45 protein-coding genes (2 of these 45 cut by a window edge) are annotated in these 57,671 nt (G+C 39.1%); 35 read left to right on the forward strand and 10 right to left on the reverse strand.

Translation table 11 applies throughout. The features are described from left to right. The 4 genes in view from ED557_02605 to ED557_02620 are tightly spaced (at most 58 nt apart) and all read left to right on the forward strand, a layout consistent with a single transcriptional unit that may run on beyond the window. A protein-coding gene (locus ED557_02605; GenBank protein RNC85681.1) for a hypothetical protein crosses the window boundary here: on the forward strand, nucleotides 1-823 show its end. The gene continues 2,747 nt to the left of window position 1, outside the view; 823 of the gene's 3,570 nt are visible here — the last part of the coding sequence; its start codon lies off the left edge, out of view; it ends in the stop codon at nucleotides 821-823. After that, a complete protein-coding gene (locus ED557_02610) occupies nucleotides 820-1,869 on the forward strand; it encodes a histidine kinase (protein ID RNC85682.1) in 1,050 nt (349 codons plus the stop codon). The genes ED557_02605 and ED557_02610 overlap by 4 nt, the downstream gene beginning before the upstream one ends. Beyond that, complete coding sequence (locus tag ED557_02615; protein ID RNC85683.1) at nucleotides 1,866-2,552, forward strand: DNA-binding response regulator; 687 nt, start codon at nucleotides 1,866-1,868, stop codon at nucleotides 2,550-2,552. The genes ED557_02610 and ED557_02615 overlap by 4 nt, the downstream gene beginning before the upstream one ends. A 58-nt stretch (nucleotides 2,553-2,610) precedes the next feature. Beyond that, nucleotides 2,611-3,336, forward strand: coding sequence for a hypothetical protein (locus tag ED557_02620; protein RNC85684.1), 726 nt, complete (start codon nucleotides 2,611-2,613; stop codon nucleotides 3,334-3,336). Here ED557_02620 and ED557_02625 read toward each other — a convergent pair. After that, nucleotides 3,333-4,349: an aminotransferase class I/II-fold pyridoxal phosphate-dependent enzyme gene (locus ED557_02625; protein RNC85685.1), complete on the reverse strand. Its 1,017-nt coding sequence runs from the start codon at nucleotides 4,347-4,349 to the stop codon at nucleotides 3,333-3,335. The two genes, ED557_02620 and ED557_02625, sit on opposite strands and share 4 nt — an antisense overlap. Here ED557_02625 and ED557_02630 point away from each other — a divergent pair. The 5 genes from ED557_02630 to ED557_02650 all read left to right on the forward strand — a co-directional run bounded on the left by ED557_02630 (nucleotide 4,341) and on the right by ED557_02650 (nucleotide 8,255). After that, nucleotides 4,341-5,396, forward strand: coding sequence for a carbon-nitrogen hydrolase family protein (locus ED557_02630; GenBank protein RNC85686.1), 1,056 nt, complete (start codon nucleotides 4,341-4,343; stop codon nucleotides 5,394-5,396). The two genes, ED557_02625 and ED557_02630, sit on opposite strands and share 9 nt — an antisense overlap. Further along, a complete protein-coding gene (locus ED557_02635; GenBank protein RNC85687.1) occupies nucleotides 5,380-6,537 on the forward strand; it encodes a hypothetical protein in 1,158 nt (385 codons plus the stop codon). The genes ED557_02630 and ED557_02635 overlap by 17 nt, the downstream gene beginning before the upstream one ends. An 8-nt stretch (nucleotides 6,538-6,545) precedes the next feature. Next, on the forward strand, nucleotides 6,546-7,259 hold the full coding sequence (locus ED557_02640; protein RNC85688.1) for a DUF1835 domain-containing protein: 714 nt from the start codon (nucleotides 6,546-6,548) through the stop codon (nucleotides 7,257-7,259). Nucleotides 7,260-7,317: 58 nt separating this feature from the next. After that, nucleotides 7,318-7,662, forward strand: a complete 345-nt coding sequence (locus ED557_02645) for a TfoX family protein (GenBank protein ID RNC85689.1) — start codon at nucleotides 7,318-7,320, stop codon at nucleotides 7,660-7,662. Between the two features lie 182 nt (nucleotides 7,663-7,844). Next, nucleotides 7,845-8,255: a hypothetical protein gene (locus ED557_02650; GenBank protein RNC86150.1), complete on the forward strand. Its 411-nt coding sequence runs from the start codon at nucleotides 7,845-7,847 to the stop codon at nucleotides 8,253-8,255. Here the strand turns inward: ED557_02650 and ED557_02655 are convergent. Genes ED557_02655 through ED557_02665 form a run of 3 tightly spaced genes read right to left on the reverse strand, consistent with a single transcriptional unit; the run spans nucleotide 8,252 to nucleotide 10,372 of the window. Beyond that, a complete protein-coding gene (locus tag ED557_02655; protein RNC85690.1) occupies nucleotides 8,252-8,947 on the reverse strand; it encodes a 16S rRNA (uracil(1498)-N(3))-methyltransferase in 696 nt (231 codons plus the stop codon). The genes ED557_02650 and ED557_02655 overlap by 4 nt on opposite strands. Nucleotides 8,948-8,951: 4 nt before the next feature. Beyond that, nucleotides 8,952-9,167: a hypothetical protein gene (locus tag ED557_02660; protein RNC85691.1), complete on the reverse strand. Its 216-nt coding sequence runs from the start codon at nucleotides 9,165-9,167 to the stop codon at nucleotides 8,952-8,954. After that, on the reverse strand, nucleotides 9,164-10,372 hold the full coding sequence (locus ED557_02665) for a 2'-deoxycytidine 5'-triphosphate deaminase (protein ID RNC85692.1): 1,209 nt from the start codon (nucleotides 10,370-10,372) through the stop codon (nucleotides 9,164-9,166). Before ED557_02665 ends, ED557_02660 begins: the two co-directional genes overlap by 4 nt. A 388-nt stretch (nucleotides 10,373-10,760) precedes the next feature. Here ED557_02665 and ED557_02670 point away from each other — a divergent pair, with 388 nt between their 5' ends. From ED557_02670 to ED557_02700, 7 genes are all read left to right on the forward strand, one after another. Beyond that, complete coding sequence (locus ED557_02670) at nucleotides 10,761-11,588, forward strand: hypothetical protein (GenBank protein RNC85693.1); 828 nt, start codon at nucleotides 10,761-10,763, stop codon at nucleotides 11,586-11,588. Nucleotides 11,589-11,596: 8 nt separating this feature from the next. Beyond that, nucleotides 11,597-12,445 carry a hypothetical protein gene (locus ED557_02675; GenBank protein ID RNC85694.1) on the forward strand — a complete coding sequence of 283 codons (849 nt, stop codon included), beginning with the start codon at nucleotides 11,597-11,599 and terminating at the stop codon, nucleotides 12,443-12,445. A gap of 17 nt (nucleotides 12,446-12,462) precedes the next feature. Further along, a complete protein-coding gene (locus ED557_02680; protein RNC85695.1) occupies nucleotides 12,463-13,167 on the forward strand; it encodes a hypothetical protein in 705 nt (234 codons plus the stop codon). A 21-nt stretch (nucleotides 13,168-13,188) separates the two neighbouring features. Then, nucleotides 13,189-14,739: a hypothetical protein gene (locus tag ED557_02685; protein ID RNC85696.1), complete on the forward strand. Its 1,551-nt coding sequence runs from the start codon at nucleotides 13,189-13,191 to the stop codon at nucleotides 14,737-14,739. Nucleotides 14,740-14,772: 33 nt separating this feature from the next. Further along, nucleotides 14,773-15,663: a hypothetical protein gene (locus ED557_02690; GenBank protein RNC85697.1), complete on the forward strand. Its 891-nt coding sequence runs from the start codon at nucleotides 14,773-14,775 to the stop codon at nucleotides 15,661-15,663. 96 nt (nucleotides 15,664-15,759) lie between these two features. Next, nucleotides 15,760-16,287: a dihydrofolate reductase gene (locus ED557_02695; GenBank protein RNC85698.1), complete on the forward strand. Its 528-nt coding sequence runs from the start codon at nucleotides 15,760-15,762 to the stop codon at nucleotides 16,285-16,287. A gap of 71 nt (nucleotides 16,288-16,358) precedes the next feature. After that, nucleotides 16,359-17,567 carry a cytochrome-c peroxidase gene (locus tag ED557_02700; protein RNC85699.1) on the forward strand — a complete coding sequence of 403 codons (1,209 nt, stop codon included), beginning with the start codon at nucleotides 16,359-16,361 and terminating at the stop codon, nucleotides 17,565-17,567. A 12-nt stretch (nucleotides 17,568-17,579) separates the two neighbouring features. Here ED557_02700 and ED557_02705 read toward each other — a convergent pair whose 3' ends face one another. After that, complete coding sequence (locus ED557_02705; protein RNC85700.1) at nucleotides 17,580-18,344, reverse strand: LytTR family transcriptional regulator; 765 nt, start codon at nucleotides 18,342-18,344, stop codon at nucleotides 17,580-17,582. Nucleotides 18,345-18,473: 129 nt separating this feature from the next. Between ED557_02705 and ED557_02710 the strand changes: the two genes are divergently transcribed. Continuing rightward, entirely contained in the window at nucleotides 18,474-19,574 is a 1,101-nt protein-coding gene (locus ED557_02710; protein ID RNC85701.1) for a hypothetical protein, read from the forward strand. Nucleotides 19,575-19,583: 9 nt separating this feature from the next. Further along, entirely contained in the window at nucleotides 19,584-21,029 is a 1,446-nt protein-coding gene (locus ED557_02715) for a hypothetical protein (protein RNC85702.1), read from the forward strand. Between the two features lie 62 nt (nucleotides 21,030-21,091). Here the strand turns inward: ED557_02715 and ED557_02720 are convergent, their stop codons facing one another. The 5 genes from ED557_02720 to ED557_02740 are packed head-to-tail and all read right to left on the reverse strand — an operon-like array spanning nucleotide 21,092 to nucleotide 24,678. After that, a complete protein-coding gene (locus tag ED557_02720; protein ID RNC85703.1) occupies nucleotides 21,092-21,547 on the reverse strand; it encodes an EVE domain-containing protein in 456 nt (151 codons plus the stop codon). Between the two features lie 7 nt (nucleotides 21,548-21,554). Next, nucleotides 21,555-22,568 (reverse strand): dTDP-glucose 4,6-dehydratase, encoded by a 1,014-nt coding sequence (gene rfbB, locus ED557_02725; GenBank protein RNC85704.1) that lies wholly within the window; start codon nucleotides 22,566-22,568, stop codon nucleotides 21,555-21,557. Then, nucleotides 22,565-23,113 (reverse strand): dTDP-4-dehydrorhamnose 3,5-epimerase, encoded by a 549-nt coding sequence (rfbC, locus tag ED557_02730; protein RNC85705.1) that lies wholly within the window; start codon nucleotides 23,111-23,113, stop codon nucleotides 22,565-22,567. Before rfbC ends, rfbB begins: the two co-directional genes overlap by 4 nt. Before the next feature lie 3 nt (nucleotides 23,114-23,116). Next, nucleotides 23,117-23,974: a dTDP-4-dehydrorhamnose reductase gene (gene rfbD / locus ED557_02735; protein ID RNC85706.1), complete on the reverse strand. Its 858-nt coding sequence runs from the start codon at nucleotides 23,972-23,974 to the stop codon at nucleotides 23,117-23,119. After that, a complete protein-coding gene (locus tag ED557_02740; GenBank protein ID RNC85707.1) occupies nucleotides 23,971-24,678 on the reverse strand; it encodes a spore coat protein in 708 nt (235 codons plus the stop codon). The genes rfbD and ED557_02740 overlap by 4 nt, the downstream gene beginning before the upstream one ends. A 213-nt stretch (nucleotides 24,679-24,891) precedes the next feature. On the opposite strand from ED557_02740, the gene ED557_02745 reads away from it, so the two are divergent. From ED557_02745 to ED557_02825, 17 genes are all read left to right on the forward strand, one after another. Continuing rightward, on the forward strand, nucleotides 24,892-28,530 hold the full coding sequence (locus ED557_02745; protein RNC85708.1) for a T9SS C-terminal target domain-containing protein: 3,639 nt from the start codon (nucleotides 24,892-24,894) through the stop codon (nucleotides 28,528-28,530). Between the two features lie 117 nt (nucleotides 28,531-28,647). Beyond that, on the forward strand, nucleotides 28,648-36,717 hold the full coding sequence (locus ED557_02750) for a DUF2341 domain-containing protein (GenBank protein RNC85709.1): 8,070 nt from the start codon (nucleotides 28,648-28,650) through the stop codon (nucleotides 36,715-36,717). A 115-nt stretch (nucleotides 36,718-36,832) separates the two neighbouring features. Further along, the gene (locus tag ED557_02755) at nucleotides 36,833-44,377 is read left to right on the forward strand and encodes a DUF2341 domain-containing protein (protein ID RNC85710.1); all 7,545 of its coding nucleotides are present in this window, start codon (nucleotides 36,833-36,835) and stop codon (nucleotides 44,375-44,377) included. Between the two features lie 89 nt (nucleotides 44,378-44,466). After that, complete coding sequence (locus ED557_02760) at nucleotides 44,467-44,886, forward strand: hypothetical protein (GenBank protein RNC85711.1); 420 nt, start codon at nucleotides 44,467-44,469, stop codon at nucleotides 44,884-44,886. Nucleotides 44,887-44,892: 6 nt separating this feature from the next. Then, the gene (locus ED557_02765; GenBank protein RNC85712.1) at nucleotides 44,893-45,480 is read left to right on the forward strand and encodes a hypothetical protein; all 588 of its coding nucleotides are present in this window, start codon (nucleotides 44,893-44,895) and stop codon (nucleotides 45,478-45,480) included. 12 nt (nucleotides 45,481-45,492) lie between these two features. Next, entirely contained in the window at nucleotides 45,493-46,794 is a 1,302-nt protein-coding gene (locus tag ED557_02770) for a DUF4900 domain-containing protein (protein RNC85713.1), read from the forward strand. Nucleotides 46,795-47,003: 209 nt separating this feature from the next. Then, entirely contained in the window at nucleotides 47,004-47,381 is a 378-nt protein-coding gene (locus ED557_02775; GenBank protein RNC85714.1) for a hypothetical protein, read from the forward strand. 8 nt (nucleotides 47,382-47,389) lie between these two features. Continuing rightward, a complete protein-coding gene (locus tag ED557_02780) occupies nucleotides 47,390-47,977 on the forward strand; it encodes a hypothetical protein (protein ID RNC85715.1) in 588 nt (195 codons plus the stop codon). Between the two features lie 12 nt (nucleotides 47,978-47,989). Further along, nucleotides 47,990-49,459 (forward strand): DUF4900 domain-containing protein, encoded by a 1,470-nt coding sequence (locus ED557_02785; protein ID RNC85716.1) that lies wholly within the window; start codon nucleotides 47,990-47,992, stop codon nucleotides 49,457-49,459. Between the two features lie 5 nt (nucleotides 49,460-49,464). Then, nucleotides 49,465-49,857 carry a hypothetical protein gene (locus ED557_02790; GenBank protein RNC85717.1) on the forward strand — a complete coding sequence of 131 codons (393 nt, stop codon included), beginning with the start codon at nucleotides 49,465-49,467 and terminating at the stop codon, nucleotides 49,855-49,857. Between the two features lie 97 nt (nucleotides 49,858-49,954). After that, nucleotides 49,955-50,458, forward strand: a complete 504-nt coding sequence (locus ED557_02795) for a hypothetical protein (protein RNC85718.1) — start codon at nucleotides 49,955-49,957, stop codon at nucleotides 50,456-50,458. A gap of 54 nt (nucleotides 50,459-50,512) precedes the next feature. Next, a complete protein-coding gene (locus tag ED557_02800) occupies nucleotides 50,513-51,061 on the forward strand; it encodes a hypothetical protein (protein RNC85719.1) in 549 nt (182 codons plus the stop codon). Then, nucleotides 51,054-51,599, forward strand: a complete 546-nt coding sequence (locus ED557_02805; GenBank protein RNC85720.1) for a hypothetical protein — start codon at nucleotides 51,054-51,056, stop codon at nucleotides 51,597-51,599. Before ED557_02800 ends, ED557_02805 begins: the two co-directional genes overlap by 8 nt. Before the next feature lie 225 nt (nucleotides 51,600-51,824). Next, a complete protein-coding gene (locus tag ED557_02810) occupies nucleotides 51,825-52,343 on the forward strand; it encodes a hypothetical protein (protein RNC85721.1) in 519 nt (172 codons plus the stop codon). Nucleotides 52,344-52,505: 162 nt separating this feature from the next. Continuing rightward, nucleotides 52,506-53,342: a hypothetical protein gene (locus ED557_02815; GenBank protein RNC85722.1), complete on the forward strand. Its 837-nt coding sequence runs from the start codon at nucleotides 52,506-52,508 to the stop codon at nucleotides 53,340-53,342. Continuing rightward, on the forward strand, nucleotides 53,339-56,362 hold the full coding sequence (locus ED557_02820; protein ID RNC85723.1) for a hypothetical protein: 3,024 nt from the start codon (nucleotides 53,339-53,341) through the stop codon (nucleotides 56,360-56,362). Before ED557_02815 ends, ED557_02820 begins: the two co-directional genes overlap by 4 nt. 4 nt (nucleotides 56,363-56,366) lie before the next feature. Then, on the forward strand, nucleotides 56,367-57,671 hold the 5' portion of the coding sequence (locus ED557_02825) for a hypothetical protein (protein RNC85724.1). 534 nt of this gene lie beyond the right edge of the window; only the first 1,305 of its 1,839 coding nucleotides appear in the window; its start codon is at nucleotides 56,367-56,369; its stop codon lies beyond the right edge, outside the window.

Raw genomic sequence — 57,671 nt, forward strand, 5'->3', positions numbered from 1 at the left:
CAAACAGGATAGCAGCGAAAACCGCTTTGACGACGTATTTCGATTAACTGCTCATGAAGTAGCACATCAATGGTGGGGACATCAAATTATTCCTGCCGAGGCATTAGGAAGTCGATTTCTCACAGAAGCTTTTGCTGAGTTTACAGCTGTTCAAATTCTGGAACAGGAATATGGCACGGAGAAAAAGCAACTCTATCTCGATCTGATTCGAAACCGGTATTTTAACCAACGAGGTAGAGCGTCTAAAGAATCACCACTCACGATGGCAAAGCCAGACGAAGCATTGGTTACTTATTCTAAAGGATTATTAGCCTTACAATCATTAAACGATCATTTAGAACCCGGAGCTTTTTCTGACATACTGAGAAAGTTTTTCTACAAATATGCTCGCAATGAAGACTCTTACCCTACTTCCCATGATTTTATCGCCCATTTGGAACAAGAGGTGCCAGATTCTTTGACTTACCTGATCACAGATTTATTCAAAGAAGTAACCCTTTATGAGAGTTTACCAGGTGACTACCAAGTCCAGAAGCAAGAAGATGACAGTTATAAAATTGAAGTAGATCTCTTATTTGAGAAGTTTAGAAATCACACTCCTGGTATGGAAATAACTGCATTACCTCTAAAAGACTTTGTCGAAATAGAAGTCTATGACAATACTGAATCAGTGATTGCAGCCAAAACTATTCAAGTAAACGCCACTAAAACTACAATTACTCTAACCACAGGAGTTAAGCCTCAAAAAATTATTCTTGACCCACACCGAAAACTTATAGAACAAAATTATTCCAATAATACCATTATCATAGGTGAGCAGTGAGACATCTACTTTCAAATTTATTTAAAAATCATTCCACTGAGACAATTGTTCATATTGTTCTTTTGGTACTCTTCCTTTGGTTCATGGAAGCTGGAATGGGAACTTCAATAGATGAGAAAACGAAGAATACTATTCGAATGAATTTCCTTGCCTTTCCAATCACCTTCTATTTCAATGCATTTGTACTTATTCCTACTTTTTTAAAGGAGAAAAAATGGCTGGGATATGTAGGGGCTATGATTGTCACAATAGCCGTAATTGAAGTACTAAGATCTCTTTTCCACTTATTCGTACTGAATGACTCGCATGACCCGGAAGTATTAACATTCGTACAGATTCTATTCGGTAAATATGCAGTCTCAGGAGGAATATTCCTGGGCTTCCTTTTTTCGTTTGCATACAAGTTTACAAAGGACTGGCTTATCAATCTGACTTTCATTGAAAGGCTCAAATCGGAACGCGCAGAAATGAAGCTGGCATTTCTTAAAACCCAGGTGAATCCCCACTTCTTATTTAATACACTCAATAATATTTATGCTTTAGCGCTTAAAGAAGATAGTCCTCAAACAGCAGAAGCAATCACCAAGCTGGGAACGTTGATGCGATATAACCTGGAAGACGCAGGAGAAGAGAAAGTACTACTTAGCAAAGAAATCGATTTCATAAAAAAATATGTAGAACTCCAAACGATGAGAGCTACTGAAACAGATGAGATAGAATTCTCGGTACATATTCCTGAAGCAGCACTAACCTCATATTTCATAACTCCTCTACTGATGGTTCCAATAATTGAAAATGCATTTAAATATGGAATAAACCCTTCCAGGAAAAGTTTGGTCTCAGTTAACATTGAATTGAATGGAGATAAACTTCTACTAAATTCAAAAAACACGATAGCCAAAGAAACGAATGTTTCTTCAAGTGGAATTGGATTAACAAACCTGGAAGAACGGCTTTCTTTAATCTATCCGAATAAGCATCTATTTGAAGCAAAAAGCATGAATGGAATTTTCTCTACTACTCTCCAATTGGAGCTTGACTCATGATAACTTGTATTGCTATTGATGATGAACCCAATGCGTTAAGCGTGATCGAAAGTCTAGCTGCCAAAGTGGATTTCCTCGACCTGAAAAAAACATTTGTTGATCCTCTAAAGGCAATGAACTATCTGGAGAACAACAGCATACATCTGATCTTTTTAGATATTAATATGCCTGAAATAACCGGTTTTGATTTTTTGAAGTTGCTCCCGAATGAAGTCAATATAATTTTCACAAGCGCCTACAGTGAATATGCCTTACAAGGCTACGAAGTAAATGCTATAGACTATCTTTTGAAGCCTTTCGATTTCCCAAGGTTTTTACAAGCCGTTAATAAAGTTAAAAAAGGGAGCGGCACCCCTTTTGCTCATCCGGAATTTGTATTCCTGAATACCGGAACCTCCAAAAAGAAAGTATTAGTAGGAGATATTCTTTTTTTGGAAAGTGATGGGAATTACGTGAATTACTATACGAACAATGGCAAAATAATGGTAAGGTCGAGCATCAAAGATGCAACAAAAGGACTACCTCCTAAAGCTTTTACTCAAATACAAAGATCCTATGTTGTAGCACTAAAATGGATTGAAAAAATCGAAAATAACCACGTTTTTATTTCCGAATTGGAAATACCAATTGGCAATACATTCAAAGAGGAGTTCCTGGAACTTCTAAAAAACTTTGAAGGCTAGGCACTAAAAATTCGCGGCTCAACTTTTTCAGTTAGGTTAGCAGAACTAATTGTAGAAAATGAATTTCTTACGAAAACTACGGCGAGATAATGCAGATGGCGGTTCAATTACTACCTACCTGTTATATGGTATTGGAGAAATAATACTGGTAGTCATAGGGATTCTGATTGCGGTCTCTATCAACAATTGGAATGAGGAGAAAAAAAGCCAAAAGGAACTACTCAATATCTATACTATTGTTAAAGCCGATCTTGAAAATGATATTGCCGATATAAATCGCATTTTGGGAATTCACCAGGAAACGCGGCACCTATATGGCAAGGTATTAGGTGATTCGTTGGCAAAACAGGATTATGCGTTATATCCCAGAGCTGCTTTTCTAATTATGGGTTACCCAGAGTTTTCGATGGATAAAAGGGGAATCTCGTTACTAGGGGAGTTTAGGAGCAATAGTGAACATATCCAGGATACGCTCATGACGACCATCATCGATTTTTATAGCGAAAGAACTCTAGAGATAGAAGTTGATGACAAGTTCAGGGCCATGGACTTTGAGGATAATTATATGCATTGGAAAAACAACTATGAGTGGTGGCAGGGATATATCCTAAGAACTGATTTTACAGGTTTTCTTGAGTACGCTACAACAGATTCGGACTATAAGAATCGAGTGGCCAATTTTTATTTCTTAACCTATGATATCTTCCTTCCTGAGCTGGTGTTATTCAAGAATGGTGCTCTGGAAATTATATCCACTATCGATAACAGAATGCGCGACTCCTAAAATAGTTTCTTGAAGATAGAATTCACCTTCTCTAAATCGCTATCTCCAACTTGATGATGAAAAGTAGCCCTAATGGTATTGGGCCCAAACGGCACCATTCTTATCCCCTTCTGTTCTAGCTCATTCACTACTTCAATGGCACTCTTCTCCGGCGTATCAAACATCACGATATTCGTCTCCACTGAATCCAGATCAATAGATAACGAAGAACAGGTAGAAACTACCTCAGCAAATTTTCTGGCATGCTCATGGTCTGCTTTAAGTAACGACCAATGATTCTCCAGGGCATAATCAGCAGCAGCGGCAAGTATTCCAATTTGCCTCATTCCCCCACCCCACATTTTTCGAAATCTTCGAGCTTTGGCTATACGTACTTTCGATGATAGCAGCATAGAGCCTACGGGAGCTCCCAAGCCTTTACTAAAACACACTGAAATGGTATCAGCGATCTGTGAGAAAAAAGCGGGTTCTATTCCTGTCGCTTCAATAGCATTCCAAATGCGTGCTCCATCTAAATGCACGAATAATTCGTGCTCATCCGCAAACTCCTTCAATGCCAATAACTCTTCTTTTGAATAGCATACCCCTCCACCTTTATTGGTAGTATTTTCCAGGCAAAGCACTCTGGTTCTGGCTTCCCAATCAAAAGCACCCTTCACTTCATGTTGGATATGCTCAACAAATAACTTCCCTTTTACTCCTTTAAGGGGTTTTATTTGCAATCCTGATAAAAAAGCAGCCGCTCCCGTTTCATAATTATAGATGTGCCCTTTTTCATCGATCAGAATTTCGTCTCCTGGCTCTGTAAGTACCCTGATTCCTAGTTGGTTGCTCATTGTCCCGCTTGGGACAAATAGCCCGGCTTCCATCCCAAATAGAGCCGCTACTTTGTCCTGGAATCTATTTACAGTAGGGTCTTCCCCAAAAACATCGTCACCAACCTCTGCCTTTAACATTGCTTCTAGCATTCCATGTGTCGGGCTAGTTACTGTATCACTTCGTAAATCAATCATTTTGTATTTTGCTTTTTCGATCGGATCAAATATACTCATTACCTCGTGAGTAGAAATCAAAAAAACTTGAACTCAACATATAAAGTAGCTGTAGTTCAGCATCCTCCTGTTTTCCTTAATCTTTCTGAAAGCGTAGCACTAGCTTCTAAATATATTAAAGAGGCTGCTTCCCAGGGATCAAGACTAATCGTTTTTCCTGAAACCTGGCTACCAGGTTATCCGGTTTGGCTGGACTATGCACCAAATGCGGGACTTTGGGATCACCCTCCTGCAAAGGCACTCTTTAAGATCCTATTCAATAACTCAATCGCCATTAATGATGAGCACTTTAAGAAGCTTCAAAATGCAGCGATAGAGAATAATTGCATCATCGTGATGGGGGCCAACGAAAGATTGGGGCGAACCTTATACAACACTATTTTTTACTTCCTGGCTGATGGGAGTTATGAACTACATCGAAAACTAATGCCTACTTACACCGAACGATTAGTTTGGGGAATGGGAGACGGAAGCACCCTGCCTGTTATTAAAGATCAGCAAGTTCAAATAGGCGGATTAGTATGTTGGGAGCACTGGATGCCCATGGCAAGAGCAGCTATGCATCAATTAGGTGAGCATATACACATTGCACAATGGCCGATGGTTAAAGACCTACATCAGATAGCCAGTCGGCAATACGCTTTTGAAGCTCAATGCTTTGTGATAGCAGCAGGATGTACTCTTACAAAAGCAGAAATGCTGGACGGGATTAACTCCTTTGTAAAGAATGATTCTGATAAAATTGCTTTGGAATTAATTGAGAGTATTCCGGTAGAAGAAAGTGAATTTGTTTTGAAAGGAGGCAGTGCAATCGTAAACCCCGACACTTCCTATCTGAAGGAACCATTGCAAAAAGAAAGTAACATACTTATAGCTGATCTTAACATAGATCAGTTAAGTGAAGGAAATCTTTTTCTGGATACTAACGGGCATTATTCTCGTCCTGATGTTTTTCAACTCAAGGTAGATACTCGCAAAAAACTAAACGTGCATTTTGAGCACAAATAACTATGACATAATCATTGCCGGGGGTGGACTTTCCGGCCTTAGCCTTGCCTGGAATCTGGCAAAAAAGGGCTATAAGAAAAAAGTGCTTGTCGTAGATTCTACCTTTGCTCCCGGAAATAAAAAAACCTGGTGCTTTTGGGATTCCTCCAGCCCGCCTTTTGCCAATATCATTTATAAAAGCTGGAGAAAAACCTATTTCTCAGCTCCCGAGTTTGACTCTTTCCTATACATGAATAAGTATCAGTACCACTGTATTCGGGAAAGTGATTTTAAGGAGCATGTGCTTACTGAACTAAAGAAGCATTCTAACTTCACATTATTAGAGGAGAACGTTCTCGATTTTTCTTCTAATAAAAACAAAGCTGCGATGGTAACGAAGTCGAGTGAGACCTTTCTAGCCGACTATATCTTCCAGAGTATTTTTGAACCTAAATCAAAAAAGAAAGTTAAATACCCACTTATACAGCATTTCTATGGCCTAGAAATCAAAACCTCTGTTCCGGTTTTCGACCCAGGTTGTTTTACCATTATGGATTTTGACGAGTCTTTTTCTGATGGCACTGCATTTACTTATGTGCTTCCCTTCCTGAATAACCGTGCCCTTGTTGAATACACGGTATTCTCCAGGAAAGTCTTTGATACAAAAAAGGAGTATAAAGAAAAGGTAAGGAGCTACTTAAAAGAAAGGTACAATCTCGAAAAAGATGATTATGAGATAAAAAGGAAAGAGTATGGAGAAATACCGATGAGCGATAAAGTATATCCCATAACTTATACTGACAGGATATTTAATATTGGTACCAGTGGCGGATTAACTAAGGCAAGTACAGGGTACACTTTCCTTCGCATCCAGAAATTTGTAGATGAGTTATCAAACAACTTACTGGCAGGTAACTCTATTACTTCTCCTGAGCTGTCTAAAGCCAGATTCAAATACTACGACTTGTTATTACTTCATATTCTGGATAAGCAGTCCACTACCTCAGTCAGAGTATTTAGGGATCTGTTCAAAAACAATAGCATCGATAAGGTATTCGACTTTCTATCAGAAGACACAAATTTCCTGGAAGATATCAAGATTATGAGTAGCGTACCCCCCATGCCTTTTATCCGGGCAATCAGCAGAAATCCGAAACTTTAGAGTAACTCATGATTCATATTTTAAATGGCGATGCTTTAGCTGACCGTTTTCCCAAGAAAAGCGGAGACCAGTTAATAATAATGCGAGAGTGTCTTATTGACGGAGATGTTAGTGGTGAGACATTTGATGATTTTGTTGAAACAAGGGACGCCTTTCTAAGCTCTACTTACCCTGAAATTGATGAGGATTACATGGAATATGTACTTCCTGAATTAAATAAAATCAGGTCTCTACCGGATGGAATAGAGATAAATCTCTGGTTTGAAGATGATTTATTCTGTCAAATAAACTTTTGGTTCATCTGCAACCTGATTCCAAAATCTAGTCCTATATACCTGGTTCGGCCAGAAGAATTAAACCAGTGGGGATTTGCTAAATACACACAGGATGAGCTCAATCAACTCCTGGAAAAGAGAACTTTTCTTAGTCCGAAACACCTTTCTAAGTTTGCTGAGCTTTGGAAAGCCTATAAAGCAGGAAAAGTAGATCAGATCCCTGAAATCTCTGAAACCCTTACAGCCGATTTCCCCTGGCTTTCAACACCTGTCAATGCTTTAATGGATTTGGTTAACAGTGAGAAACCTCAACACTTCATAAAAGAACTTATCGATACTGACCCCAGTCCTGGTTTTGGGGAAGTATTTAGAGCACTTACAGAAAACATGCCTGAATATGGCTTTGGTGATCTCCAGGTAAGAAGAATGTTCGATAAGATTAGCTAGTAATTTTTGCTGTCCCCTACTCTTTCTTTTATTTGTTAACTAATAAAAAGGAGTAATTATGGCTTATGATGAAGGCTTAACAGATCGCATACGGTCAGTACTCGATCAAAAAGGAGTACTATTTGATGAGAAAAAGATGTTCGGGGGACTTTGCATATTGGTTGACGACAAAATGTGTATTGGGATAATTAAGGATGAAATGATGGCTCGTATTGGTGAGGAAGCGGAAGCCTCTGTTCAAGGAAGAGCCGGTGTTCGTCCCATGGATTTTACCGGAAAAAAGATGAAAGGCTTTACTTACGTTAATCAAACCGGATTGGATCGTGAGGAAGACCTGGAATTTTGGATTGATTTATGTCTTGAATTCAATCCAAAGGCGAAATCCAGCAAAAAGAAAAAGTAATGGTTTTTTGAGCGCTTTTTACCTTCCTTTATTAGGAAGACTCACTATAACAGAACCATTATGACTTCAAATTGTAACTGTACTAATTGCTCATGCACAAATTGTTCATGCAAAAACTGCAAAGCAAATCATTGTCCTTGTGAAAAATGTGATTGCACTTCTTGTTCTTGCTGCAGTTAGCAATGAAAAACCATTTCAAGCTTGATGATCAATCCTTCGAGCAAAAATTCAGCGATTGTTCATTTGATCCTGGCCTATTTTCACATGAAGCTCATCTCAGACTAGCCTGGATCCATATTAACAACTATGGTCTAGAAAATGCCATCAACAATATGAATGAGCAGATTAAGCGCTATGCACACTCCCTTGGGTTCGATTCTAAGTTCAACCGTACGGTTACAGAAGCAGCAGTAAAAGCCGTCCATCATTTCATGCAAAGATCAATATCGAATAACTTCCGGGATTTCATCCAAGAATTTCCTGGGCTGAAATACAAATTCAAGGAATTACTAGCTGCTCATTATAGCATTGACATATTTACCTCCGAAGAAGCTAAACTGCAATTTATAGAACCGGACCTCTCTCCTTTCTAAAACAAGTATTGAGATAATAAAGCCGTAACAGCAGTCTCTGCCCTTAATCGATTTACTCCGAGGGAAACGATCTCACCCTTTCTCTTTTTGATAAGTTCAACTTCTCTTTCTGAGAAACCGCCTTCAGGCCCTACGAAAAGTACATTATTCTTCTTTGTTAACTTTCCAGCTTTTGAAGTTGAATCTGCCTTTTCATGAGCCATAATCCATCCAGCTCCTTTATAATGCTCAAGAACTTCGTCCATAGAATCCAGTATCACAAGTTCTGGTAGCCAATAACGTCCACTTTGTTTAAAGGCACTGACAATCAGAGTATGCAGCCGATCCCTATTAATTTTTGGACGTTCTGTATGATCTGAGTTAAAAAGGCAAATCTCCCAAACTCCAAGTTCTACAGCCTTCTCAATGGCGAATTCTAATCGATCTCGTTTTTTTATTGCACCAAATGCCAATGTTTTTTTGAAAGAAGGTTCTGGCTTAGTTGTTGACGTACCACATTTTGCAACTACCAAATGACGGTTAATCTCTGTTATTTCGCAGAAATAAATCTCCCCTCTCCCATTGGCAACTCTAATTTCACTCCCAACTTGTTTTCTAAGCACTTTTGAAATATGTTGCGCTTCCTGTCCTTTGAGCTCAACCCAATGATTGTCCTCAAAATCCTCGATGGGAGCGTAAAATAAAGTGTCCATGTAATTACGATTCGCTTACAAATACTCCGAGCTCAAACTCTGTGTTGCCAGTTTCCAGAACCAATTCAACATAAGGTTCACACATTAAGCAATTATTACAGCAGATATCTTTCTCTCTAAGCTCTTCTACCGAAGTAAGGCCTTCATCCACTGCAATCTTTTTTACTTCTGCAAAGCTAATATCATAGCAAATGCAACGGGTTACTTTTGGACGGCTCATAGGTTTTTGAAATGCTTACCCAGCTTTAGTCCCTGTCCCTGATAGTTACTATCAATATCAACCCCGTAAATAAACTCAGGAATTTCAGTATTTGGTTCGAATTGCATACTGAATAGTGTCTGGCCATCCTCAATCATAAATGGCACATCATGTGAACGAACCTCAAGAACAGCCCTGGCTCCCTTGTCATCTATAGTACCCCCAAAACCACTATCAAAGAATCCAGCATAGTGAGTTCTCAGCTCACCTGAACCTGTATCATAGGCCATCATTTCGCATGCTAAATGAGCTGGAACTCTGATTCTTTCTTTAGATGCAAAAATGTAAAATGCCTCCGGCTCCAAAATAACCTTCGCATCTTTAGTTGCATATATAGGCTCCCAAAACTCATCTACTGAGTAATGCCCAACGTTATTCAAGTCGATGAAGTTACTGTGCTTTTTAGCTTTATATCCAATGATTTCTCCGTACTCACCTTTGAGCTGAACACTCATGAACAAGCCTTTGTTCACCTTAATCTGCTCCATCGAAACAGGTTCAATTTTTTCATCAAACAGTAAGGGGTCGGTATCATGAATGCGTAGTAAATCCTGATCCGAAACTACTTCGAAGCCATGTCTGATTCTTAGCTGGTTTAACCGTTGCCCGGTTTGAACCTTAATTGAAAAAGACTTTGGTACTACTTCTAGATATAGCTTTCCCTGATAGCCCGGTGTGATTTCTTCAAATCGATGAGAATAATCAGTTATCACTCGAGTAAATACATCCAATCTACCCGTTGAACTTTTAGGATTCGCCTTGGCGGAAAGGTTTTCAACTGAGAATAATTGAACTTCATCTGATCTTCCTGCTCCCACTACATTTTGGGTTGAGTAATGAGCTTTTGGGAGATTTAAGGATTCCAATAAGGGAATGATGTACACACAATTTTCTTCCAGAACAGCTCCGTCTTTAATTGAGAAAGAGTATTGCTCCAGTTTATCCAGTTTTTGCTCAACCGTTTCATTTTCAGGTAAAAAACTACACCGAACACGATAAGCAACTTCTCCCAAACGTAAATCAAGAGAGTTTGGCTGGAACTGATTATCCTTAATAGGGTAATCAGGATGGGAATCAATAATCTCTAAATCACGAAGGAGCTTTAGCTTTTGAACAGGAAGTACTCCTTTGGTGCGAAGGTGAACAGCTTTGGAAGTCTCGGGCATGTAATCCGGTAATTTTCAAGAGAAGATATAAACAGAAGTATTAAAGGGAAATTGGAATATTTAGTTGTAATTCCTCTTCAACGGAGCTTTTCAATTTTACTGAAACAATCACCCAAAAGAGGTAGTGATTTATATCCTTTTAAGGTATTGAATGGTCTGGGATTCTGATGTAGAATAACGAGTGTAAGAAACAGAATTGTTTTTAGTTTTGCTGTTTCTTTCTTCGAAGATCGAAAAATAAGGGTACTACTAAAAACTGTTTCTTCATCGGTTAAAGATGGAATAAAGGGGTATTAGAAAACCTTTCCCATCCTATAAAAAAATTGAACTCTTCCGATTAAATGAGTTCGAAATTTGAGTCAATTAGAAATTCTTGTGCCGTAAACCAATGAAATATTTCCTAACAAATAATCCACCTAAAGACGTACTTCCTAATGGATTTTATTACATCTCTCAGGATAATTATTACATCGCTAATTTAAATAGCCCTAATCCTGAAAACCCCGAGAAGTATCTTTATTCTGACAGTGCCACTTCATGCATTATTATAATTGTTGAAGGAAAGGATAAAGCTAACAATCCTATTATAGCGCTTGCTCATTTGAGTCGTACGGAGCGGTTTCACCGCTTTTTTGAGATTGTAGGAGAGAATTTTATTGGAGCTTGTAATGTATTTGCACAAGGTGCTAATCCTCCCCAGCCAGCAGTTAAAGGTGATTCGACGGATTATACCTCCCTGCAAAACACTCAAACTACCGTCGACTGGATTAACAACAATATCTATGTGCCCAACCAGCAAAAAGAGCCCCCTGCCTGGTACTTCGAAGAATGTACCTTAGCTCTTGGTCAAGGGAATCCTCAGATAGACGATCGAGGGTGTTATGGAATTGACCTTACAACGATGATCGTATCCAATCAGCGATATGAACTTACAGAAGAACAGCGAGACCCAACCGGAGGAGTACAGGTACTATTCTGTGTATTCGGCCTCCAGGTCAATCCTCCTATTGTACTTCCACTATCCACCGACGGCTTTACGGATGAACAAATTGATCTTCTTGTCCAAAAAGCTAATAGCGAAAGCTGGACTGATATTCTATACATGACCAAAGATGAAGTACTCAATAAGTACTCATCAACACCTCAATATGAAGTTCCGTGGTTCTTCGATTCCCTCCGAATTTCCGCTCAATATGTATTAGCTCACTCTAAATAATTCCAACTATGTGCACGATAGGTAATGTTTATTCAACTGGAACTAAAGGAAATATCTCTTTCAAACAATGCGATTTGGAAGAAGCAACCACCTTCCTCACTCCTCAAACTACCCCAGGAACTGATGGCATCATCTACTTCCCTTTTTTAAGGGAAGGAAGTAAAGGCCCCTGGGCTGGTATTAATAATTTTGGTGTTTCCTTTGTTGCTGCAGACAATTATCTGGCATTTGATAGTGCTCAACAAACAGTAACCCAGACGGTTAGTCAGGATATTTTCGAAGCATATACCAAAATTCTTAGTGATCATAAAACTGCAAGTGCTGCTAAAGATTATATGGTTGATTTCTATAAGACCTTTCCTGCAGCAGATATCCTTTTAATCACAGATGCAAGCTCTGCCTGGTTCATTGAAGCAAATAATGGTGAAATAGCTTGTATTGATCGAACTGAAGAGTTTTTTGCGTGTACCAATCATATGAGAATGCTCTATCAGGGTGTTCCATATAACCAGAACCATAGCTCATATCTAAGGCTTGACCGGGCTCAAAAAATTCTTCTTAAGGACACGAATAGCACCGGGGTCTTTAATGTATTAAGCGATCAGTATTTCGGTTCCTCGGTATTCTCGATTTGCAGAGTAAACGATGTTCGCCCCCCACAGGAAGATCCTTACTACACACAAGCTACGGCAATCATGTATACAGACGGTACAGTAATGAATGCTGTATACCAGATAAATGGAAATCCAAGAACCAATGCCTATGTGTATGTATATGACATCTTCGGAAAGCATGAGGTTCATAATGATTTATTAGCAAATGAATTAGTCAAGTATCTAGAGAACTCAAAATCCTAAACCTAACAGAGACAAAAATGGAACACTTAAAATTTAGTGGAAGAATCCACCCAAATGATAAAAGACATCAACTAAAAGAAGTAGCTGGTACAGACCATGTTATTCCACCTACCTATGTTTACGTACCAGGAATAGGCAATATTCCTCAGTTTGCTCCAACAGTTTATGGTACGTCCATAGCATATGATCCCCCAAATAATTGCCAGGGATATTTCATGTCCTACAAATTTCAACCGAATAATAACTGTTATGCATATGGCACCAATATTTGTACCAACTCTTTCCCACAGCCTGGCCGAAAACATGGGTATTCACTTCCAAGTGGCTTTACCGGAGCTGATGTAGTTAAAGGAGCTGAGCTCGACGGACTACAAACGATTGGAACTTCTCTAGAAGATATTGAGAAGCATGCTGCTATTGGAGCAGGCCCGGGTCACTATGTAGGTCTTATGATTTCTACGCCAGACACGGCTAATGGATGGCCAGGGGATTATCACTGGGCTCGCTGTAACGTTGCTGTATCACCATTTAATTCTTGGTCTCAAAAAGATGGAAATGATCAAGTAACTAATTTTGACTTTGCCGGAAACCCAATCGTCTTACCTGAAACCGCTAACTGGACCGTAAATCAGGGCCCTGATAGTAAGGGAGATGATCTTGTAGTAATATATGATTTCTATTGCTACATGTGGGTACCTGCTACGGGTGTAGACATCATCTAGATTAATCTCAATTCATTAATCATGAACGTCTATATACTTTATACTGGGGGGACCATCGGATGTGTGGGAACCCCATTAACCCCTATGTCGGGAGCTGATTTTCAACAGGCATTTGAAGCTAATCTCTTACCTACCATACAATCTCAGCTGCCAGGTACCAGTGTCACCTTCGACTACTTCTCAACCACCTTGGACAGTACCAATATGCAGCCTTCGAAGTGGGTTGAAATGGCTCAAAAGATCTATGATAATTACAATTCATACGATGGTTTCATTGTACTTCATGGTACCGATACCATGGCCTGGACCTCCTCTGCCCTATCCTTTCTTCTTCCAGGGTTATCTAAACCTATTATCGTTACAGGCTCGCAATTGCCATTGTTCTACCAAACCGGAAGCTCGCCTTCTGACTATCAATTATTGAATAACACCGATGCTGTTCGAAATGTAGAAGGTGCTATTCGTTTCCTCGAATTTGGATTTCCTGAAGTCGGCCTTTACTTCGCTGATCACTTATTGAGAGGTAACCGTGCTGTTAAAAGTAACGCCAGTGAATTCGTAGCATTCTCTTCTCCTAATTATCATTATCTGGGTGAATTCGGAGTTATTCCTACTCTTTACAATAACTATGTACTGCCTGATCCTTCAGTAAATTCCCTCTCACTTGAAGAAAATTATACTCAGGTTGGTCAAAACCTCACTACTATAGCTAGCAATATCAGCGATAGTTCGGTGATTCAGTTTCTCTTATTCCCTGCTTATTACGAAGAGCCCGATGGAGATAAATCTTTATTGGTGAGCATATTAGAGAATATCCAAAACGCTTCTCCTGCTCTTAAAGGGATCATATTCGAAGCATATGGTGAAGGGAATATCCCCGATTATCAGTCTATGCAGTCTTTGCTAAGTGACATGCATTCTAAAGAGCTTATTCTTATTGACTGTACCCAGGTGTTTGCCGGAGATGTAAACTATAATGCTTATGCTACAGGAGCCTGGCTAAAGGATGCCGGAGTAGTAGGAGGTCATGATATGACTCCTATCGCAGCATTAACCAAAATGATTGTATTGCTCGCTTTGAATCCTTCTTCATCTCAAAGTGAAGTTGAACTACAAATGGCCTCCAATCTTGCTGGTGAGCTTACCAGCTATTATTCAATTTCGGGATACCAAAATGAATTTCTGTTGCCAGGTCAGGTCCTTTATTCGATCAATGGTGATTATCAGTTTGAGAATTCACTGGATGGAAGTCTCATAGTTTACGATACAAGCGATACTCAAAACCCAACAGTTATCTGGAAACAAGATATGAGTTCCCCGGGTCGATTGATCATGCAAGCGGACAACAATCTTGTTTACTATGATTCCAGTCATAGTCCTATTTGGGCTTCCAATACCCCTCAAATAGGCTTCAATTCATACCTGATGCTAGGTAATGACGGATCATTGAACATCTACAATCTCTATACAAATGAGCTGTATTACACGGTGTTTAACCCATCGGACCAAAATACCAAGCCTGATTCTGATGAAGTAAAACCTTTGAATCGAGTTCCCTTGAGAACCCGATAACATATCCACCTCATAACCCAAAACAAAACTACCATGTCAAATCTAAATATTGCTGTTTATGCCGAAGGGTGCATGTATCCTGATACTGCCATCCAACCGATAAATGATGTTGTTTCTCAATTGCAACAATCTGGTTTTACGACTTTGATAACCAGTCTATTTCATATAGGTAGAAATTATTCCATCTCCCCCCCTCAAATTATGGGTGACATTTACTTTAATGACAAATTAGTTATTTCGGAAGGAAGCTATGTTGGAGATCAAAGTTGGCCTTCTATTATAAATAGCATTCCAGGAGGTAGCATAACCCAAGTATGTGCTTCAATTGGGGGCGGTGGTGTAATGGATTACCAAACCATCCAAAAGATCTACGAGGATAATGGGAATTCTTTTAGCGGAACCAACCTTGAACGAAATTTCGAAGTATTTAGAAGCACATTCCCAGCGATTAGTATTATCGATTTAGATAATGAGGATAACTACGATAAAACCTCTCTCGTTGCATTTTGCCAAATGCTAATTGGGATAGGATTCGATATCACTTTTTGCCCATATCAGTCATGGGATCAACAATTTTGGGACAGTTGTTTGGCTTCCTTGAATGCCTCAAATCCTGGTGCAGTTAAGTGGTGGAACCTTCAATGTTATGATGGGGGTAATGGTAATGACCCCCAAGATTGGGCGAATAACATCAAGAGATATATCCCCGGATTTGATACAGATGGATTTATACTTGCCGGAGACTGGATCAATGACTCCCCAAGCGGAGTAGAATCACTCATGCAAAGTTTCAAGAATGAATCTTGCGTTGGAGGAGGTTTCATTTGGACTCTTGATAGCATTATTCAACAGTATCCCGGAGATCCTCTTTCAGGGATGAAGGCCTATGTTAACGCGATATCTTCAGGCCTTTCAATTTCATAATGTAAGAACTCAACCTTGAGAGAATAATTCATCCTTTAGAAAGTCTTTTATTGAGTATTATTTTGAGTTAATCAAATAATGCTCAATTTCTGAAGGATGAATAAGATTATTTATTACGTAGCTACCTCAATAGATGGGTTTATTGCTGGAGTAAATGATGACATAAGTCTCTTCGCTCATGGAGGTAATGGAGTCAAAAAATACTTAGCTGATTTGCAAGGCTTCAAAACCGTGATTATGGGGAGAAGAACCTATGAATTTGGATATCAATTCGGGTTAAAACCTGGTCAGCCTGCATACCGACATATGGAGCATTATATCTTTTCTGATTCAATGCATATTGAAGAGTTAGCAGATACTATACATATTGAGAAGAAATCCATAGAACGGGTAAAAGAAATAAAAGAACAAGCTAAGACCGATATCTATTTGTGTGGAGGTGGAGTATTTGCAGGTTGGCTTTTGGATCATGGGATGATTGACCAACTTAAATTGAAGCTTAACCCTATTATACTAGGTGAAGGAGTGCCTCTTTTCGGTGGATCTAAAACTAAGACTGCATTCAACCTGATTGAACAAGAAGTATTTGAAGATGGGCTTCAAATTCTGACTTATGATTTATAGCTAATAATCGAAGGTAGGGTAAAACTAACCTGAACTGTTTCTTCATTAGATAAGTAACAAAACTCAACTCAATGAAGAAACAGGCCCCTATTCTACTCCTCCTAACTTGCTTCTTGTTTTCCTGCGCAGATGAAATCCTGGTCGAAGATGAGGGATTTGAGAGTACTCAATTCACTGAAGCAGAAATGGTAGTTCTGAACAAAGCACTTAATCTTGACGCAACCCCTTTTAACTACTCAAATATCCAACTCCCAAAACATTATCGTTCATCTGAAGCTAATGAATCGGATAATACCCCAGAGAACAATCCTATTACCGATATGGGAGCTACTTTGGGGAGGGTTCTCTTTTACGACAAAAACCTTTCTGCAAATAATACCATCTCATGTGCCTCGTGTCATGAGCAAAGTGCTGCATTCTCTGATCCAAGGAAATTTAGCATCGGTTTAAATGGAGAAACTACCCGAAGAAATTCGATGACGCTCATCAACAGCCGTTTTTATGAGAATCAGGCTTTCTTCTGGGATGAAAGAGCTGTCACCCTAGAAGAACAAGTGTTACTTCCTATCCAGGATCACATTGAAATGGGAATGGACTTAAAAGAATTAGAAAATAAGCTCCAGAACCTGGAGTACTACCCCATCTTATTTCAACATGCTTTCGGCAGTTCAGAAGTGACTTCTGAACATATTTCAAAAGCTTTATCTCAGTTTACAAGATCTATTGTTTCGTTCAATTCTAAGTTTGATGAAGGTTTTATAGCGGCAGGATTTCCTGAGGACGAAGAACAAATGCCAGATTTCCCAAATTTCACCGCCAAGGAAAACCTCGGTATGGATATCTTTTATAGAGGACGTAATGGTGGAACTTGCCTTTATTGTCATGGTACCCCCCAACATGTAAACGACATTGCAAAAAATAATGGATTGGATCTAAGCTATTTGGACAACGGCAAAGGTGAAGTAACAGGAATATCTGGTGATGATGCCCTATTTAAGGTACCCTCCCTAAGAAATATTGCAAAAACAGCTCCCTATATGCATGATGGTCGATTTGAGACATTAAGAGAAGTAGTGGATCATTACAGTGATAATGTCCAAGATCATCCCAATCTCAACTTTCGACTGAAAACGCTTGATGATGGAGAAGAAGGTGTTGCGGAGGTGCTTAGATTAGGCCTTAATGAAGAGGAAAAAGAAGCGCTCGTTGCTTTTCTACATACCCTAACTGACGAAAAAGTACTTACTGATGAGAAGTATAGTAACCCGTTTAAGAATTGACAGATCTGGGATTTAAATTTTTATTCCCAGACTAGAAATAAGATCGCTTTTGTATTGCTTCCCCACTTTAATTCTATTACCAGATTTTAAGATCGCATAATATCCGTTCGAAGTAGTTTCAAGCTCGCGAATCTGATTTACATTCACGATATAAGACCTATGTATTCTTACTAAATATTCGATTTTAGTTTTAGTATGAAATTCATTGAGTGTTAATCGGCCTGTATATTTCTTACCTCCGGAAAATATTTGCAGGTAATTTCCAGCTGCTTCCACAAAGTCTATTTCATCAAACGGGATAAGATGAAGTTTTTTCCCAATCCTTATTGAAAATAAGTTATTTGAGAAATTACCGATCTCTTGTCCTGATACTGTTCGTTTAAACTCAAGAAATGGTATGTAAGTGAATATTGCGTTCAGTGCATAAATCAAAGCAAATTCAAGCCCTCCGTAAGAAACCAACCTGGCAGCTACTACTTTTGCTCCATCTTCTGACGCAATGCTTTCAATAATTTCAAAGCTGAGTGTATCACGAAAAAACAGACCCAGAATAAAAAAAACAGCAACACCAATAACATTGATAATTATGGAGGAGATTACCCTATTACTGAAATTATAAATAATCAGATTAGTGAGTATAAGAGCACCAAAATTTACTAAGAGTAGCATCAAAAAAAGAAAGCGTAACTCCTGAAAGGTACCTACTAAGCTAAACAGAATAAGTCCTGCCAATAAAAATTGGATAGCTATCCATGTTAGTTTTGAATCATTCGTCATAAGAAAGAAGATTCTCGTCACTGAAAAAGGGTAGTTCACATACAAGCTTAAGCTTTGTATCCCTGCTCAATAACTTATTTCTGTTAATGCGTTAAAATTTAGTGAACTCAAATAAAGGGAAATCATTTTATGAAAAAAACAGGATTGATCCTGCTACTAACCTTAAGTACAGCTTTCACTTTTACTCCAACCGAAATTGTTAGAAGACATGATGTGCCTGATAGTGAATATCTAAAACTAGGCGCAACATTTCCTTCGGTATGTAAAGTAGGCAAACGAGGGGGAGACTGTACCTTAATTAAACCTGATTGGATAATTACCGCAGCTCATGTAGCACGTGGGATGGTTCAACGAGAAGGAAATGATTTAAAAATCTATTTCGATGATGAAGCTATCGGTATATCGGTAGAAAAAGTTTTTCTACACCCTAATTTCCAACCAATGAGTCAAGGCGATATTGCATTAATTCAACTAAAAACTCCAATTGATACCATTGATCCGGTAGGTTTATATCGATCAACTGACGAACCTGGAAAAGAGATTGTAATCGTAGGTCATGGAGATTCCAAAACAGGAAACGAAAATACTTTTGTCACAGACGGGAAAAAACGTGGAGCTACAAATGTAATAGACCGCGCTACCGTGGATAAAATAGTATTCGGCTTTGACGAGCCACCTTATGGAACCGCTCTTGAAGGTACCGCTGGGCCCGGAGATAGTGGTGGCCCTGCTTTTATTATAAACGGAGATGAACCAATGATCGCTGGGATAAGCTCAGGAGGTCAACCCGGAAAAAATGGCCCCGGCACTTATGGAGCGACCGAATATTATACACGAGTTTCCACTTATGTAGATTGGATCGAGTCTGTAATTAATAATCCCGATCAGGCTCTTTCTTATAATTCTGAAGCTAATACAGAAAATACCCGGCCTACCAGAACGGTGGCTAGAGGAAGACCCGGTGGAGAAGCCTTAAAGGGATTAGGTCTCTTTTTAATGCAGGATGAAAAAGGTATCAGGATTGGAGGAAAAGCCGATCCATTAGTACCTAAGGATATCAGATCAGTAAAATTTACTCCTCCCTCCTATTTAGTGTCTTTGAATGGAAAAAAGTATGAGAACCTGAATGAGTTCAAAAAAGATTTTGAACTCATCGAAAAAGGAGATGAATTTAGAATTGGGTTCTCAATTCAAGGTAATTCGATGGAATACAAAGCTACGAAGCTCTGATAATCAATAATGAAGATTACAAAAGCATTTTTCCCCTTACTTCTTATAGTCTCTTTTTCCATCCTTATCTATTGTTTTCCTGAACCCTTTGGCGGTTTATTTCGATTAGGTTTAGCTGGATTGGCTCTTGGTGTTATTGGGGGATTTTGGATGACTGGAGCTTTCCTTTGGAAGAAAAAACTATTCTCAAAAATAGTAGCATCTCTGCTTTTCCTATTTAGTGGCCTGATTTTGGTTCTTACCATTTTAATAACCATCGACTATAGATCTTTAATACCCATAACTCCAATTGCCCCATTAAGTGCTTCAGAATGGAATGAAGACTTGAATTATCTGAAAGAAACAATAGGAACGCACCCATCTTATTTACCAGAAATTAATACGGAATTAGAAAAAGCATTTTCAGTTTTTGAAGCTAACCTGACTAATACGAGCAGAGATGAAAAGCTATTACAGCTTACTTCTATGGTTGGATTATTGGAGGATGGACACTCATTCATTTTCCCATTTCAAGCATTTAATCAATCTGCTTACCTGCCCCTTTATGGATACTACTTTGGCGACGGGTATTTCGTTCTCGATGCTTTTAGTAAATACGATGATCTGATTGGAAAAAGAATCATCGAAATAGAAGGCATAGGAATTGAAAAATTGTTCGAAGAAATTAGCGAATCTACTGGCCCTGAAAATATTTGGAACGCCAAATATCGCTTTAACTTTTTCATAAATAACGTGAACCTTCTTTCTTCCCTTGGTATTCTTGATCAAGAAAAGAAAGAGGTAAAAGTAACCTACCTGGAAAACGAACACCCTGTTTCCATTTTGATAAAGCCTGAACCTTTTTTCACTTGGGGATTCTGGACGCTAAAACCTACCGATATACGCACACCCGCTTTTACTCAAATGAGAAGATCAAATTTTAAGCTTCATGCTAATGAGTTTATAGAAGTAGAGCTTAATTTGATTGAAGACATAGATTCGGATAACACGATTAAGAGCTTAAGTCATACCATTGACACCCTCCTTTCGTCTTCTAATCCAAAGGGGTTAATTATCGACCTGAGGAATACTTTAGGAGGAAATAATACTTTGTATGAACCACTTATAGATGTAATAACGAGACATCCGGAAATAAATCAAGAAACGCGGCTTTTTGTGCTTACTAGCAGAACTACATTTTCTGCGGCTATTAACTTTCTCGATGATTTAATTTATAACACCAACTGCACTGTTGTTGGAGAACCCCCTGGAGCAGGGGCCAATCATTCTGGGGATGCGGAGTTTCATATTCTGCCCAACTCAGGTATTTATTATATGATGTCTACAAAAAAATGGACTGGCAACAACCCCTCAGATTCGTTGAAAACTATCTATCCAGAAGTAATGATTAACTATTTGAGCACTCATTATAAAAATGGTATTGACCCCTGGATGAATGCAATAAATACCCTTTAGGAATGATTTATAACATTATCCGAAACCATTAAGAGCAGATTAGTTCTAAACTGATTTTAGAATTATCTCATCCCAACAATTACATCCCACTCTTCCTCAGTAACGTGGGTAATCGAAAGCCTGCCAATCCTGAACATTTCCATTGAATCCAAAGCAGGATTAGCTTTAAGCTCATCTCTTCCAATAGGGGTGTCAAACTTTTGAACAAACTTCATATCTACATTTACCCACCGCGGATCACTCTCTGAACTCTTTTCATCAAAATATTTTGAATCCTTATCGAACTGAAGCGCATCAGGGTATGGCTCACTACATACTTCCATAATTCCAACAATGGCCGGGGGCTTCTGGTTTGAGTGATAAAAGAAAGCAAGATCTCCTACCTCCATTTCATCTCTCATAAAATTTCTGGCCGCATAATTTCTTACTCCATCCCAAGGAGTTACACTGTCTTGCTCTAATTCGTCAATGCTGTAATTTTCCGGCTCTGATTTACACAACCAATATTTTCTACTCATTTTTCTGCTATTTCTTTATTGATTCCTGATACTTGTCCAGATACCACAAAATGGTTTCTCGCAGCATTCCATCAAAATAACCAGAGGGTTCCCAATCGAGTTCTTTTTTAATTTTTGAGGCGTCAATAGCATATCTAAAATCATGGCCCAAACGATCAGTAACAAAATTGATCAGGTTTTTATAATCACCTTTCGGTCCCTTTCCTAGTTCACTATTGAGTAGTTCACAGATTTTCTCAACGAGGTCAAGATTTTTCCATTCATTATTGCCCCCCACATTATAAGTCTCTCCTGCTTTACCCTTCAGAAAAGCTGTTTCTAATGCTCTGCAATGATCCTTGACAAACAACCAATCTCGTACATTTTGCCCTTTTCCATAAACGGGAATTGGGTTGTGTTGCACAGCATTACGAATTACAGTAGGAATGAGCTTTTCATCGTGCTGATGGGGACCGTAGTTATTAGAACAATTAGTGGTTACCACATTCATCTTATATGTCTGATAGTAAGATCTTACGATCATATCACTTCCTGCTTTTGAAGCAGAATAAGGAGAATTAGGTGCATAAGGAGTGGTTTCTGTAAAAAGCCCATCATCTTCCAGCTCCCCATAAACCTCATCAGTAGAAACATGAAGAAAACGATTATTCTTCCAAGAGTCTTCGCCAGTTCCCCAAAGTTGTCTACACTCTTCAAGGATATTAAAAGTTCCCACTACATTTGAGAGAATGAAAGGCTCCGGACCTGCTATAGAATTATCAACATGTGACTCAGCTGCCAAGTGAATAACTCCATCGGGCTGGAAAGTCTTAACTACATCTTGAACTGCTTTTCTGTCTACTAAATCAATCTTTTTAAAATGATACCTCTCAGAGTCTTTTAATGGGTCAAGGAATCCCCTATCAGAGGCATAGGTTAATTTATCAATATTGTAGATATGCCAGTCCTTATTCTTCTCAAAAAGGTAGAGAATAAGATTTGAACCAATAAAACCTGCACCACCTGTAACGATGATTTTCATAAGAATAAGTCTTCTTCTTTTAGGGATGAAAAAAGTGGCTGACGCCGATCCTTATCTGAAAGAATTGGTCTAGATATATCCCAGTTAATACGGATCAAGGGGTCGTCCCAACGAATGCCTCTCTCAGAGTCTTTGTCATAATAGTCGGTACACTTGTAATGCACAATAGCTTCATCAGATAAAACAGAAAAACCATGAGCAAAACCTTCAGGTATATAAATTTGTCTATGATTTTTTTCGCTGATCTTAACGGCAACATAGTTTCCAAAAGTTTTGGAAGCTCTTCTTACATCAACAGCAACATCCAGTACTTCCCCTTTAATACATTGCACTAATTTTCCTTGCGGTTTTTCTAGCTGATAATGTAATCCCCTAACTGTTCCTTTATAGGATTTTGAAATATTATCCTGAACAAAATTCATCTCAATACCATGCTCTAGTAAAACTTGTTTACGGAAGGACTCTAAAAAATATCCTCGATCATCCTCATATACCTGCGGTTCAATAATCTTGACCTCAGGTATTCTAGCACTGGTGATTTTCATCGATTAGATTGTGTTTAATAGTTCTTTTAAGCCTTGCTGCCAACTAATGATTTCAATGCCGGGAATGGTACTAATTTTTTTAGTACTTAGTTTAGAAAAAAAAGGGCGACTGGCCTTAGTAACGTACTCTTTTGAAGAAACAGGTAGTAATTCTACCTTCATTTTTTTTAGTCTGAAAATCTCGTTGGCCACCTCGAACCAGTTCGTGATTCCAGACGAGCTTAAATGGAAGTAACCCTTACAGTTTTGTTCTAAAAGTGAAAATGTATTCGTAACAACGTTCTTCGTAAATGTAGGAGCTCCGAATTGGTCATTAACAACTTTCAATGTATCTCTTTCTTCACCAAGCCTGAGCATTGTCTTTACAAAATTATTCCCATATTCACCGCAAAGCCATGAGACTCTAAGGATCAAATACTCACAATCTGACTTTCGTATTATTTCTTCGCCCCCTTGTTTTGAAAGACCATACACGTTTTTTGGAGAGGTCTCGTGTTCTTCAGAATAGCCTTCAGGGGTGCTCTCTTTATCCTCGTGGGAACCATTAAATACATAATCGGTGGAGTAATGAACCAGCTTTATATTCTTTAGCTTACAAGTGTTTGAAATCTCTTTTAGAGCATACGCATTCACTTTGAAAGCGAGATCCTTTTCCTCCTCTGCTTTATCAACATTTGTATATGCTGCACAATTTATGAAAGCTGATGGCTTATCTTTTTCAACTATACTTCTTAGCTCTGAAATATTTGTTATATCTAATTCTTCAGAACAATAAGCCTGGAAATCAATCCCTTTTTTCTCACAAAAAATGACCCACTCCTTACCGAGTTGACCACATGCCCCTGTGATTAAAAGTTTCATCGATTTCCTAACGCTAATTCGTTTGCAAGTTTATATGAACTCGGAGTTCCTGCATCGGTCCACCAGCCTTTAAGTACAGAACTAGTCATCTCCCCTTTTTGGATATAGAAATTATTCACATCTGTTATTTCGAGTTCACCTCTTCCTGAAGGTTTTAGGATTTTAATGCAATCAAATACCTTTGAGTCGTAAAAATAAATCCCTGTTACAGCAAAATTAGATTTAGGGAATTCTGGTTTCTCTTCAATAGATACCACTTTTTCCCCATTCAACTCTGCTACTCCATATCTCTGTGGATCGTGCACTTCCTGGATAAGAATTTGGGCGCCTGAACCGGAATAATTTTGCGCAGCTGATTCCAATGATTGTTGAAATATATTATCTCCCAGAATCACTATCACCGAATCAGAGCCAACAAAATTCTCAGCTAAACCCAGAGCCTGGGCAATACCTCCAGCTTCGTCTTGTACTTTATAAGTGAATCTACAGCCGAAGTCCTTCCCTGACCCTAGTAAGTTTACAACATCTCCCATATGATCAGTACCGGTAACAATCAGTATTTCCTCTATACCAACTTGAATAAGTTTTTCAATAGGATGATAGATCATTGGTTTATCACCAACTGGTAGCAGATGTTTATTTGTCACCTTTGTTAATGGATAAAGCCTGGATCCGGTTCCCCCGGCAAGTACAACTCCTTTCATAAATCTTTTTCGTTGGTTAGCCTAACAGTTCAAGAAATTAAAACTACTCTTAATTTGAATTAATTTGAAGTATTTTTAAAACCACTTGAGTTGGATTATTAGAATTAGTGGCCTCTAATAATTAAAGACTTTTAATATTGAGCCGTTAGAAATATTTCATAGTGCTGTTGATGCCTATACTTGCTTATTGGATGTACGTAATTTTGGCGTGCAATGAAATTTTCTCTATTCAGTTTTTTTCTAATCTTAGTTTTCATTGCTCCTACCAATTCTTTGATAGCTCAAACAGCGCTATGGACAGGAGCTGTGGATTCATCCTGGCATAACGCCGATAATTGGAGCACAAATGAAGTTCCAGGTTCTTCATCAAAGGTTGTTTTAAAAGGAAATACTACTCCCTATCCTGTAATTACTACTAATGTAACGGTTGAATCGATAGAAATAAACCAATGGTACAGCAATCCCGGTGATAAAATCAAAATCAGGAATAACGCAACACTCTCGATAAGTGATGATCTAAGAATAAATTCGGCGGGGAGCATAGAAGTCATAAATGGCCACGTTGAAATGACCGGGAGCTCAGATAATAGTCCGTCATTTACGATGAACTCAGTTAATACAGAGATTAATATTACAGAGGGAAGCTTTACCATTGGTTCAGAATCTCAAGAAATCAAAACAGAAATTGTAGGCAAATTCAACGTGGGCAATGGTTCCTTAACGGTTAACGGAGAATTCTCTATTTCTAGTGGAGACACAATCAATGCGCAGAGCGGAACAGTCATAATAAACGGTAATGCTACGATAAATGGTGTTTATAATGGTGATGATGCAGAAACTAGTTTTTATGGTTCAGTAGATGTTAAATCAGGAGGAGTTATAAATCTTAATACGGGAACCATAGATTTTTATGAAGATACCTATATTGGAAACTCGGGAAACGTCAACTTTGGATACGGACTAGTAAATATAATGTCAGATGTATCTGTAAGTGCAGGAGGATACTTTAATGTAGAAGATGCAGTAGTGAACATAGTAGGAGATGCTGATTTTAATGCTAATGGTCATCTGACCATTAATACAGGCACTATTAATATCGATGGAAGTGCTAGTCTTACTAATGGAGGAAGTTTTGAGCTTAATGAGGGTGATCTTAAAATTGGAGGAGATGCTTCTTTTACCTCAGGAGGGAAAGTTGACGCCGGGACTGCAACAATCACATTAGAAGGAGACTTTAACATACAAAACAGTAATAACTTTGATGCCAATAATAGTACGGTAGTTTTTAGTGGTGATTCGACTCAAACTATAAACTCCGACTCAGATATCACTTTCTATAATGTGGAGGTAGATTCGGGATCTGTACTAAGCACAGATGGTGATGATGAAAATACCATTATCATTGAAGGTTATTTACTTATTGATGAAGAGGCAAATGTAACTATCGAAGAAGACGATCAGCTTGATGTTTTAGGGGAAATAAGTGGCGGTGGAAATGAAAACATCAGCAGCTCTTCCCCTTATGCTATGTCAGCAAGTGCCCCCTCTCTAAATTCTGTACTTATCACTTTCAGTAAAGGCATGGAACAATCATCTGTAGAAAATACTGGGAATTATGACATAGATGGAGGAATAACCATACTAAGTGCTTCTTTAGATGTTAGTGGTGATAGTACAGAAGTAACGTTAACTGTATCAACGTTAACAGAGGATGTAGAATATCAAATTACTATGAATGACCTCTTTAGTAATGATGGTGGAGAAATTTCAGAAGACCATGCAAAAAACTTTACTAAAGTGGGGAGTACGACATTTTACAGCATTACTGATGGTAATTGGGATTCTAATAGCACCTGGTCAACAACAGGACATTCTGGAATTGCAGCCTCTTCTAACCCAGGAAATACAACTGATGCTACCATTGTGATTGGTAACGGACATACTGTTACTTTGGTTAGTAGTGCTAATTTAGAGGATCAGATGTCAGTTACTGTTTCAGGCGCAACGTTTTCTATCGAGACTGGTGGAGTATTGACAATGGGGTCAGAAACGATAACTGGATCAGGCACCTTCCAGGTTATCGATGGCACTGTTGAGATTGGCTCAACTGAAGGGATTAATTCTTCCGGAGATTCTGGAAATATTCAGACCACAACCCGAATATTTAGCAATTCCGGCTCTTATTCATACAATGGATATACCTCTCAAATTGTAGGAAATGGCCTTCCATCGGAGGTTGAAAATCTGATCATAGATAATGCTGATGGAGTTTACCTCAATGCAGACCTTGAAGTTAAAGGCACTCTCTCATTGACAAATGGATCCTTCACCATTGAGTATGGAACTAACCTAATAGCTAATTCAAAGACTATTACTTCAGGCGATTTAATTATGAGGCATCAGATTACAGGCTCTAACGGATCTAGATTACTTTCTTCTCCCATTGCTTCTGATTATGATGATTTCCTTGATAGTATTGTTACTCAGGGATATTCGGGCGCTTTTTATAGCACAGGCTCAAATCCTGGCGATACTCTTATGCCAAATGTGCTTTATTATGATGAAAGTTATCCTGGAACCGATAATCAAAGATGGAGAGCCCCTGAAAGTGCATCTACTGACTTAACTGAAGGAAGAGGACTATTTACCTACATTTTCGGAGATATATCTGCAGACAGTAGATACAATAACACCTTTCCAATTACACTGGAAGTACAAGGTCAAGAACATGAAGGCCCCATTGATTTTAATGTTACCTATACCACAACCGCTGATTCGGGTTGGAATTTAGTTGGTAATCCATATGCCGCAACTATAGACTGGGATGACGCCAATTGGACCAAAACAAATATTGATGCAACTATATATATATGGGATTATGCTACCAGTGAATACAAAACATGGAACGGAACTACCGGAGATTTAGGAAGTGGACTTATCGCCCCGTTTCAGGGCTTCTGGATTAAAGCCAATGATACTTCTCCATCACTAATAGTTGAAGAAGACGCTAAAAGTACCGGAGGAACTTATGTTGGAAAGGCAAACCCGGAAGAAGCTAGTTCACATCCAATGTTTTCTCTTACTCTTTCTGATGACCACTTAAAAACTTCGGCTCATTTTATGTTTTCGGAATCTGCTATGATGGGAAAAGATAAAGATGATGCATATCAGTTATTGCCCATGAGCGGTGTCGGGACATACCTTGAACTAAGCTCAATAACCTACGAAGGAAACAAATATGCCATAAATAACTTGCCACGAGATTTTGGTGTACCTATAGAAATTCCTTTATCTGTGAACGCATTCACACAAGGATTTTCAATATCCAAGGCTTTGAACTTTGAGGTTTCATCCATGGAAAATATCCCTTCAGGCTGGAGAATTTTTCTATTTGATTCTGAAACAGGTACCGAGACCGAGCTGTTTGAAAAAAGCATCTACCCTTTCAATTTTTCAGGTGCTTATGGAAAAGTAGCACCAAATTATAATACCAAGTCGAAACCGATATTAACCAGTACAGCATCAACGGACATGTCTCGGTTTTCACTCATAATTGAACCTGGTGAAGATGCTAAAGATATGCCCAGTTCTTTAGAACTTTTCCAAAACTACCCCAACCCCTTCAATCCAACAACAAACTTAGAGTTCTCATTACCTATTCAAAATGAAGTAAGTCTTACCATTTATGATATGTTAGGCAGGGAAGTAGCAACCATTCTCAATAAAGAAGAACTAAATGCAGGTACCCATACCTTCAAATGGGACGCTTCGGAATTATCTAGCGGAGTATATATCTACCGGTTGATTACACGTGAAAATGTCTACGTTAAAAAAATGACGCTGATTAAATAATCCCAATTCAGAATTATTAAAGCTCTCTAAGAGCTGTTAGAATTGACTAATGTGAAGCTTATGAGCCTTAGCATTAGCTATCTTTTGTTTTAGAAGTTCTGAAATTGAGATTACAATTTGACTGGTGTAGACAAAATACGACTGCCAAGGGTAGGTAGAATTGTTTTATTCTTATTTGCTTTATCGTTCACTGATATAGCCCTGGGACAGGTTTCTGGATACTCCAATCGCTTGAAATTCCAAGTAAATGCTTCCCAGGTTGCAGATACATCCGATATTTCCAATTTCCCAGTACTCGTTAATGTTACCAATAACGATTTAAGAACTACAGGGAATGGAGGATTTGTTGAAAATACGAATGGCTATGACATCATTTTTACGGCAGCCAATGGATCTACCATTCTCAGTCATCAGCTTGAAGAATACAACGCCGCAACCGGAGAAATAACCTTTTGGGTCCGCTTCCCTACCCTCGCAGCATTAGTTGACACTGAGTTTTATATCTATTTCGGTAATAACAGTATTGCTTCCGACCAATCAAGCACCAATGTTTGGGATTCAAATTACAAATTGGTGATGCATCTTAATGAAGCTGCGGCAGGGGGAATTAACTTTACAGATGCATCCGGAAACATCTCTTCCAGTGATATTTCTGATAATGCTACTGAACCAACGGATGGCCAAATCTCTGGAGGAAGACTTTTTAATGATCCAGGAACTGGTGACCTTATCACGATTTCCGATAACGGTGTTTCACCTCTTGATATTAGTGGGAACATTACTATTTCTGTATGGATTAATATTTCAAATGTCGATGACGGTCCTGATATTATATCGAAAGGTAGTTACTTAGATGGATATGCAATTTGGGTAAATGGTTCCGGTTTATTGCGCTTTCAAATCAATAACTCAGCATTGTCCGCTACTACAAATGCAATCAGTAATGGTTCGTGGAACTATATCGTAGCTACCAGAGCATCTAACGGTGATCGAGTTATCTATTTAAATGGAGCGGAAATAGCTAGTGATAATAATGCAGCTTCTTTTGAGGTAAATGATGATGACTTATTTCTTTCCACAGCAAGCTTCGACTATGAAGGAATTATGGACGAATTCCGGCTTTCTAATATAACAAGAGATAGTGCTTGGGTTGCGACTGAATACAACAATAAGAACTCACCTGGTACTTTTATTACTGAAATTAATGCAGAACCGATTGCCTCTGATATTGAAGGTACAAACCTGACTTACAACTCCGGAGATTCCCCAACTATTATTACTTCTGCTATTACTCTAACAGATGGAAATGATACTAATCTGCAGAGTGCTTCGATTCAAATCACTGGTAATTTTGTTGATACTCAGGATGAATTAGGGTTTGTTGATCAAAATGGAATTAGCGGTAGTTACTCTTCAGTTACAGGGATTTTGACGCTCACAGGTACTTCATCTGTAGCGAATTATCAGACGGCCTTGCAAAGTATTACTTACGAGAATACAAACCCGGACCCAACCACTGCTACAAGAACGGTAAGCTTTACGGTGAATGATGGAATCGACGATAGTAACACTGAAACTCGTGATATTACCGTCGTTAAAGTTAATATTGACCCTGTTCTTGCAAATATTGAGTCTTCGAACCTTGTCTACTTTGCAAGTAGCGGAGAGCGAACAATTACTTCAACGATCGAAGTTTCGGATTCCGACAATGCAAATTTAGATAGCGCCGTTGTTGAATTTACATTTGGTTATATATCCAGTGAAGACACCCTCAGGTTTATAGATCAAAATGGAATTACAGGCAGCTGGAATGAGAGTACAGGTAAATTAACTCTGTCAGGGAGTGCAACCTTAGCGGTATATGAAACTGCATTGCGATCAATTACCTACGAAAATGAATCGGGCTCTCCAACAATGAGTAATAGAACCATCAGCTTTAGGGTAAATGACGGGACCGATGATAGTAATACCCTTAGTCGTGATATCGAGTACCCTACTTCAATTGCGGACTTCACAAACTATAAAACAGATGTAGTATTCCATTTTGACGCCCAAGATGCCGATGGCAATGGTGACAGTGGGACCGGTCAACCTGCTGATGGAACCCTTGCAAGCTGGACAGATATAACAGGAAATATTACTACTACCGCTCCAGGTGGCGATGAACCTACTCTTGATGCAAGTTATTTCGGTGAAAGAGGTGGAATATTTTTTGATTATAATTCGGGTAATGCAGGTGACCATTATCCGCTAAGTGAGCCCAGTACTGCGCCTACCATCAATAGTGGAACGTTTACTGAAAAATCATTCGCTTTAGTATTTCGAACTACCAATAATATTGCTGGCTTACACACTATATATGAACAAGGCGGGAGTAGTCGGGGATATAATTTAACTGTCAAAGATAGTGCCGCTTATGCCTATGCATACAGTAATGCTTGGGGCGACCAAAACAAATCTATAAATCTCGGCACAGTAGAGCCTAATACTTCGTACATCATGATTGCAAGTCATGGTTCAACAGGTTCAGATGCAACCAGTTACTGGAGAGCTTCTTTAAATGGTGGAACTATTCAGGAATTGGATGGTGCAACCGATATGGCAAATCACGGAGGTGATCCAAATATTGGGGAAGAGGATGGTACCAGAGATCCAACCAGTTTTTCAAACCCTGGAGGTACTACAAGTAATTTTGATGGATTTGTGGGTGAATTTATTTCCTGGAATGACAGTCTTGTAACGTCTGACTTCACCAACATTTATGCATACCTAAGTGAAAAATGGTTTAATGTAGCTCCTGTTCTTGCTGACATTGAAGTCTCAAATCTCAGCTATAACGAAGGTGAGGGAACAGTGAACATTACCTCTGCCCTCACCATTACCGACACAGACAATACAACTCTGGACAGTGCTAAGGTTTCTATTACCTCAGGGTTTGAAAGTAGCGAAGATGTCCTGGATTACGTTACCGCACTTGGAATATCAGGGACTTACGATTCTGGCTCAGGGGTACTAACTCTTACAGGAACTACAACGGTTTCGGACTATCAGACCGCGTTGAGAAATGTTACTTACGAAAATACAGAAACAACAACCCCTTCTACTACCACAAGACAAATCAGCTTTATTGTCTATGACTGGGATGATTCAAGTGCAGAAGTAACCAGAGAAATTGATATAGCCCCAAATAATGATCTTCCCACGCTTGCTAACTTAGAAGCGGGCGTACTTGCTTTTACTGAAAATGATGGGCCAACTTCGATAACAGATCTCATCACCGTTTCAGATACCGATGATACTAATCTGGAAGGAGCAACTGTAGCCTTCACCAATAACTATTTTCTTGGTGAAGATGAACTTGCCTACTCAAATGCACTAGGAATTACCGGTTCCTTTGATGCTATGAGTGGAGTACTTACACTCACTGGATCTGCTACTCTAGCCAATTATCAAACAGCCCTTCGAAACGTTACTTATGAAAATGTAAGCTCCGATCCGGTTACAGGACTAAACCGAACCATTGAAGTAAGAGTGTTTGATGGAATAGATAGCAGTGCTACAGGTACGACACGTGATATCTCTGTTGCCAGTTCAAATACCGCCCCTACCCTTGCCAGTATTGAAAGCTCCAGTATATTCTACCAGGTTGGTGATTCAAGTATTATTTCGGAGACCATCACCCTTACCGATCCTGATGATACCGATATCGATTCGGTAACCTTTCAGATTACTGCCAATTATAATAGTGCTGAGGATACACTGACCTTCCAGCCACTTTTTGGAATTACTCCATCATGGACGGATGACACGGGAGCATTAACACTCAGAGGACCTGCTTCTAAAGCAGACTTCCAATCCGCAATACGAACGGTTCTATATCAAAATACCACTACTACTCCGTCTGATATCCAACGAACCGTTTCAATCACAGCAAATGACGGAGAGTTGGATAGTAATATCCCGACTAGGAATATTTCTTTCAGTATTCCTAAATCAGTAAATAATCTTTTACTATGGCTTAAAGGAGATGAAGGGACTTTTACTACTACCGCAGGGTCTACTCAAAGTAGTGAAGGAACGGATGTTGGAAGATGGGAAGACCAAAGCGATAATGGTCGCGATTTCACTGCTACCAATAGCGGAAATGAACCTACTTTTAGAGAATCAATAAGCGCATTAAATGATCAAAATGCTATCGAATTTCCCGGGTCTACAGGCTTTAGACTTGAAGATACAGACGCAGGGAACTACTTAAATGGCTTAAATGAGCTTACCATCTTTTTCGTAATACAATCTTATTTGGTAAATACTGACCGTGGTTTTTGGACTACCTATGAACCAAATGCTTTTGCAACAGATTCAGTATTTAGTATTCGGTATGATAGCGAAGGAGACAATGGATTAGCCGATGATGTGATCACAACAGGAATGCGTGATTTAGATGTAGCCTTTGTGCAAGAGAGTTTCGAAGACGCTCAAACTACTACTGGTCAAATCGTAATGTTAAAATGGACTTCTGAAGAGAATTATGAATTATATATCGATGGTGTATTAAGCAACCCTTCCTTTTTTCAAAATGTACCTACCGGTGCTTTAGCTAATGTTACTACAGCCATAATTGGTCAGGGAACTCAGGATTTGGCGGACAGCTGGAATGGTTTAATTGCAGAAGTCATTCTTTATGGAGAGGATATTTCCATCGAAGACCAAGAGTCGGTAGAAGACTATTTATCTATCAAGTACGGAATTGACATTCGTTCGCTTACAGCTGCAACTGGAGGTGACGCCATCTCTGCTGATGATGCGAGCATTGCTCCTTCTCCAGCCTACACAACACTTACAGGGCCTCGAGTTCAGGAGAGTTTTGAAGGGGAATTTACAAATGGTGGAACTTTTGTATTTACTGCACCTACCGGGTTTGAATGGAACGCAAGTGGAAGCCCAAGCGCAAGTGTACTACCTGCTTTTGGGGGTTCAACGGAATTGGCTATTTCGGCACCAATAGTAACGAGTACCGAAATCACTTTTACGATATCAGCGGAATCGGCATCTAACCCTGGTGAAATTACCTTTTCTAATTTCGAAGTACGACCTACCACCGGTACTCTTCCAAATACCGGGAATATTACCAATACAGGAACTACCGGGCTTGGTGGATCCACCAGCTATGGTACATTAACTATGGTAGCTGGAACTCAAATTGAGATGGAATTTGCTGAGCAACCTTCTGCTTCTAATGTAAGTTCAGCTATTTCTCCCGCTGTTCGGGTACAATTGATTGATCAGTTTGGAAACTCCGTTGAAGAAAGCCGGGTAAATATTGATATCGCACGAAATATAGTTTCCGGATCAGGAGACCTAGGAGGTACAACCACCGAGCAGACCAATGTATTTGGAATAGCTGAATTTGATGATATCAATATTGATGCAGTTGGAACTTATACACTTACTGCTTCAAGTACCGGTCTGACTGATACAACAAGTAATCAATTTGATGTAGTGGTACTTGGTCAGCTTACCCAATTCATAGTTGAGCGAGTACCTTCAGGCAACATTTCAGATAAGCTTGCCGGACAAAATTTTAACATCACGGTTGTCGCCGTTGATGGTATCCAGGATACTGTGGACACTTTTACTGGTACGGTAAGCCTGTCTTCGGATTGTACAATGGGCACAGGACAAGGAACAACAGACAGTTTTGTGGGTGGTGTATTGTCTTCAGCAACTGTTTCAATTTCTAGTTTGGGAACATGTTCTATAACAGCTACCAATACTTCCGGTTCCGAAAGCGGAACGAGTAACACTTTTGACGTTACCCCTGGAGCCCCTTCTGAAGCTACAACTACCATTTCAGCAAGTCCTACCGTTATTCTGAATGATGGCTTTTCAACTTCAACTATCACCATTCAAACAAAAGACTCGGAAGGAAATGACATTACTTCCGGAGGAGAAACCATTCTTTTAAGCGCGACGGATGGGGTATTAACTTCTGTTACTGACAATTCAGACGGAACCTATACTGCAACACTAACTTCTTCTGTAGTAGCGGGTATAGCAACCATCTCGGGTACATTGAATGCAGTAGCCATAACTGATGATGCAGAAGTAGAATTTGCTGAGTTCAATAATCTCTGGCAGTCTTCTGTGGGTTCGGTAGCAGATGCCCGAAATTGGGATTTAGCTACAAATTGGAGCTCAGGTTCTGTTCCGGTTTCTGGTGATAAAGTATTAGTTCCCGCGGTACCTGCAGTAGGTAACGAACAGCCTGTGGTTAGTACAACAAATACAACAATTGCTCAGCTTTCGGTGGAAGCTAGTGCATCGGTTACCGTTTCTGGTGGAATTGAGCTTATTATAAATGGAGAGCTTTCCGGAGATGGTGAGGTATTAGGTAGTAATACAGACTCGGTAACAATAGCAGGAAACTTAGCTATTTCAGATATGTCTGTTGGGTTCGTAAAACTAAATGGAACTATCAATCAGGATGTCACCACACCAAACGACTATGTTAATCTTGAATTGGATAACATTAATGGTGCTGACTTCACCACAGATTTAAGTGTTTCTGACACCTTGAAGCTTACAAACGGCACCCTATTTCTTCCATCAGGAACCACTTTAATTGCCAATGAAAAGCAATATGGGAATGGTGAACTGAGAATGCAGCAACGCATGTTTGGAGATATTGGATGGAGGCTCATCTCCTCTCCTATTGATACCACCTTTGGTGAATTCCTGGATGGAGTTTTAACTCAGGGATATGATGGAGCTTTTTACGACATTAATTCCAGCCCTGGAGATACGCTTCAACCAAATGTCCTTTACTATTTAGAAAGCTATGACAATAGCGGAAACGGAGCTACCGATAACCAACGCTTCCGGGCACCAACCAGCTCTTCACAGAAAGTAACCCAGGGACAGGGTATGTTTGTATTTCTATTTGGGGATATTGCTGCCGATTCTCGATATAATGATCCGTTACCGGATACATTGGATGTAAGCGGACAAGAGTTTGATGGTGATGGCACTGAGGTAGACTTTGGTGTAACCTATACCACAACCGCCGATTCAGGATGGAATCTAGTTGGTAATCCTTTCCTAGCCACTATTGATTGGGACGATGAGGCTAACTGGACGAAAACAAATATAGAATCGACTATTTATATATGGGACCCATCTGCAAACGGAGGAGATGGAGAGTATCTAACCTGGAATGGAACTACAGGTACCCTCCCAAATGGTGGACTTATTCCTCCTTTTCAGGGTTTCTGGGTTAAAGCAAATAGTGCCAGTCCGGAATTAAAAGTAAATAAATCAGCTAAAACCATTGGAGGTAGTTTCCTCAAGAAAGAGCTTCCTAAAGGTGCTGCAATCGACACTCTCTCCAAAGGAAATAATATACCTGTTCCTATCCTTGATTTAGCTGTTACTTCAGCTAGCGGGCGCCAAAAAAGAACGAACCTTATGTTTTCAGATCAAGGTTTGAGAAGCAAAGATATTCTGGATGCCTATACCCTGTCTCCACTTACGAGCTCTTTCATCGAGTTTCATACATTACTCGGAGATGGTTCTCAATTGGCAATCAATAGCCTACCGATTGATTTCAATTCACGGTTATTTATTCCGATGCATATAGCAGCTTTTGAAGATGGTGTTCCTACTTCGGAGGAACTTACAATTCTATGGGATCAATTAAGAGGTGTACCTGAGGATTGGATTCTTACTCTAATCGATAATGAAACAGGCGAAGAAATTAATATGGCAGAAGAGCAATCATATACCTTCTTCCACTCAACAAGAGCGAAAGTAGCTCCTAAAGCAAATCCATCTTCTCCAAACTTTAGCATCAGAGCTAAATCAAGTACTCAAAGTACCCGTTTTACTCTTAAAGTGAGTACGGAACTAATCGAAAGAGATGTACCAGAAGAAGTATTCCTGTCTCAAAACTATCCAAACCCTTTTAACCCTTCTACCACCATTCCATTTGGGCTAAATGAAGACAGTAATGTAGAGTTAGTAGTGTATGATATCCTTGGAAGAAAAATAAAAACCCTTGTTGATGGACCTAGAATTGCTGGTAGATATGAAATACAATTTAACTCAAGAGAGTTAGCCAGCGGTGTCTATTTTTATAGGCTAATTACCTCTAATAAGGTGTTGGTCAAGAAATTCACTTTGATAAAATAACTTAATCTTTTCTACCCGATATTAGAATGGATTAATTGGCTATATAATATTAGTCTCTTAGGCTATATTATCTAAGCTCATTGGCTCATTAAACTCGTGGTAGACAAATGAATACATGTGTATTCCGAGAAGTTCACATATCGGTTTTATCCTATTATTTTTATTTGGATTAAGTGAAATTGCACAAGCACAGTTAGGTTCTTTCGCTAATCGAAAAAAGTATATTGTTGAAAGTGATAGCGTAAGCGGGTCTTCAGACCTCGTTGATTTTCCAGTCTTAATTAGTATTACAGATCCCGAATTCGCCTATAATGCTACGCCAGGTACCGGGACAGATAATATTAATGGTTTTGATATCGCTTTTACCGCAGACGATGGTACAACAGAACTGGATTTTGAACTAGAGTCTTATAATTCAGGTACCGGAGAAATTATATTCTGGGTAAGGTTCCCCACTCTAAGCCCTGCTACAGATACCCAATTCTTTATCTATTATGGAGATGCCACTATAACTACCGATCAAAGCTCGACCTCTACCTGGGATTCAAACTACCAGTTAGTTATGCATATGGATGATGTAACTGATGCAACTTCCAATTCAAATGATGGAACTAATAATGGTACTGTATCAGCTACAGGTTTTATAGGGAATGGCAGGGATTTCGAATACCAGGATAGTGACTTTATAACTGTAGCTGATGATCCTTCACTGGATATTACCGGGGAAATCACCATTTCATTCTGGTATAACCCTGAGTCAACAGTAAATGGTGATGGAGGAGCTCCCGATTTAGTTACAAAAGGGACAAACGCCTCTTATGAAGCAGCTTTTAGAGGTGGGCCACGGATGCAGTTTAGAAAAAATGGTGGAAATAATCTTAATGCTGCCGCCGCTTTTAACGTGACTGCCTCAACCTGGTATTATTTTAACTATGTACAAACTTCAACTGGACGAATTATTTATCAGGATGGCACCTCAATTAGAACTGATGCAAATATCACTGCTTTTGCTACTAATAATGATGATCTGCAAATTTCAAGGAGCGGAGATGCAGCAGATGGTATTATGGATGAAGTTCGAATATCTGATATAGCCCGTTCTGCTGATTGGATTGCCACTGAATACAACAACCAACTTAGTCCGGGTGCATTTATTGAAGAACTTGATGATATACCAGGTTTAAGTAATATCGAAACCGACACGCAGTTTTATACTGCAGGAGGTTCCGATGTGTTTATTACCAACACGCTTCTCATCGGAGATCACCCGACTGTATCTACTTTTGACAGTGCCATAGTTCAAATAACAGCGAACCTGGACGGAGTTGATGACAATCTTAATTTCACGGATGGTGTGATAACAGGCACTTATACTCCTTCAACAGGTAAGCTATTACTTACTGGAACTGCAGATACAACCGATTATAAATCCGCAATACGAAGCATCACATATAGCAATGATAATCTGGTTTCTCCCGGTCAACTAACCAGAACTATTTCTATTACCGCTTATGATGGAAACAGCCCTACAAATACTGCTACAAGGGATCTTGATGTCATTATTACTCTTTCTGATTTAACTACAGATATTTCCGACAATGTTTTTCACTTAGATGCCCAGGATGTAGATGGCGATGGAATAGCCAATACTGCGGATGGAGCTACTATTTCTACCTGGACGGATTTAAATACAACTAACAATTTTGATTTCGATGCTGGTACTGCTCCTGTATTTGATACCGATGGTTTTGGAGAACGTGGCTCGGTAATGTATGATGGAGGCACTTCGACCTTACTCACAAGAGCAAGTGATGTATTAATCAACAATAGTATTTTCAGTCAAAAATCATTTGCCCTGGTTTTTAGGACTGGAAGTGATATCACTGGCTTCCAGGTAATCTTTGAACAGAGCAACGGTACACAAGGATATAATTTTACTTTAGAAGATGGGGTACTTTATGCCCAAGCTTATAGCCGTAACGATGATAATTGGGGAAGTACTAACCCTATTCGTCATAAATCGATAAATCTAGGCGCTGTTCAAACCAATTCATCTTATACCCTTTTAGCATATCATGACTCAAATCTCTGGACAGCCCAAGTAAATGAAAGCGCATTTAGTTCTTTTACCGATGCTGGCCCTATGCCTGCCAACGGGAGTCCTTTAGGACTAGGAGGAAATAGTGACAATACAAAAAACCCGGTTACCCTTTCTAATGAAAATGGGTTCTTTACCGGACAAATCGGGGAAATTGCCTCATGGAATACAGTACTAAGTGGAGGACAAATAGCTAGTCTTAATACTTATTTCAATGATCGTTGGGGTAATACCGCACCTATTTTGGGAGCCATTGAAGGTACCAATATTGATTTCACAGAAGGTGATCCTGACACTGTAATTACAAGCACAATTGCGGTAACTGATGGTGATCCACATGAAAATATGGACAGTGCGAAAGTCTCTGTTACCGCAAATTTTGTTACGGGTACAGATTCTTTAATCTTTGTGGATACTGGAAATATAACAGGATCATATGACGGAGTCTCTGGGGTACTCACCTTAAGCGGAAGTGATACCAAAGCTAACTACCAAACTGCGCTTCGCTCAGTTTTTTATAGAAACTCTTCCACAAACCCTACGGTAAGTACCCGAACTATTGAATTCGAAATCTATGATTGGGATGATGTAAGTAATACTCAAAGCAGAAATATTAATGTAATTGATATTGCTTCTACCCCAATTCTTGCAGACATCGAAGCTGATGCTCTCTCCTACAATGAAGGAGATGGAGCAGTTGCGATTACAAGTGCCATCGCCCTTTCTGATTTTGATGATACAGATATGGAAAGCGCTACTATTTCCATTACTGCAAATTATACCCTTGGAGAAGACTTCCTGGATTTCACCGATACAGGAAATATTACCGGAAGCTTCGCGTCAGGGACAGGAATACTCACCCTTTCGGGTACAGACACGAAAGCCAATTACCAGGCTGCATTGCAAGCAGTGACTTATGAAAACACCAGTTCCGATCCGGTTGAACTTACTCGTACCATCTCCTTTGTGGTTAATGATGGAGATAATGATAGTAATACAGAGACCAGAGACATCACAGTAGTAGCAGCTAATTCAGCTCCTATCCTTTCTTCGATTGAGTCTGATAACCTGTCTTATCCTAGCGAAGCTGTTCAAATCACAAATACAATTGTTGTTTCTGACCCTGATGACACCTTCCTGGATAGTGCAATTGTAGTAATATCCGAGAACCTTAAACCTGCTGAAGATTCGCTCATTTATTCGACCATCTTCGGAATAACAGGTACTTATGATACTGGCACAGGAAGACTCAAACTTATTGGTAACAACCTTCTTAGTGATTATGAATCTGCATTACGATCTGTTCATTATAAAAACTTCGCCACTATTCCTTCCGGTACTCAACGTGTAGTAAGTTTTATTGTGAGCGATGGTTCTTTAAAAAGTGATTCTCTAAAAAGGACCATTGATGTAAGCCCAGTTGAAAGTATTCCAAATCTTGAGGTATGGCTGCGTGCGGATGCTGGAATTTCCGAAGGGGACGGAGTAGCAGTCACTACGTGGGCAGATCAAAGCGGCAATGGAAATGATTACGTTGGAACAGCAGGTACTGGTACTGCTCCTACTTATATAGCAAGCTCTTCCGGACTAAATAGTCAACCTTCTGTTCAATTTGCAGGAAACGGGGATCATTTTCTGGACTCAGATGGGGACGTGAATTATATAGATAACGCCTCCGAATTTAGCCTTTTCATTGTCTATCAATCAGATGTTACGAATACCGATAGAGGACTATTTATTGCAGAAACACCAGCCAATGATGATAAGACTCTGACTATACGCTATGATGCATCTGGTGCAAATGGAAATGGTGCTTTTAGCAATATTGTCAAAACGGGAATACTTGCAAACGGTGCTGATAATCAATTAGAAAGTTTCTCTGACATACAAACCACAGATGCTCAAATTATAAGCTTGCAGTGGGAAAGCGGTATTACATATGATCTATATGTTGACGGAATTCTTAATAATCCAAGTTCTGCAGCCGACCCCCCTCCATCCGGAACAATCACTGCAGCAACTACTGCAATTTTAGGAAAAGGCGGTAAAGACGACCCACAGAACTCAGATCTCAGTTGGGATGGAGAAATTGCAGAATTTATTTATTACAGCAGAAGCATCACTCAAACTGAGAGAGAAAGTATAGAAGATTATCTGGCGGATAAATATGACCAGGCTATTCGAAAAATAACCCCTGCAACCGGGGGTGAAACTATATCGGCGGATGATGCAAATACAACCTATACTGCTTTATCTGGACCATTTGTCCAGGAAGGGTTTATTGGAGAATTCACAGCTAGCGGAACCTTTATTTTAAACACACCCTCTGGCTATGAATGGAATACAAGCGCAACTATAGGGGTAACCGAATCTCCAGCTTTTGGTGGTTCTACAGAGTTAATGGCTTCTTATAACGCCGGTAGCAGTTCAAGCACTACCCTTCAATTCGATATTGACGCTGCATCAACCACTAACCCCGGACAGCTTGAATTTACAGGATTGGAGATTCGACCTACTTCAGGAACCATTCCCAATACTGGAAATATCACCAACACGGGTACAACCGGGCAAGGAGGAACCACCAATTATGGTACCATTACCATGGTTGCCGGAGCTAATGATAGCCTCATCTTTGTACAACAGCCTACAGCTACAAATGTAGACAGTATCATCACCCCTGCCGTACGTGTTCAATTAGTAGATCAATATGGGAATAGCATAGAGCAGTCCGGAGTTGATATTTCTCTGGCTCTTGCTTCAGGTAGTACCGGAAATCTCTCTCAAACAACCCCTATACAAACTAATGCTCTTGGTATTGCTGAATTCGATACCCTATCTGTAGATGACATCGGTACAAAAGAATTAGTTGCTACTAGTTCAGGATTAAGCCCGGATACCAGCTCTACCTTTGAAATTGTTAACGCTGGTACCTTAACAGGCTTTACAGTAGAGCGTGTTCCATCAGGAAGTATTAGCTCTAAAACAGCCGGTCAAACTTTTAACATAATTATTACAGCGGTAGATGGTACATCGACTACAATTACTACTTTCAATGGTACTGTAGTCATTTCTTCCAGCTGTACAATGGGTACTGGCCAGGGAACAACAGGAAGTTTTACCAATGGTGTACTGGAGTCTACCACTGTTAGCCTTACTAGTGTCGGGACATGTGATATCACTGCTACAAACTCTTCCGGTTCCGAAACAGGGACAAGTAATACATTCACTGTAAGTGCTGGTGCAGCTTCTGAAGTAACTTCAACGATAACAGCATCCCCTACTGTAATACTCAATGATGGAATTACTACTTCTACTATCACCGTAGCTTTGAAAGATGTTTATGGTAATGATCTAACAACAGGAGGTGATGTTGTTGCCCTGTCAATCACTCCTACTGCGCTAGGATCACTTGGCTCTGTTACTGATGTTGGAGATGGTACATATACTGCAACCTTAACTTCATCTACTACCGAAGGCACTGATAATATTACTGGTACTGTAAATGCAGCTACGATTACAGACGACGCCGATGTAGAGTACGCATTATTTAGTCATATTTGGGATAGTCAGTTAGGTTCGGCTAGTGATGCTTCTAATTGGGAAGATGTAGCGAACTGGAATGTAGGTACCCAACCAGGTGCTTCTTCAGTTGTATTCATACCTGCCAGCCCGGATGTAGGAAATGAGCAGCCAGTAATTGATGAAGCAGGTTCTACTGTGGCTTCTGTAACCATGGAAACCGGAGCTTCTTTAACTATTTCCGGAGGTATCAATTTTACAATCACAGGAGATCTTTCAGGAGGAAGCATTTTAGGGACTAATGCCGATAGCCTGACTGTTGGTGGAGATGTACTAAATGTTACAACAATTAATGTTGGTACGGTTATCCTTAATGGCTCTGTTGCTCAAAGTATTACTGACCCGCATAGCTATACAAATCTAGTGATTGACAATGCATCCGGGGTTTCTGTAGAGGAAAACCTGGTTATTTCAGATTCGCTAAAACTGGAAAGTGGTGAATTATTCCTCCCAAGCGGGACTAACCTGATAGCAGAAGGTATTTCGTATGGATCAGGATCTCTCAGATTTCAGCGTACTATTACCGGAGATATTGGATGGCGTATGTTATCATCTCCTGTTTCTTCTACCTTCGGAGATTTGCTGGATGGAGTATTGACTCAAGGGTACTCAGGAGCGTTTTATGATATCAGTTCCAGTCCAGGAGATACTGTGCAGTCTAATGTTATTTACTACGTGGAAAGCTATGATGATAGTGGAAATGGAGCTACCGACAATCAACGCTTCCGTGCACCAACTAGTTCTGCTGAATCACTAACTGCAGGACAAGGCATATTTGTCTTCTTCTTTGGAGATGTGGCGGCAGATTCCAGGTATAACGACCCTCTGCCTGATACTATGGATGTTTCAGGGCAGGAATTTGGATTATCAGGGGAGGTCGACTTCGGAATTACCTATACCACCACTGCTGATTCTGGATGGAACCTGGTTGGTAATCCATTCGGAGCAACCATCGACTGGGATGATTCTCCAAATTGGACCAAAACCAATGTGGATGGTACCATTTATGTATGGGATCCAGCAGCAAACGGTGGGGATGGTGAATACTTAACCTGGAATGGAAGCACTGGAACCTTAGGAAGTGGATTAATTGCACCTTTCCAGGGATTTTGGGTGAAAGCTAATGATGCTTCACCAGATTTAAGGGTTACAACCGATGCTAAAACTACAGGTGGCTCTTTTCTTAGAAAGGAAATCAAATCGCCTGAAGAAAACCCAATGTTTGAACTCGAACTAAACATCGATGGCCTTCAAAAGAAAACAAGTCTATTATTCACGGATGAAGGCCGCATGGGTAAAGATCTGCTTGATGGATTCACCCTCTTGCCTTTAACTGATAATCGATTAGACCTTCACACTCTCTTAGACGATGGTGCTTCTTTGGCAATCAATCACCTTCCTACTTTAAGGGATAATCGAATTGTTATTCCATTAGTAATTCGAGGCTATATAGATGGAGAACCTATTTCCGGTGAGTATTTACTTCGATTTATTAATGCAGACAACCTCCCAGATGACTGGCTTGTGTTACTTATCGATAAAGAAACAGGAAATGAGGTAAATCTTGTTACTAATGAAGAGCAAAGAATATTCCATACAACCAGAGGAAAGGCAAAAGTTGGTAACCCATTAAGTAGTCCCGATTTGGTGTTCCTGGAGTCATTAGCTACTCGATACACCTTAATGATTACAACAGAAGAGATAGAAGCGAATATCCCAAGAAGTATTTTCCTGGATCAAAACTACCCAAATCCATTTAATCCATCTACTACCATTCCATTTGGACTAAATGAGACTTCCAATGTTGAGCTCACCATCTATGATATTTTAGGAAGAAAAGTTCAAACATTAATTAATGGCGAGAGAAGTGCCGGACGTTATGAAGTAACCTTCAATTCAAGAGATCTTTCCAGTGGCGTCTATTTCTACCGACTCGTAACTGATGAACGAACACTTACAAAACGCTTTACTCTTATTAAGTAAATAATTACTACAGTTTTGACCACCCAGTAGCAAGAAAAAATGTAATACTTTTCTGGGTTTTACCTCTTATTGTAAAAGTGGAGGTTATAATGAGTAGTTACTCCGATATTATTTTTTTAAGTGCTGCCCTAGTAGTTTTCTCTTCTCTTGCCGTAAATACAGCACGAAATTACCAAACGACATCTCAAAACAGATATAAATCTGATATTGAGTTTAGAGCAATTGCCGTAGCTCAAGATGAAATCGATAAAGTGCAATGGATTTATGATCAGGCTCAGCTAAATTCTGCAAGCCCGTCCTACATCTATTCAAATTACCCAAAAACAGAGACCCTATTATATGGCTCTAGTCAACAGTATTCGGAAAATTTCTCAATTGAGGCCTCTTCTGAACTAATAGAAGATTCAATGCTTCAAAAACGCTATAGAGTAACAGTTATAGTAACCAACAACCAGGTATCCCCTGATATTTCTGTGACTTTAAATTATATCAAAACCTATGCAAAATAGCTTGATATGAATATTGGAATCGTTACAAGTTTTGCAATTGGGGGGATATTGATGATCTCCATCTTAGCATTTAATGGAAGAGTATTAAGTCAAAGTGCAGAGAATACTGTTTCGGTATCCACCCAAATCAAACTCAATGAAATCATTGAACTTGTAAACAATGATTTTAACAGAATTGGCTTTGGTACCGGGACTTCCGATCCATTCGTTAAAATCGAAGCAGATGATATTATTTTTGAAGCTGATGCTTTTGATGGAGATTCTTATGGGGTAACCAATATCAGATGGGAATTTGATAAAGCTGCCCAGGTTACTACTACTAAAAACCCCAATGATTTTTATCTAAAAAGAACAGGGCCTATTACTGGAAGCACATATGGGGAGACTCGATTCCCTGTTGCTCACTTTAGTGTTGTTTATAAAACAGCTAATGATGCTGTAACCACAAATACTGCTACTGTAAAGAAGATTTCTGTAGAAATTATTATCGAATCCCCTGAACCCTACAGTAAATCTTCAGACGGAACAGATTTGTATCAACGCACTGTATGGAAAAGGACGTTTGTACCCAACAATATTAACCTACCCTATTAATTCGGAGTTGTTATGGGAAAAGGAATATTACTTTTGTTATCAGGTATTGTAGTTCTAACTGGGATTATTCAAACCAGAAGTGATCAAAGGAATAAAATACTACCTGAAAAAAATGCGGAATATTATAATGAAGTCCAGGCTCGAAATGTATCAAAAAGCCTAATTGATAATGCAATAGAGCTCATGAAAAAAAATACAGACTGGGCAGGAAGTATTTCTTCAGATTCCAATTACTTCGGTTCAGGAACACTAACTTCTTATACTATTAATAGTGATTCTTATCCAGCCGATCATAGTGTTACTTCCTGGGATCAATACAAAATTCTTCTGAATAGCATAGGCCGTTTCGAAAAAGACGGGGTTACTTACGAGGTGACAACTGAGGTATTAATGCGTCAGGATTCCTATTCGAAATACTCTTATTTAACAGAATCTGAGCTTAGCTCTTCCGGTTCAAATATATGGTTCTGGGATAAAGATGAATTATGGGGCCCAATTCACACAAACGGAACTTATAAGATGTCCGGTTCACCTACATTTAATGGGTTAACTACCAGCCCGAATATGTGGGATGGCCATCCTACGAATCCAACAAGCCCCGTTTTTAATGGAGGATCAAACTTCTTTGCTCCTTACAAAAGCCCTCCGGATAGCTATGAATTATCAAAATTGACCTCTGCAGCAAGTTCCGGAGGTATTACCTACTCCAACCAAATTGAAGTAGATTTCTATGAGTACAGTAATGAGGGATATGTAAATATCCGCGAGTATTCGAGTGGGAGTTGGAGCAGCTGGGATAGTCATAAATTAAGCGATACGAACGGCATTATCTCTACTTCCGGGAGAATTGATGTTAAAGGAGTAGTAAAAGGTTCGGTTACGCTTCATTCTGAAACGCTGATAGAAATTGACGGAGATATCACTTATTCAACAAACCCAATAGTTGATTCTACTTCAACAGACCTTCTAGGCTTGGTAAGCGAAGGTAGCGTTCGCATCGACCGGGATGCACATACTGCATCCGGTACTCAGGATTTAGATATTCATGCAACTATAATGGCTTTAAATACCTCTTTTTATGTTGAGAGCTACTGGACTGGTAGTTCAAGAGGTAAACTGAACCTACTTGGGGGAATTGTTCAAAAAAACCGGGGAGCTGTTGGTACTTTTTCAGGTACTTCTATCGTGTCGGGATACACAAAAAACTATCAATATGACAATAGACTAAGGAGCCAAATTCCTCCTGAATTTCCTAGGGAAAGTATTTTCTCTATCCTTTATTGGAAAGATAAAGTAAGTAAAGTTGGAAGCTGAATGTTACAAAAACGTTAGAGTATGGATGTAGTTTTCTGAGTAGTATTAAGTGTTAGACAGTAATCAATAGTGAAGAAACTCACTTTAAGTTAATTAATGCAATTTAATTAGCGTATTCACTTAAGATTACTATTTTCACCTAGAATTATGTTACACAAAGGGTTGGTATGGCAAGTTATGCCGAAATAATATACTTGACTGTGGCGATGATGATTTTTTCCACTCTCGCCATGAATACGGCTAGGAATTACAATTCCACTCGTACTGAATTATATCGTACGGAGTTAGAATATCGGTCAATAGCTGTTGCACAGGACGAACTTGATAAGGTTCAATGGATTTATGACGATACTGACTTAGATCCTACCAGTGGCTCCTATGTGTACTCAACGTACCCTGTAACAGAAACTCATACTTATGGCTCAACTGATCAGTATAGCAGCGATTTTGTGGTATATGCGGAATCAGAACTTATTGAGGATACCGGATCACAAAAAAGATTTCAGGTTACCGTAAGCGTATTAAATGAATCATTGGATCCCGATATCTTTGTTACTTTAGATTATGTGAAATCTTATTCCTATTAGGTGCAGTTATGAATGTAGGATTAATTACAACGTTTGTTATTGGGGGTATCTTCATGCTCTCCATATTCGCCTACAACCAACAATTGGTTACTAGTTCCCAGGAATTTCTACTCAGTACTATTAGTCAGCAAAACCTTGACAATGTAGTTACAGTACTATCAAACGATTTTAATAAGATTGGGTACAACACCGGGCTGGCAGTTCCATTCACAACTATAAATTCTGACGATATTCTTTTTCAGGCTGATGTTTATGATGACGATAGTTATAGCGCAACCAATATACGATGGTACTTAGATACCTCTGCACCGGTAACTGCTACATCTAATCCTAATGACTACTACTTAAAAAGAGTTGGTCCAATATCGAACAGCTCTTATGGAACCATACAATTTCCCGTTACGCTATTTAAAGTAAAGTATTATACGGCCGATGGAACTGTTACAACAAATAAAACTTCTGTGAAAAAAGTGGAAGTACAGATTATCACTGAATCGGGTGAAGCGTACACAGTTGGAAATTTCAGTGAAGACTTCTATCCAAGAAATACTTGGAAGAGAATATTCGTACCTAACAACATAAACTTACCATATTAAAAAGGAGTTATTATGGGAAAGAGTTTGTTATTCTTAGTTGGCGGTTTAACAATTATTACAGGGTTAGTTAATGTTCAAAACTCTGATAGAATGCAGGACTTGCCCGAAATCACCAACGCATACTATGAAGAACAGGTAGCAAAAAATATCGCAAAAAGTCTCATCGATAATGCTATCGAGAATATGAAAGCTGATAATAACTGGACAGATAGTTTAACCCTTACAGAAGTAATGGATGCTGGTGCCATGTTAACAAGAGATAATGATTTATTGAAAACGAATGTCACCAAGCTCTTAGCAGGGCAATCCGTTGAGGAGGCTCAAGTTGAAGAACTAGAACTGGATGTATTACAGTCGAAGCTTTTACAGAATAAAATGTCTGGAAGTTTAAAAAGCTATACTCAATCATCATCTGATAAACCATCCAATAGCGTAGGTAGCTGGGACGAATATAAAGTACTGTTAATGAGCACGAGCACCTATGATAATATTGAAGTCACTACCGAAGTACTTATGCAAAGAGACTCGTTCTCGAAATACTCCTATATGACTAATTCTGAACTCAGCTCTACTGGTGGAAATATCTGGTTTATGAGTGCAGACAATATTTATGGCCCTATTCATACCAATGGTACATTTAAAATGTCTGGTAACCCATCTTTTTATGGATTAATTACCAGCCCAAATAATTGGCAAGCTCATAGTACTAATCCAACCAACCCAAATTTTTTCGGTGGGGAAAACTTCAATGCCCCCGTAAAGGACTCTCCCACCTCTTATGAGTTAAGTAAATTGACTGCAGCGGCAGCGGAAGGAGGATTAACATTTGATGGAGACATAGATATCGACTTCTATGAAAGTGGCGGAGTTGGATACGCAGACATTAATAAAGCAGTTGTAACCTCTTATACTTGTGGAACCAATCGTCGTCCAAGAATATGCTACAATACCACCTGGGTACAAGAAACCCTAGACCTTTCAACTATTGACGGGGTGATTTCTACATCAGGGAAGATTTCTGTAGAAGGAACCGTTAAAGGTGCAATTACTCTTCACTCAGAAGATGAAATTGAAATCGTAGGAGATATCTTCTACCATACAAGCCCAGTTGTTGATAGTTCCTCAACCGATCTTCTTGGTCTGGTAAGTGAGGGTGATGTAATTATAGATCAAAACGCACATAGTGCTTCTGGTACTCAGGATGTTACCATACACGCGTCTATTATGGCACTTAATAATTCTTTCTATGTCGAGAATTATAGTAGTGGTGGAATTAGAGGAACTCTGAACCTACTAGGTGGACTAATACAACAAAACAGAGGTCCAGTAGGAACTTTCTCAGGGAGTACAATGGTAACAGGATATCAGAAGAACTATCAGTATGATGGTCGTTTAAAGGGAAATATTCCACCATCCTTTCCTAGAGAGAGTGTATTCTCCATTGTATACTGGAAAGAAGAAATTACGGACACTTCAAATTAATTTGCATGAGATTAGCTATCGCATTTCTATTTTTTGGTTTAATACTACTTAGTTCAAACCAGGCAGAGGCAAGACAATCCGTCACTTTTAATGTAAATATGAAACCTCAGCTTGAGGACAGTACTTTTGTGCCAGGCAGAGATCAGCTTCAAATCGTAGGGAATATACCTCCTATAAATTCACTCCGACCCTATTACCTTATTGATAGTGAGCCCATAGATAGTGTTTACAGTGTTACTATTAACTTTCCGGCCAGATTTAGAAATCAAACTATTTCATATAATTTTGAGATGACTGCTAATTACAGGAAATACACCGAAGTCATGGAGAGGAATGTGAGGTTATTATATAATGAAGTCTCGTTAGATGCTTTATATTTTAATGCATTCGCCTGGTAATTTTCATCATCAGCTATTATAATTGGTTAATTAAGAAACCTTAATTGGTTAATCTCGAGAGAGAAGATGATCTTTATTAAAACTATAGTTAGCGCTGATGAGGGTTCTCCTTTTAACCATATTTATCTTCACCTTCCTACAAGCTTCTTCAGCCAAAGCACAAGAGACTCAGACCCTCTCAAGTACAATTGGTATTTCTACTAGAATAGCTCAATCCATTGAACTAATTACTGTAAAATCCATGACTTTTGGTAATACTCAGCCTGGTCAAGAAGAGATTTATGTGAATCCTGTAGTAGATGCGAATGCGGGATATATGATTGCAGTTGGAACTCCAGAGGCTGAATTCCGGCTTAATTTTTTACAAGAGCGAAGACTTTCCAGGATTGAAGGACCTGGCTTCCTCATATTTACTTACGAATTATCAGGAAACGACATAGAAGATCAGTCAAGTTCTGAGGTAATAGAAAACGAAAATCAAACGTTAAAATTTAATCTGGATGGAGAGTATCACATTTGGGTTGGTGGTATAGTTGTGCTTACAAATGCACAACCAGGTAATTATGAAGGTGATTTTACCATAGAGATCGACTATATCTAATATCTTATGCTATTGAAGAGATATACATATCTCCTTTTATTCATATTGCTCTCCATGAATCTACCCTCTATTACGGCGCAGGAAATTGATTTCGGAAGTTATAGCAGTCAGTATACTATGACATTAACTGACCTTACCCCTGCTTCTGATCTTGATTTTGGATTAGTAATTACGGGTATAGATCAGGAAGTTGATTTATTTAACGCAAAGGTACTTTCGATTGAAGGAGTAAGTTACCTGGATGTAATTGTAGATGTTACCGGTCCACAATATTTAACACTTGATGGTGCTCCTTGCAGTACATCCAACTGTAGAATACCTTTTACAGTTAGGGCAGCCTACGCAAATAAAGGTACTAATAGTACTTCTCAGGCTATATTGATGACTACTATTGGATTAACTGCCAGTGCTCAATTTCCAATTAAGTACAGGGGAAATGCCCCTCCTGGCCCTCCTCCTACTCCGGTATATGAAGGATATAATCCCTCGGCATTTAATGAGACCGCTTATTTGTATATTTACGGTGATTTAGATTTTTTTGGAGTAACTGTTGACGCCGGGAATTATTCCGGGGACATTTTGATAACCGTCCAATATGACTAGGCCAAAAAAAAATATTCTTCTCTTTACAGTAGCATTATTCCTCCTTGGACTTGTGCCAGAGTCATTATTTGCTCAATTCATTAACCTTCAGATTCGCATTGAGCCAGAATTAAGCGCAACAGTTGAGCAAGAATTAGATTTTGGTAGCTTTGATATTAATGCAGGAGAGCAATCTATTGGGATTAGCGATGTTAATGCAGGGCTCTTCAGTGTACGGGCATATTATACACAAAATGTATTTATAGAGTTAATCTTACCAGATGAATTAACTCACATAAATCCCGCAATATCTCATGTTATTCCCATTGATTTACAAATTGCCTATAACAACAAAGGAAATCGATCTTCAAGGGAAGCAGTAGTATTAGAGAATAATAAAGGATTACTCCCTATAAATGAATACGGAGACGTTATTAGTTCCAATTCACCCGAGATCTGGAAAGAAATGTTCCTCTTTGTATTTGGCTCAATCTATGTTAATGATATCGCTAGTGGTATTTATGAGTCAGATATCGTCCTTTCTATAGAGTATGACTAGTGTTTCCTTGAAAGATTAAGGTTTTCTTAATTAAAGGAACGTAACTGTACCACATACTATAAATGGTTAAACTTGTATCAGATCGTTAATTAGATGATTTACCCTCTTAACTGTTATTGATTAAGAGACCCTAATTAAAAGAATCTAACTTGATGGACGGTCACTTAATCAATAATTTTTTCGCAGGACAACAAAAAGAAATTTTAAAACAAAACGAACACGATCATGAAATCTTTAAAACTTACTCTTTCCGTTTTTATGTTAGTAGCCTTTGCAAGTGTTAATACATTTGCTCAGGAAGAAGCAACTGTAACTGCTACTGCAGAAATTCAAGCTGCTCTTACCATTAGCGCAGATCAAAATATCGATCTAGGAACTATTCAAACTGGTACTTCTAGTACTCTTGCTGCTGGACCAGATGATGGAACAACTGAAGTTAACGTTGGAACTTCTACTTCTTACGGTATCGTTAGAATGACTGGTACTGCATCAGGAACTGTTACTCTCTCTTTCTCTGATGCTATTTTAACTCAAAGTGGTTCTGATCCATTGGACTTCGTTACTGTTGGATACGATAGCGCAAGCCAAGCTTCTCATACAAGTGGCTCTACATTAAACTTCGATGCAAGTGGAAACTTGACACTTTATTTAGGTGGAACTCTTGATGCAGCTGCTGGCTCAGGTACATACAGCACTAGTGGTGGTGGAACTGCTTCTCCAATTACAGTAACTATCCAGTACTAAGAAAATGAATTGCGCTTTATGCGCATGCCTTAAAAGTCCCATTATTCGATGGGACTTTTTTTTTAGTAATGATATTTCGTACTAATGGCCTAATTAATTAACTTTACCCCATTGTCTGAGGTTTTTCGTTAATATATTAGAATTAAAGTATCATCTAGCGACATGAAAAAAATAAGTCTATTTACGGGTATTCTTATAGCGATAGCCTTCCCTTTCGCCTCATCAGCCCAAGTAACCATAGCTCCTACCAATCTTTTTATTGATGGTAATGCACGCTTCGGCACCTATATGGTTATTAACGGTTCAAATGAGACCCAGGAAATCTCTATCGACTTTATTTTCAACTACAGCCAGAATGACGACACTGGAGAACGCTTAGTTGTTGAGGATAATGAGGAAGTTGAAGAGCAGTATTCTATTGCAGAGTATGTGCGCGCTTTCCCCAGAAACTTCACAATTGCACCAGGTCAACGCCAAGTAGTACGATTGCGATTAAGCCCCCCAAATGATCTCGAAGATGGAATGTATTGGGCTCGAATTAAAACAGCTTCTTCTCCTGAAACACCTCCACTGGAGCTTCAGGCAAATGACGCAGTTTCAGCCAGGGTGGCTATAACCGTAGAGCAGGTAACCGGTTTATTCTTTAAGAAAGGAGATTTAAGTACAGGTATTGAAGTACTTGATATTGAATCTACCCAATCTGATGATAACCAAACACTAACTGTTCTCACATCGTATTTAAGAACCGGTAATTCCCCATTCTTAGGCTCAATTACCGCATCATTGGTGAATGCAAGTGGCCAGGTAGTTAAAAATGACTTCGTATCCACCTCTTTGTATTTCGATGGTGCGTTAAAACATGAATTTGATATTTCTGACCTACCAGCAGGCACCTATACTGTGCGTGTGATGTTTGAAAGCCAGCGAGCTGATATCGCGGCTGGGGATTTGGTTCAAATGCAACCAATCTCGCAAACATCTACATTCACAAAAAGGTGAATCTAGGGCTATACAGAAACCTCTTCTTTCTTACCCTATTCTTCTTTTGTATTAACCTAATACAAAACGAAAATGTATTAGCCCAAACTAGTGATGACGCCTTTGAAGTTTATTTAGACTTCAATCACAGGGGTATTATCAATGACGTAGTAGTTACATACTACTTAGAGGATGTCTTTTTTATTCCAGCACAAGGTGTATTTAATATCTTTCAGGTTGAGAATTCTCTAGAAGGACTTGTATTAAGCGGGCGGTTTGGCTCTGAGCAGGCATCATATTTGATAGATCTCGAATCAAATATTATAACATTCGAAGATCAAAGTTATCCCATCACTACAGAAGACTATATTCTAACAGAAGTTGATTTCTACTTACCTCCAAGAATTTATAGTGAGATTTTTGGATTAGACTTTTCTGTTGATTTTAGCAACCTAACACTAAATCTAGAAACTGAAAAAGAATTACCTATCATTCAATCGGCGATTAGACGGCAACGTAGAAGAATAGCGGAGAGGAATACTGCAGATAGAACTTACTATCCATTGCTACAGGGCAGAAATGTCACTCTTTTAGATGGTGGATTCTTAGATTATTCATTGTCTTCCAATTTTTCCAATAATACTAATGCATTCAACTACAATTCTAATCTTGGTTTACAGCTAGTCGGTGGAGATTTACAAGGTTCTGTTTTTGGAGTAGCATCAGAGGACAATCAGGTCACTTCAACGGATAATTTAAGATGGAGATATCTCATTAGAGAAACACCTCTTATAAGCGAAGTTACTGTTGGCCAAACTACCCTCGATGGAGTACTAACCAACGAATATACCGGGATTAGAATCGCCAACGACCCAATAGAACCAAGACGATTTTTTGATGAATTTGAGGTACAGGGAAATACTTTTCCTGAATCTGAGGTTGAGTTGTACTTAAACAATGCCCTAGTGGGGTTCGAACAAGCTGATGAACTTGGAAATTATCGCTTCCTTACCCCTCTTTATTATGGGTCTTCACAATTGGACGTAAGGATCTATGGGCCTACCGGTCAAATTATTGAGAGAAGATCCAGGGTACAGGTCCCTTTTTCATTCCAGCCAAAAGGCACTTTGAACTATAAATTAAATGCAGGAATCCTTGACAACCCTATTATTGGGTCTACTGAAAGAAGTATGGCATTACAGGGAAATATGGCCTATGGATTAACTCCCTGGTTAACTTTAAAAGGAGGAGTCGAGTACTATGAAACTGATGCTGGCGATTCAAAACCGTCTTATACAGGAACTGCTTCACTGCGTTTTCTAAGAAGCTATATACTGTCTTTCGAAGGTGTGACAGATGGCTATTATCGAGCAACAATTAACTCAGTATATCCTAATGCCGCGAGTTTTAATATTGACTATACAAACTTTACTGCCAGCTCGGGGATTTATAATGCAGGAGGAAGTGATCAACAATTAGTAACTAGTTTTTTTTACCCTTTGTATTTGTTCAGGATTCCATTGAATATGAGAGCTTCAGCATTTACACGAGTTAGAGAGGGAATAACTTTTACCACATTTAGGTACGATATAAACACTCGAATCCAAAAACTAAGCCTTAGGATGGGATTTAGTGATCGATATATTGATGAATTCGACGTTTTAAATCCTACTTCTTCTGCAACTCTTGAATCCTCTGCAACCTATAATTTTTCGAGAAATCCCAATATCCCAATATTTCTTAGAGGCACTTTTTTAAGAGCTCAAGCCAGGTATTTACCCGCTGTAAATCAATTCCAATCATCCGAGTTTCTTGTTTCCAGAAATTTATTTTCGAATGGTCGTCTTCAGGTTTCTTATGGACGGAACTATTTAACTAACTCAAACACTATTCGGGCTAGTTTCGTCATCGATTTGATTAAAACCAGATCGAGTACTACCGCAACAACCTTTGGAGGTTCATATAGTGTTTCTCAAACTTTGAGAGGATCCATTGGGTATGATCCTAATTACAGCAATTTTCTCCTTACGAGCCGAAATCAGGTAGGACGTTCTGGAGCTGCTTTAAAAATGTATGTCGATAACAACAACAACAACAGATTGGATGAAGGTGATGAAGAAATCCCTGAAGTAAACCTTCGTCTCCAACGGAGCGGAGCTTCAGAAAGGTTAAAAAACGGTGTACTCTATTACACCCAGCTTCAACCTTATTTCAGATACAATATGGAAATCAATAAAGCTTCCATAACAAACCCAATGCTTGTACCTCAGGTTGATCAATTTTCTGTTGTAACTGATCCAAATACTTTTAAAAAATTAGACTTAGCATTCTATACTTCCGGATTAATGGAAGGATATTTAGAACGGGTATATCAAGACGGACTTACCGATGGAATTGGTGGGGTAAAGCTATTACTTAGAGCACAAAGCGATTCAACTGTTAAAGAGATTCGTTCCTTCTCAGATGGTAGTTTTTATGAGTATCCAATTCCTCCCGGAAAATATGAGCTCTTTGTAGACCCCTCACAATTGGATCTACTGAATATGAAATCCATACCTGAAAAACTTGATTTTGAGGTGGTTTCCAGACCGGATGGAGATTTTATTGAAGGATTATCTTTCCAGCTTGTACCAAGAGACCTTATTCCTGAAGAAGAGGAAGTGGACTCTACATTATTTACCGAAGCTGTTCCAAGTCTTACCCTTGATGATGTAACCGATGAAATAAGGAACGATCCTGAGATTATTCAGTATGAAAACGAGCTACTTGTTAAGGTTGAAGAGGCCTTACGTTTGATTATTCTAACGCAAAATGAATTCTATGAAAGGGACTTTGAGAAAGCGTTTGAGTATATTGAGCAGTCATTACAGGCATTTGAGACGGCACAAGGTTACGCATTGAAAGGAAGTATTTTGTACTTCCAGGGAAAAAGATTGGAAGCAGTGAATAGCTGGAGGATGGCCCTTCGGTTTGATCCCGATATTTTTATTCCAACTCTTGAGTCTCTTGATCAGCGAGTCACGGTCAGTTCATCGGATTAAGGCAATGCTTTGCGTTGAAAATCAACATATCACCTCATCGAAAAAAAGGCTTACTAGCTTTATATGGGTAAGCTTTCTCCTCAAGAGATTATCTATTGCTTTTTTATTGAGCTTAGTAATCATTTCCTTTGGATTAGCACAGACAGCAACTGATGCTAATAACTCTCAATCGCTTGCTCTACAGGTTTCGAACCTGGAACAAAGCTATGATTCTCAAATTTATCTACTCCTTGCTAATTACTTTGATCGTAAAAAGTTCTTTGTTGATGTAAATATTGACGCGGAGTTTGTGGATGAGACTATTGAAACCACCCAGAATCAAATTGTAAGGAATCAGTCTCAACCGGTGATCATGCCCGGTCTTCCCTTCCTTCCACAAGAAAACCTAAGAGAATCCGCTACCGCAGGTACTCCCGAAACGGTTATTAACCAGAGTACGGTACGATCCCTTCAATTGAATAGCATAGCAGTAAGCATCTATGCCGACACTTCTTTTACTGCCCAGGAAGTACAGTTTATGCGACTACTGACGGGAATAGCCTCAAAAATAGATGAGAGCAGAGGAGATGTAATCACCATATCGCAAATATCTATTCCCAGATTTGGTACCGAAGATCCAATTAGGATTGTAGAAACACAGCCTGAAACTTTTAATCTGGTGGCTTCTTTCAGAGAATACATTCCTGGCTTTGTCCTCTTACTACTTTTCGGACTCATCATGTTTGTGAATAGTTTCTTTAACCGACCTAAAGAGACCATATCCCCTATCCAACAACGAGAAAGTATTAAGCACGATATCAATATTACCGATCTTGGAGCCAGACGTGTAGAGCAGGTGATGGTGGGTAGCTCTGATGGTGATATCTCACAAGAGATTAATGAATTAATTCAAAGCTTCTTCAACAAACCCCAGGAAATAGCTTTGTTATTTGAATACTGGATGGCTGAAAACCCAGAGGAAGGTGTATTGAGAGCTGCTGAAGTAGCTTGTAGTGTTGATAAGCACTTGCTAAGGACGCTTAAGTCAGATATGCAGCCTGAGAATTATGAAGCTATTTCTAAATTGGCTGATGAAATGCCTCCGCTTACTTCTGATGTGAAAGGCACCGTTATCCGGAAATTCAATACTATGCTTAAATCCGGAAGTGCAGAAAGCATGAATGCCAGAAAAAGCGGGCATATCACACTGTTTAAATTCCTCGAGCATATCAACGAGCAGCAAATAGTGAAGTTGATTGGTGATGAAGGCCACCAAACCGGAGCTTTGGTCCTTGATTATCTTCCTGAAGAAAAAGCAGCATCGGTACTA

It is taken from the genome of Balneola sp. (assembly GCA_003712055.1).
GTDB lineage: Bacteria > Bacteroidota > Rhodothermia > Balneolales > Balneolaceae > RHLJ01.

Bases quoted from the DNA above. Each gene is read 5' to 3' on its own strand.
- ED557_02615 (RNC85683.1), top strand. From the start codon at position 1,866: ATGATAACTTGTATTGCTATTGATGATGAACCCAATGCGTTAAGCGTG.
- ED557_02620 (RNC85684.1), top strand. From the start codon at position 2,611: ATGAATTTCTTACGAAAACTACGGCGAGATAATGCAGATGGCGGTTCA.
- ED557_02625 (RNC85685.1), bottom strand. From the start codon at position 4,349: ATGATTGATTTACGAAGTGATACAGTAACTAGCCCGACACATGGAATG.
- ED557_02640 (RNC85688.1), top strand. From the start codon at position 6,546: ATGATTCATATTTTAAATGGCGATGCTTTAGCTGACCGTTTTCCCAAG.
- ED557_02645 (RNC85689.1), top strand. From the start codon at position 7,318: ATGGCTTATGATGAAGGCTTAACAGATCGCATACGGTCAGTACTCGAT.
- ED557_02650 (RNC86150.1), top strand. From the start codon at position 7,845: ATGAAAAACCATTTCAAGCTTGATGATCAATCCTTCGAGCAAAAATTC.
- ED557_02655 (RNC85690.1), bottom strand. From the start codon at position 8,947: ATGGACACTTTATTTTACGCTCCCATCGAGGATTTTGAGGACAATCAT.
- ED557_02660 (RNC85691.1), bottom strand. From the start codon at position 9,167: ATGAGCCGTCCAAAAGTAACCCGTTGCATTTGCTATGATATTAGCTTT.
- ED557_02665 (RNC85692.1), bottom strand. From the start codon at position 10,372: ATGCCCGAGACTTCCAAAGCTGTTCACCTTCGCACCAAAGGAGTACTT.
- ED557_02670 (RNC85693.1), top strand. From the start codon at position 10,761: ATGAAATATTTCCTAACAAATAATCCACCTAAAGACGTACTTCCTAAT.
- ED557_02675 (RNC85694.1), top strand. From the start codon at position 11,597: ATGTGCACGATAGGTAATGTTTATTCAACTGGAACTAAAGGAAATATC.
- ED557_02680 (RNC85695.1), top strand. From the start codon at position 12,463: ATGGAACACTTAAAATTTAGTGGAAGAATCCACCCAAATGATAAAAGA.
- ED557_02685 (RNC85696.1), top strand. From the start codon at position 13,189: ATGAACGTCTATATACTTTATACTGGGGGGACCATCGGATGTGTGGGA.
- ED557_02690 (RNC85697.1), top strand. From the start codon at position 14,773: ATGTCAAATCTAAATATTGCTGTTTATGCCGAAGGGTGCATGTATCCT.
- ED557_02695 (RNC85698.1), top strand. From the start codon at position 15,760: ATGAATAAGATTATTTATTACGTAGCTACCTCAATAGATGGGTTTATT.
- ED557_02700 (RNC85699.1), top strand. From the start codon at position 16,359: ATGAAGAAACAGGCCCCTATTCTACTCCTCCTAACTTGCTTCTTGTTT.
- ED557_02705 (RNC85700.1), bottom strand. From the start codon at position 18,344: ATGACGAATGATTCAAAACTAACATGGATAGCTATCCAATTTTTATTG.
- ED557_02710 (RNC85701.1), top strand. From the start codon at position 18,474: ATGAAAAAAACAGGATTGATCCTGCTACTAACCTTAAGTACAGCTTTC.
- ED557_02715 (RNC85702.1), top strand. From the start codon at position 19,584: ATGAAGATTACAAAAGCATTTTTCCCCTTACTTCTTATAGTCTCTTTT.
- ED557_02720 (RNC85703.1), bottom strand. From the start codon at position 21,547: ATGAGTAGAAAATATTGGTTGTGTAAATCAGAGCCGGAAAATTACAGC.
- rfbB (RNC85704.1), bottom strand. From the start codon at position 22,568: ATGAAAATCATCGTTACAGGTGGTGCAGGTTTTATTGGTTCAAATCTT.
- rfbC (RNC85705.1), bottom strand. From the start codon at position 23,113: ATGAAAATCACCAGTGCTAGAATACCTGAGGTCAAGATTATTGAACCG.
- rfbD (RNC85706.1), bottom strand. From the start codon at position 23,974: ATGAAACTTTTAATCACAGGGGCATGTGGTCAACTCGGTAAGGAGTGG.
- ED557_02740 (RNC85707.1), bottom strand. From the start codon at position 24,678: ATGAAAGGAGTTGTACTTGCCGGGGGAACCGGATCCAGGCTTTATCCA.
- ED557_02745 (RNC85708.1), top strand. From the start codon at position 24,892: ATGAAATTTTCTCTATTCAGTTTTTTTCTAATCTTAGTTTTCATTGCT.
- ED557_02755 (RNC85710.1), top strand. From the start codon at position 36,833: ATGTGTATTCCGAGAAGTTCACATATCGGTTTTATCCTATTATTTTTA.
- ED557_02760 (RNC85711.1), top strand. From the start codon at position 44,467: ATGAGTAGTTACTCCGATATTATTTTTTTAAGTGCTGCCCTAGTAGTT.
- ED557_02765 (RNC85712.1), top strand. From the start codon at position 44,893: ATGAATATTGGAATCGTTACAAGTTTTGCAATTGGGGGGATATTGATG.
- ED557_02770 (RNC85713.1), top strand. From the start codon at position 45,493: ATGGGAAAAGGAATATTACTTTTGTTATCAGGTATTGTAGTTCTAACT.
- ED557_02775 (RNC85714.1), top strand. From the start codon at position 47,004: ATGATTTTTTCCACTCTCGCCATGAATACGGCTAGGAATTACAATTCC.
- ED557_02780 (RNC85715.1), top strand. From the start codon at position 47,390: ATGAATGTAGGATTAATTACAACGTTTGTTATTGGGGGTATCTTCATG.
- ED557_02785 (RNC85716.1), top strand. From the start codon at position 47,990: ATGGGAAAGAGTTTGTTATTCTTAGTTGGCGGTTTAACAATTATTACA.
- ED557_02790 (RNC85717.1), top strand. From the start codon at position 49,465: ATGAGATTAGCTATCGCATTTCTATTTTTTGGTTTAATACTACTTAGT.
- ED557_02795 (RNC85718.1), top strand. From the start codon at position 49,955: ATGAGGGTTCTCCTTTTAACCATATTTATCTTCACCTTCCTACAAGCT.
- ED557_02800 (RNC85719.1), top strand. From the start codon at position 50,513: ATGAATCTACCCTCTATTACGGCGCAGGAAATTGATTTCGGAAGTTAT.
- ED557_02805 (RNC85720.1), top strand. From the start codon at position 51,054: ATGACTAGGCCAAAAAAAAATATTCTTCTCTTTACAGTAGCATTATTC.
- ED557_02810 (RNC85721.1), top strand. From the start codon at position 51,825: ATGAAATCTTTAAAACTTACTCTTTCCGTTTTTATGTTAGTAGCCTTT.
- ED557_02815 (RNC85722.1), top strand. From the start codon at position 52,506: ATGAAAAAAATAAGTCTATTTACGGGTATTCTTATAGCGATAGCCTTC.